This window comes from Marinobacter sp. F3R08 (genome assembly GCF_018860425.1).
Taxonomy (GTDB): domain Bacteria; phylum Pseudomonadota; class Gammaproteobacteria; order Pseudomonadales; family Oleiphilaceae; genus Marinobacter.
In genome coordinates this window covers 793,342-851,012 of sequence record NZ_JAHKPI010000014.1, presented here as the reverse complement: position 1 = coordinate 851,012, position 57,671 = coordinate 793,342, and the positions used below count along the sequence as shown (strand labels likewise).

The following is a 57,671-nucleotide window of genomic DNA, read 5'->3' as shown; positions in this document are numbered from 1 at the left end:
CGACGTGGTCTACAGCAACCTGTTTACCGGGGTTCATGGCAACTATCTGCGGGGCAGTATTGAGAACGCCGGGCTTGATCCGGACAATTTGCCCACGTCTGACAAAAGCAAAATGTCGTTTGGCTCAAAAGGTAGCAGCAAGAGCAAAGCCTGGCGTGACATCTGGGGAGCCGGCCAGGGCGTTGGAGGAATCTCAGAACTCACAACGGTTGCACAGACTGTCGCTACGCTGAATGATGAATACCAGACAGCGCTCCAGGGCATTGCCCAGCATCGGTAAACCCGACTGACCCGAACTCTTCCTCTATCAGACGGCGCTCAAAGAGCGCTTTCTGAAGCGCGGAATATTTGGTCGGGCTCGGGTCGCTGTTGTATGCCTCTCGTGCAATCCGGGCTGCAAAGCGCTTTTTCTGCAGGATTTCCTGAATATCTGCGGTGCTCATTTTCTCCTCCATCTTTTTAAAACCACCTGCTCACGATAAACGATGCATCCAGTCGCATCTCAACGGCTTTCTGCATGAATTGTGGCAAATGATGGCCTTTCGTTTTGGGCCAGGGCTGGCGGTGCAGGTAGAGCCCTCTCAAAATCAGTTGTCACCGGGCCTCTGTATTTGTGATGATGGGCTGGTCAACCTGTCTGTTTTTCAACCACAGTGCCAGCGCTCGAAAGAAGGATTTTCTGGCGAAGCCACTCAGACTTCGCAACCTGGCCCGTAAATGGAACGGGGGCAGAATGAACAAGTACAGGTTCAAAGACATCTGGTTATTGGATGATCAGGTACCAGAGCTGACTCAGCAGCTCTACGTAGAGCTGAGGGGCTATGAATACCTTGGGGTCAGCGCTTCGTTTATGGTGTTGCTGCTTTTCTGGGGCTCCGTCGCCAGCAACCTGATCCATCTGTTATTGATCCTGTGGCTCATCCTGATGTGCTGCCTCTATCTGTATCAATGGAAGCTGCTGAGGGAGGGCGGCCCCGAACTGGCCTACGAAACCACGGAACGCTGGGCGCCGAAAAATCGCGTGATGGCATTCCTTATAGCGCTTGGCTGGGCGGCATTGGCACCATTACTGCTGTGGCAGATTGGCCCCTGGCATACGGTCGCCCTGGTGTTACTGCTGTTCGCTGTGCTTTCCATGCCGGTATCCGCCTACAGCAATGATTACCCGGCAGCGGTTCTCAGTGTGTGTGCAATCGCTGTCCCGACTTTCATCAGTTTGCTCGCTCGCCAGTCCATTGATCTTCAGGGGCCACATCTGCTCCTTGCTGCGGTCTTTTCGTTTGGTGCGTTTCTCTGCCTTGTCAGCGGGCATCGCCTGGCCAGAACCCGGCGCCGTGCAGTCAAAGAGCAGAATGAACTGGCGAAAGCAAAAGTCAGCATTACAAGCATCGAGAGCACCCTTCGCCTTGAGCGGGAAACAGATCCACAAACAGGTCTCGGCAACCGACCGTGGTTTGAGGGGTACCTGAAGGAAAATTACCACGACGACAACAGGCCCTATTATCTGGTGGCCTTGAATCTCGATAACTTCACCGATGTCACGTCTACTATCGGCAGGCATGCCGCCGATTTTGTACTCCAGGATCTGGCTGGCCGCTTGAGCCACCCTGAAGGACATCGACAACTCGCCGCCAGGGGTGACCATGGCGCCTTCCTGATCCTCTACGAAGGGCGTGTTTCGGGCACAGAAATAGAGGAAACCGTCAGTCACCTGTACTCATTGGCAGGAAGGCCGTTTATCTGGCAGGGCCAGCCGCTCAACTTTTCCTGCTCTCTGGGCGTGGCCGGAGGGCTCAGCGACGACACCAGCGCTTCACTCGTGGTTGAAAATGCCCTGTTATCAATGCGTGAAGCCAGCAATGTGCCCGGCAACTCGTTTTGCATCCATGACCTCAAATTACAGGACAAGGCAAACCGGCAGGCGGTTATCCGAAGAGAGCTGGCAAGCGTTACTGAACGCGGTGAGCTTTTCCTGGCATTACAACCCAAGGTGGAACTGGCAACGGGTAAGGTTTTCAGTGCTGAGGCGTTGTTGCGATGGGAGCATCCGAAACTTGGCTTTATGAGCCCTGCGGACTTCATTCCTTTGGCCGAATCCACTGGCGCCATTATTCCTGTTGGGAGGTGGGTTATTGAGGAGGCAACACGATTGCTCCTGGAAAGCGATCTGCCACCGGGCTTTTCCATTGCCGTGAACGTTTCCGTTCTTCAGTTCAAAGATCCGGAGCTTGTCCAGACGCTGAGAAAATCACTGGATCAGCTCGCGGGTACCGGGCAGAAACTGGAAATTGAAATCACCGAAAGTGCCGTCATGGACGATGCTGCCCGGGTTCATAGAACGGTTCGCGAACTCATCAAACTGGGCGTCAGGATAGCGCTCGACGATTTCGGGACAGGTTATTCCTCGCTCGCGTGCATAACGCAGCTGCCGCTGCATACGTTAAAACTTGATAAGAGTTTCATTGATTCCATCACCTCGGACAGAAAGCAGGCCACACTGGTCAATGCCACAATCAGAGGCGCCGCATTGCTGGATGTGGATCTTGTTGCTGAGGGCGTGGAAACCAGAGAGCAATGTCAGCTTCTTCATGACTTTGGATGCCGGTTCGTTCAGGGCTACTATTTTGCCCGCCCAATGATCAAAAATGAATTCTCATCCTGGGTCCGAAAACTGGGTGGGGAGTTATGTAGCAGTCACTGGAAGGCCAGCTGAACAGCGCAGAGGCTCCTCACCGTGATGGCTCGGAGCCCGCGCAATCCTACATCTGCGCGCCAAGCTGCCAGGGTACAAATTCGTAGTCACCCAAACCGTTCAGCTCACTCTTGGACTGATCCCCCGAAGCAATGTCGATGATTAGATCCAGAATCTCCTGCCCCTTCACCTCCAGGGAAACCCCCTCATCAATAATATCGCCACAGTTGATATCCATATCCTCCTCCATGTTCTGAAAGAGCGTGGTATTGGTTGCCAACTTGATGGAAGGGGCCGGTTTGAAGCCGAATACCGAACCTCGCCCCGTGGTGAAACACACAACATTTGAGCCGGAAGCAACCTGCCCGGTGATCGCACAGGGATCGTAGCCGGGGCCATCAACGAGTACGAACCCTTTGGTATCGATCGGCTGTGAGTACAGATACACCCCTTTCAACGGCGAGGTACCCGCCTTCGCAATAGCCCCCAGGGACTTCTCGAAAATCGTCGTCAAGCCGCCCGCCTTGTTGCCCGGGGTCGGGTTGTTGTCCATCTCGCCGCCATTTTTAGCGGCATATTCTTCCCACCAGTGAATACGATCCACCAGTTTCTGGGCCACCTCAGGAGAGGCTGCACGACGAGTCAGCAAATGCTCGGCACCGTATACCTCTGGCGTTTCGGAAAGCACGACAGTACCTCCTGCACTCACCAACAAGTCCGCTGCAACGCCCAGCGCAGGGTTGGCAGTAATGCCGGAGTACCCGTCAGATCCGCCACACTGCAGTGCCACCGTAAGCTCAGACAGGGGCTCATCCGTGCGCGTGCACTGCTCGGCCAGAGGCAGCATCGACTTGATAACCTCAACCCCCGCCTGAACCGTCTTACGGGTGCCGCCCTGCTCCTGGATAATGAGCTTTCTGAAGGCGCTGCCCTCTTCCAGCCCCACCTCTTCCATCATTCTGGAGACCTGCATCACCTCGCAGCCGAGACCGATCATCAGAGTCGATGCGAAGTTAGGATGGCCCGCATACCCCATCAGCGTACGCTGCAGATTCCCGTAGCCCTCACCGTCGGACTTGATACAGCAGCCAGCCCCATGAACAAGCGGTACGATGCCATCCACATTCGGATAGTCCGCAAGAATGCCGCTGTTCTTTACCTCATCGGCAACCAGTCGCGCGACCGTTGCCGAGCAGTTCACGCTGGTCAGAATCCCGATATAGTTTCGGGTACCAACCTTGCCGGACGAACGCCGAAACCCTTTAAAGGTGCGATTCTGATGACGAGTATCAGCAACAAAATTTCCGGCGTCCGCACAGAAATCGTAATCCCGCTCGAAGTCCTCTACCCCACAGTTCTGGCTGTGAACGTGGTCACCTGGCGCAATAGGCTCTTTGGCAAAGCCGATTACCTGTGCGTATTTGACCACTTCCGCACCGGTGCCTATCTCTTTTACCGCAATTTTATGGCCTCGAGGGACATCTCGGCTGACCTGGATATCGTTCACTGAAATCGTTGCGCCTGCGGGAATATCTTCCAGCGCCAGGGCAACGTTATCTTGCGGGTTGAGGAGCGTTACTTTTCTTACTGTTTTAAAAAACATGCCAAGCCTCTTATTTTTACACCACTTAAATTCTGTATCGGCCAGATTCCATCATCAGGGCAGCATTCACGACTGCATCTTCACCAGCGCGAAGCGCGCAAGTCCAGAGCTTTATGAATTGGTCCTACCAGTATTTTCCTGCCTGCCATGGACGCCTCTGGCAAAATCTCCGATAGTGACTGGGCGTGGCCGGGATACCCGCAAAAGCCAGACAAAGCAGGAGGCACTGGTCTGACCAGTGAAGAAAGTGAGGACAGACAGCAAACCTTTACCAATCTCACATTCGATCGCGCATCAGATCGAGACAATGATTCTGGATGGATCACTGACGCCGAAGCAGAAGATTCCGTCCGAGCGCCAGCTCTCCAGTCGACTGGGCGTATCGCGCTCGATCGTGCGCGAAGCACTGCGTGAACTGCAGGGGCGCGGTGTCATCGAAACTCGCCACGGCCAAGGCTCCTTTGTGGCCGAAATTGTGCCGGAACCCGAAGACCAGAGCCCATTACTACAGCTGTTTTTCACCCACTCCCGCCTCCTGTACGACCTCTATGAAGTGCGTGAGCAGCTTGAGGGGCAAGCCACGTACCTGGCGGCGCAACGGGGTACCGAGAAAGATTTCTACCGAATCACCAAAGCCTTCAAGGCACTGGAAAGCGCCGACCTGAGAGCCAGGGCTGAACTCGATCACGCCTTTCATCGCTCCATCGTCGAGGCGTCCCATAACCCGGTACTGGTCCATATACTGAGCAGCCTCAATCAACTGATACTGCATTCGGTGCAGACCTCGGTCAGCAACCTCCCGCAGCGTCCTCATATCCGGCAACAAATCGACAAGCACCACCGCCAGGTTTACAACGCGGTTATTAATCGACAGCCCCAGAGGGCCGAGAAGGCAGCGACCACTCATATCCGACATGTGAGCAAAAGCGTTCGCGAATTTGAAAAGCAGGAACAACGCATATTTCGTGATGCCATACAGGAACCTGCCCTGGATGCCGGCACACTGTATCGTCCCTGATTCACAACGAGCTTTCTGACTTGCGCATCGCTCAAAACCTCCCGCGGCTTGCCTTCGTCGCTGATACGGTGTAACTATCAGTCTTTTTCGGGAGCGAATCATTATGTCACTGGCAGCCTGGCTCACTTTTCTTGTGGCAGCCGTTCTGATCAGCGTTTCCCCGGGCGCCGGGGCGATCAATACCATGAGCAATGGCATGCGTTACGGTGTTCGCCGTTCGCTACCGGCCATCATGGGGCTGCAACTGGGTTTCGGGATTCAGATTCTGTTGGTGGGTGCCGGACTCGGAGCCATCATCGCCTCCTCAAATATTGCTTTGGCGGTGATCAAATGGCTGGGTGTTGCCTACCTGATCTGGCTGGGCATTTCGAAATGGCGTGAGCCGGTATTGGAAACCATGGAAGATGACCGCCAGCCCGTTAGCGGGCATAAAAGGTTCTGGAATGCGGTGTTCGTGAACCTGACCAATCCCAAGGCGACGGTCTTCCTGGTGGCTCTGTTCCCGCAATTTCTGGTAGCCGGCGCACCCCATGGTCCCCAGCTTATCACCATGGGCACCACTCTGATTCTGGTGGATTGCCTGGTGATGCTCGGCTACGCCCTGCTGGCCAGCCAGCTGTTCCGGTTCATTACCACCGCCCGGCGACAGCGGCAGATGAACCGGGTCTTTGGCGGTCTGTTCGTGACCGCTGCGGTGGCACTGGCCAGCTTCAAGCGGGCCTGATGCTGGCCAGTGTCCGGATCAGTCCAGTGCCCGGGCCACCTCATCCACCTGCAGTCGGACGCTCTGGAGGCCACCGCCAGACAGGTACCAGAGCGCGGGATCCAATCTGACCACCCGAGTACCGACCTTTTCCGTCTGGACACTGCGCAATGCATCATCCGCCATAGCGTCCGCGCCGATGGCGGCACTTCGATCAACAACAAGCAGGACATCCGGCGCCATGACCGCCAGCTGCTCTGCCGTCACCGGGTAAAATGTCCGTGTCCCGCGTGTGACCGGCTTGACAGTGGCAGGAACATCCGGTGATTTCAGACCAAGCAACTCAACGACAACCGGCTCGTTACGAAGAGAAAACCGGCCGTCGTTGTGGGTAACCACCGTTACCGTTCCGGCATCTGCCAAACGGGATCTCTGTTCCTCTGCATAACTCCAGAGTGACTTCAGCGCCCGGTCAGCAGCTTGTCCACGCCCATATAAATTCGCCAGATCGTGAACCTGCGCAGCAACGGCATCCCTGTAGCTGCCCCCGGCGAGGGCGAGTTCGTGCACGTCGGCCAGACTCTTCACTTCTTCGATCATGTCACCCTGCCGGCCAGTCATCAGCACCAGGTCCGGACTGAGGTCCCTGATCGTTTCCAGGTCCGGTTCTTTCAGGCTACCCGAGTCTGGTAGCGACTGACCAAATTGGGCCAGATAATCCGGCAGGCCGCGATGCGGTGTTGCCAGGACCCGGTCACCTGCACCCAGTTCAATCAGGGTATCCAGAGCACCGTGATCATAGCTGATTACGGTTGGCCCCTTGTCTGTGTGACCTGTGGCGCAGCCTGCCAGCAGCAGGCCTGCCAGTGCGCCGGTAACTGTCTTTTTTCGAATACTCATCGTCATCTCTCCAGATTAAAAATCAACGGTCAGGCCGACATTCAGCTGACGCCCGTCAAGGACCACTTCGTAGTCGTCATTGGTAACTTCTTTGTCGGTAAGGTTGTAAATGCCGGCTTTAACACGAGCAGTCGAGTTAAGTGCGTAGACCAGACCAGCATCCAGAAACGCGTAGCCCGGGGTACCCTCGGCCATGCTGGTACGGCTCAGATAGTCACTGGTCTCGCCCCGGTAGTTGCCCTGGGCCCAGAAACCGAGTCCCTGCCTGGCCTGCCAGTTGATAGAGACGTTGGCCATATGTTCCGGAATCTTGTTGAGGGGCTCGCCTGCAAAGTCTCCCGTTTTCTGTTCAGAATCGGTGTAGGTGTAGCTCGAGCTCAGGCGCACAGCCGGTGTAACATCGTAATCAAAGGTAAGCTCAATGCCCTGCATCTGTGCTTCATCAATGTTGGTCCGCGTGGCGAGGAATTGGTATACAACCCCTTCATACGTGCAGTCGGTATTCCAGGTGGAGGGATCATTCCGGTCGGGATTTACGGTTTCGCAGTACCTGTCTTCCGCAATCTTGTCCTCGAACCTGGTATGGAAAGCCACGGCACTCAACATGATATCCCTGGCCGCGTTATTGAATACAAAACCAAGCTCATAGTTGGTACTGGTCTCCGGATCCAGCTCCGAATTACCAATAATGAGCGCCCGCGGATTGTTGCGTCCCGGAATGGAATCCCAGCCACCACCACCCGTGGCACGACCAAACCCCTCGGTTGCATCGGACAGTGTCGGCTGTTTATAACCGGTGGAAACGCCACCCTTGATCGTCCACTGATTGGTCATACGGTAGTTGGCATAAACACGTGGGCTCAGATGGCCACCAAACAGTTCATCGTCGTCATAACGGACGCCGGTCGTCAGGGTCAGCTTGTCAGTCAGGTTCCATTCCATCTCCGCGTACACCGCAGCCAGCCATCGATCCATGGTTTCCACAGCTGTCGGCACGTTAGCGGTGAGCAACCCATTGGTGTCATCTGCCAACTCCTCGTATTTGTACTGCCCTCCGATGGTCACAACATGGCGATCCCAGAAGTAGCTCGCCTGGGTATTAAATGTGCTGGTTTGCTCTTTCTTCTCCTGTACCTGCACTCGCTCAGATATATCGTGCTGCAGGTAGGTGCTGGTCATCAGGTTGCCATAGCTACCCTTGTGCCCGAGGGTGTATACATCCTTGTCATACCGGGTGGAGGAAGTCTCATCATCAGCTGCGATACTGATACCGGCCGTATGAGCATATTCTTTGGTGGAACTGGTATAACCGGCGGTGAACTCATTCTCATCATCCGGGGTCAGGTACAGCGTCACGCCTCCCTGACGAGTATCCGTTTCCGGCGTGCTTTCAGCATTGTCATCTCCACCGATGTAATTGCTTTCCTCCAGGCCCAGCCAGCTTCCGAATACCTGGGCCCCAAGCAGGCCCTGCACGATTGGCGCACTGGTCGCAAAACTGACCTTCTGACTATCGTTGTTGATGTCATTAAAAGACTTGGTGTATTCCGTCGTAATCGAGCCGGAAACCTCATCGGTCGGCTTCCTGGTGATGATATTCACCACGCCACCCATGGCACTGGAACCATACAGCGATGACATCGGGCCGCGAATCACCTCTACCCGTTCAATCATCGAAACCGGGGGCAGCCCAATCTGCTTGCCGCCATCCGTTCCGTTAGTATTGACCAGCCGTCCATCCGATACCGGGCGCCCGTCAATCAGATACAGCGTGTAGCTATCATCCATGCCCCGAATACTGACATCCTGTGAGGCGCCGCCACCGGTGACGTAGACACCAGGGATATTCTCCACAGCGTCGACAATGCTCCTGTAGGACTTTTTCTCCAGTTCCTCGCCAGAAATAGTGGAAATGCTGGCCGGCGCATCTGAAATGTTCTGCTCGAAGCCTGCGGCGGTGACTACGATCTCATCCAGTTCACGAATCGAGCCCTGGGCCATCGCGGCAGAGCCAGCGGATATCATGGCGACTGCAGATGCCATGAGAGAAACCTGACGGTTCATAAACTACTCCTTGTGTTACGCATAGAACCGGCACCACACCCGTAGTATTGCCAGAATCCAGTCAATGCGAATGATTATCAGGCGCAAACATTACCACAAGGAAACAGTCCAGGTGTTTGCAGGATACGTCCCACTTTCCGAAACGATTTGAGAGCAGCGGAAGACGGCTGAACTCCGACACACTTCGTTCCAGAAACTGGAACCTATCGTCCCACCGCAATCTCTTTATTATCGTTTGGTAATGATTATCATTTGTTTTAGGTAATTATTAACAAACCAAAGGAGTTATGCATGGCGTTCCAGAAAAACATGTTGGCGGTAACAATTCCCATCCTATCCACGGGAATATCACTGAACGCCGCAGCCCAATCCCAGCCAACCGAGTTAGACGAGATCGTTGTATCCGCTTCGGGCTTTGAACAGAAAGTGACGGACGCGCCGGCCAGTATCAGTGTGATCAACCAGCAGGCTCTTCAGCAGAACCAGTATTCAAACCTCGCTGAAGCGCTGGAAACTGTTGAGGGTGTGGATGTGCGCCAGGGCACCGGGAAAACTGGCGGCCTGGACATCAGCATTCGCGGATTACCCAGTGAATACACCCTCATCCTGATTGACGGACGACGTCAGAATGCCCCCGGAGGCGTTACCCCAAATGGCTTTGGCGACACATCCACCAGCTTTATGCCCCCAGTGTCAGCCATTGAACGCATCGAGGTCATTCGCGGGCCAATGTCTACGCTGTACGGTTCCGACGCCATTGGTGGCGTGGTGAATATCATCACCAAAAAAGTCTCCGACGAATGGATCGGATCCGTTTCCCTTGAACATACGTTCCAGGAACATCGGGAATACGGCGACACCGGAAAAACCAGCTTCTACACCAGTGGCCCGCTGATTGAAAACACACTTGGACTGGCTGTGCGCGGCAGCGTCCTGAATCGTTCCTCATCTGATCTCACTTTTGATGACGGAAGCGAGGTTCCCAAGCGTGGTGTGGCTCCCGTGGACGGTCGTAACAGCAACCTCGGCGCCCGGCTCTCCTTCGTGCCCGTTCAAGGTCATGAGTTTTATCTGGATGCCGAAGCAGGCCGTCAGGTTTATAACAACGACAATTGCCAACTGGGCACACTGGATGGACGGGCCAGTTCCGACTGTGAGCCAGAGGGCAACAACGAAGCAGACGGCTACTCCGATGAACTCCGGTTCAATCGCGACCAGATCGCTCTGGGTCACTCCAGCCAACTTGATTTCGGCACCTGGTCAAACGACGTCACTTACAACATTACCGAAACCGAGGGCAGAACTCTGCCAGGTACTTTCGGCGAGTCATACGACCCACCCTACGAGAATCTGATCGGCGGCGAAGACCGCGAACTTGAATCCCGGGACATGGTTTTCGATACCAAACTTGTCGCCCCCATCGGCACTGACCATATCGCTACTGTGGGCGCCCAATACCGTGATACCGAGTTAACCGACGGCATTTCCGGCACCACCTTCGAGCAAAGCTCCTGGGCTCTGTTCGCAGAAGATGAATGGTACCTGCGGGATGATCTGGCACTCACACTGGGCGGTCGCTATGAAGATCACGATGCATTCTCGGGCCACTTCACCCCCAGGGCTTACCTGGTATGGAGCACCACACCGTCCTGGACTTTCAAAGGCGGCGTCAGCAAAGGCTACAAAACCCCGGAAATCAGCGACCTTCACGATGGCATCAACGGGGTGACCGGCCAGGGTCAAATCATCACCATTGGCACCCCGGACCTTGAACCTGAAAAGAGCACCAACTACGAGGTTGGCGCCTACTACGACAACCGGAACGGTTTTAAAGCAAACGCCACCGTGTTCTATACACAGTTCAAGGACAAGATTGATGACGGAACCTCCGTCACCATCAGTGGCAACCCGAACATTCCCGATGGCACTTATGACCAGCTGGCTAACATTGGAGAGGCGGAAACCCGTGGCGTTGAATTGGCCTCAAGCTGGCAGTTCGCCCCGGACTGGAGCGTGCGCGGTAGCTACACCTACACCGACAGCGAACAGAAAAGCGGCGACAACAAAGGTGCCAAGCTCACCAACACACCGGAACATGTACTTCATGCCCGGCTGAACTGGGCGGCAACGGAAAAACTCAGCCTTTGGATGTCTGGTGAGTACCGTGGCGAGCGTACGCGATTCACGACCAAAGAAGAAAACTACGACGCAGAAGAACAGGCAATTTTTGACGCCGTCGGTGATCTGGATGCCTATGCCCTGTTCCATCTGGGCGGATCCTATCGGGCAACGAACACAGTCACACTGACCGCGACGATTTACAACCTGTTTGACAAGGACTTTCTGTCAGGTGGTGAGTGGAGCTACATCGATGGCTCAGGAGACACTCAGACAGGCTGGGCCTCTGATTACATCTACGAGAACAAAGGCATGGCTCAGGGGGGCTCTATCGAACAGGGCCGCCGTCTCTGGCTAGCAGCCACCATCGACTTCTAAGGCAATCGTCTTCCGTTAACTCTGTTCAGGGAGAGGCCATCCGGCCTCTCCTTTTTTTTACTCACGCTGAAGCCTGGCACTCTTGTCCAGCGGCAGCCCACTCCACCGGCACGGCCTCGCGTATATGGGCAATGAACGCTCGCACACGTCGGGGTAAATGACCGTGCGGGTACAGCAGGGTCACTGGCAGTTGCGGCCCCTGCCAATCAGGCAGACAACACTGAAAGCTACCCGGGTGAGACCGCATCCGGAGCTCCACCAACCAGTGAGGCATCAATCCAAGTCCCCGGCCACCGGCGATCACATCACCCTGGACACAGAACTGATCAACGGTCAGACGACGGGCAGGAATCGCAACAGGATACGATGCTTGCCTCGAGCTATAGAGCTGTAAGTCGCTTCCGCTTTCACCCACAACATCCACCCAGGGATGTTCCGCCAGCTCTCCGGGCGTTGTCGGCATACCATGCTCACCAAAGTATCCAGGACTACCGAAAACCCCCTGAGTCAGGCTGCCCAGTGTTTCCTGGCGCAAGACGGTTTCGCCAACCGGCCCGAGCCACAGGCATACGCCACTTTCCATACTATCCGGTACTGAACGCTGGGTGTGGATGGCCACCTGTAGGCCATGATGATCAGCCAGAAAGGTTTCCACCAGTCTGGAGAACCAACCCCGAACCAACGATTCATGGCACTTGAGAACCAGCTCACCGGACACGTCTTCCTTCAACTCGTCCAGCGCCTCACCGGCCCGGGCCAGCAATGCCAATACATCATGACTGTAACGATAGAAAACCCGACCGGCCTCGTTCGGAACAATCTTTCTGGATTTTCGCAGCAGCAGCGGCTGACCCAGGGCATCCTCAAGGTTTTTTATCCGACGACTAAGCGTTGACTTTGGCAGGCCCAGGTCCAAGGTGCTGGCTGCCAGGCTTCCCGTTCTGACGACAGAGACAAAAGCCTCCAGTTCTCTAAGATCACGCATGAATATATTCCAGAAAACGAAACGTATCGTTCCAAAAATTCGCTTTATAATACTAATGCGAACGATTATCATCTTTTTTCCTAAAACTTTCCACCCGAACCGACCCACTGGACTACCAACCATGCGCCTACCCGCCATACTGCCTCCTTCGATGCTTGCTGGCTTATTACTGACCATGATTTCAGGCCTCAGCCTGGCAGACGAACGCACCGTCGACACGGCTTTCGGAAAGGTGACCATCGAAGGCCAACCGCAACGGATTGTGACTCTCTATGAGGGAGCTCTGGATACAGCCCTGGCCGTTGGCGCCCATGCCGTCGGGGCCGTCATCACGCGCGGCGGCACCGATGTAGCGGATTACATCAAGCCCCGCGCAGGTGATATCGCGATCGTCGGAACGCCGGGAGAAACCAATCTGGAAGCGGTAATTGCAGCCCGCCCTGATCTGATTCTCGCAGCGCCCAGAACCAGCCGGGAACAGTTCGAACTGCTCTCCCATATTGCCCCGGTCGTTGCTTCGGACATCCCTTTGTTCCAGCCCGACACCTGGAAACGGGAAACCCGTCTTTACGCCGAAGCACTCGGGCGCGCCGGGGAAGCTGAAGACATCATTCGCCGTGTCGAGACCCGGGCTGCCGAAGTCGCCGCGGTGGTTGAGCAGGCGGTCCAGGACAACGAAAGGGACGCCATTCTGGCTCGCTGGATGCCGCAAGGCCCGATGATCATGTCGACCGGGATCTTTTCGGCCAGCCTGCTCAAGGCTGCCGGGTTCGATATCCGGGGTCAGTCGCTTGTTGATGAAGGCCGTCCACACAGCCAGACACTCAGCCTTGAGAACCTATCGGCCATGAACCAGAACTGGATATTTCTGGCCACTCTGAACGAGGACGGTCGTAAAGCTCTGGACGCAGCCAAGGCATCACCAGCCTTTGCCCGGCTTGAAGCCGTTGAAACCGATCAGGTCATCCCGGTGGACGGACAGTTATGGACAAGCGCCAGCGGTCCCCTGGCAGCCCTGGCCATTCTTGATGAGATTGAAGACGCTGTTCGTTCCAGACCATGACAGCAGCGGCCCCGGCCACTTCGGCTTCAGGAAAACCACGTGCAAAGATACCGCCATGGTTCATGGCGGCATCTTTGCTTGTAGCACTCATTTTCATGAGCCTGCTCCTGGGCGCAGGACCGGTATCGATAACCGATTCCATGCTGGCGCTGGTCCGACAAGGATCCGATGAGGCGCGTTTTATCATCATGGAACTGCGTGTACCGCGAACCCTGATTGCCATGACCACGGGGGTGGCACTCGGTCTGGCCGGTGCCCTCCTGCAATCCATGACCCGCAATCCTCTTGCCGAGCCCGGCCTGCTAGGCGTGAGTGCTGGCAGCGGGTTCGCCGTTGCGGTAGCCATTCTCCTGGGCGCCACCAACGCAACCCTGACCACACTGGTCGCGCAGATTGGTGCACTTGTCGGCTGCGCTGTCGTCATCGCGGCGACCCGGGTACATGGTCTGGGCAATGATCCGGTAAGATTGGTGCTCGCCGGCGCGACACTCTCAGGCCTTCTTCTTGCGCTCACCTCGATGATGATGTTGGTTGACCAGCGCGCTGCCGATGAAATCCGGTTCTGGATTATCGGCAGCGTCGCCGGCAAAACTCTGGGCGACCTGACCTCAACCCTTCCGTCAATCATCCTTGCCATCGGTATAGTGGCAGTGGTTGCCAGGCCCCTGGCGGCCATGGCCCTCGGTGAGAAATCAGCGGTCGGGCTTGGCCATCACCCCGGGCGGGTTAGGTTTCTGGTAGTTCTGGCTGTGGCTCTGCTTGTGGGCGCAGCGACCGCACTCGCCGGGCCTTTGATCTTCGTCGGGCTGGTTGTTCCGTTTATTGCAAGGGCACTGGCCGGCCCTGATATCCGAAGAACGCTCTGGTACTGTCTGGCAGTCGGCCCTTGCGTAATGCTCGCTGCAGATATTCTGTCCCGGCTTTTGGTTGTTCCCGCTGAACTACCACTGGGCGTCCTGACGGCACTGATTGGCGCCCCGGTGCTGTTGCTTATCGTTCGAGCCGGAAGGATGCCGTCACTGTGACCCGGACTGCACTCTTCTCCAACCGACGCACTGTCATTGCCAACACCGTTCTTCTCTTGGCCATGCTGACGGTAGTGCTTGCCTCACTGGCCATGGGCACCCTGCACATTCCGCCCGACCAGGTCGTCCATGCTCTGCTTGGGCAAGGCGATCCGCTCACCAGAATGGTAGTCCACGACCTGCGTTTACAACGAAGCATTGCTGGCCTGGCGAGCGGCGCGGCATTGGCCGTGGCAGGTTGTGTTATGCAATCTCTGGCCCGGAACCGACTCGCCACTCCGGGCATCATCGGAATTGATAACGCCGCGACGGCCTTTGCCGTTGCCTCCGTTGTCGGCACCGGTATCGCACTGGCGCCTTCCACCATGGCGCTGGTTGGCGCTGCAACCGCTACAGCACTGGCTTTTGGCCTGGCTGGCGCAAATGGCACCCGGGGATACCGGTTTATCATTGCAGGTCTGGGCATTGGCGCGATCGCCGGTGCGATCACCCAGTTGATGCTTAGTCAGGTCGCCATCGACGACGCCAACGCAGCTTATCCCTGGACCGTTGGCAGCCTTAACAGTCGAGATCGCACCAGCATCCTGATTCTGTCCGCCGGGCTCCTGACCGGATATCTGTGCCTGCAGGCTCTGGCCCGGTCTCTGAATGCACTTCAGTTTTCCGATCCGGTTGCCGTTGCCCTTGGCATCCGGCTCAGAACCCTCAGGGTCATCGGGCTCAGTCTGTCCGTCTTACTCACCGGATGCGCTGTTGCAGTGTGCGGTCCCGTGGGCCTGATTGCCCTGATCGCACCGGAACTGGCAAGGACTGTCTGCCGGCCTGGGCGAATGCCGATCACCGCCTCCGCGCTCGCCGGAGCAACCCTGATGCTGGCTGCCGATACCATTGGACGAACTCTGTTTTCCCCCCTGGAAGTTCCTGTCGGTGTCATAACTGCAATCCTGGGCAGTCCCTACCTGTTGTGGATCCTGCTGCGCCCTGCCAATCGGAGTATGAGATGAATCAAAACGCTGTGCATACGCTTGCGGCTGAGCAACTGAGTCTGGCTCACGGAAAAACGGTGATATCCGAAGGCCTCGATCTTACCTTGCCCACCAGCAAGGTGACGGCCATTGTGGGTCCCAATGGTTGCGGCAAATCCACACTGCTGAACGGGCTGGCACGTATCCACAAACCCAGTGCGGGTTCCGTACTCCTCAATGGCCGGGACATTCACACGCTTCCCACCCGAACGGTGGCTCAGCGCCTTGCGCTTCTGCCACAGGACAACACAGCTCCGGAAGGCCTCACTGTCAGCGATCTCATCCGTTTCGGGCGCCAGCCCCATCAGGGCTGGCTGTCTGCCTGGAACCACGACGATCAACAGGCGTTTGAAACAGCAGTAACCGCCGGTGATCTCGAAGACCTGTTAGACCGGCCTCTGGACACACTTTCAGGAGGCCAACGACAGCGGGCGTGGATAGCCATGGCCGTGGCACAACAAACGCCCTTGCTTCTTCTGGACGAGCCTACTTCTGCCCTGGATCTGGGCCATCAGATCGAAGTCTTCGAGCTGATCCGGACCCTGAGCGGTCAGGGAAAAACCATTGCCATGGTCGTTCATGATCTGGCGAGTGCCAGTCGCTACGCCGACCACATGATTGCCATGAAAGGTGGCCGGGTGCTCCGGGAAGGATCGCCCCGACAGGTGGTGACTCCCGAACTCGTTCGCGATCTGTACGGAATTCACTGCGATCTGATTGAAGACCCTGCCACCGGCAGCCCGCTCCTGGTTAACGTGAGGCGTGCGCATTGAGTATGCACTCCCGGCTCAGCTTCTGGCTGAGCGCCCTGCACTGCGGCCTGAGGGCATTGCCCCTGTCATTGCTGTGGTCCGCCCGTAATCTGGACTGAATTCAATCCAGAGATCAGCCATCATCCCTGACAAAGGATTTCACTCCCTGTGGTTCGGTAATTTTCCGGAAATCATAGCGGAAAAGTCGTGTACTTGAGGCAGGTGGAAAAGGGTCGGATGAGCATGTCACCCGACCCTTTTCCTAACGCAGTTATCAGAACTTACTGATCCAGAAGCTCGATCCAGTGCTGCACCGGCACTGGTGATTTTGTTTCCAGATGCATCTGGCAGCCGATGTTGGCGGTTACGATGCGATCAGGGTTATCGACAGTCAGCGCCTTGAGTTTGTTACCCAACAGCTTCTGACTCATCTCCGGCTGCGTGACCGAGTAGGTACCGGCCGAGCCACAGCAAAGGTGCTTATCCCTGGTGGCCGCCAGGTTTACGCCGGCCTTCGTCAGGACCTGCTCAACCACGCCATTCTGCTGCATGGCGTGCTGCAGGGTGCACGGGCAGTGGAAAGCAACCTTGCCGGGGCTCTGGCGCAGCTTGAGCTTATCCAGATCCTGCTCCAGCAGGAAGGCACCAATGTCGGTGCACAGCTCGCTGACTTTCCGGGCTTTGGCAGCATAGACCGGATCGTCTTTCAGCAGGTGTCCGTACTCCTGGACCATGGCACCACAGCCAGACGCCGTCATGATGATCGCTTCGGCACCCGCATCAATCGCCGGCCACCAGGCATCAATGTTCTGGCGCATTCTTTCCAGGCCTTTTTCATGCTCAGAAAGGTGATAGTTCACTGCACCACAACAACCGGCCTCCGGAGCTTCCACCATAGTGATGCCCAGCCGGTCCAGCACCCTCGCAGCAGATGCATTGGTGTTGGGCGTGGCTGAGGGCTGCACGCAGCCCGCCAGCGCCAGCACGATTCGGCTATGACTGGCGGCCGGCCAGGGGCTCGCCTGTTTTCTGGGTGGCACCTTGGTGCGCAGTTTCTCAGGCAGCACCGGGCGGAAGACTTGCCCCAGTCGAAGCATCAGGCCAAATACCTGGCGGTTCGGAATGACCCGTGCCAGGGCCCAGCGCAGCCACTTGTCTTTCGGTTCCCGGGGTAGCTCCTTTTCCAGGAGGCCACGACTGATGTCCACCAGGCGACCATACTGCACCCCGGAGGGACAGGTGGTCTCACAGCTGCGGCAGGTCAGGCAGCGATCCAGATGCTCCCGGGTTTTCTCGGTAACATCCGCCCCTTCCAGAAACATTTTCATCAGGTAGATCCGGCCTCGTGGACCGTCTCGTTCGTCGTTCAGTTCCTGATAGGTCGGGCAGGTTGCTGTACAGAATCCACAATGCACACAAGCTCGCAGGATGGATTCGGCTTCCTGGCCTTCCTTGGTGTTGGCAAATTGTTGAACCAGATTCGTTTGCATAATTACAACCAGCTGTATAAACGTCCAGGGTTGAAGATACTATCCGGATCAAAGGCGTTCTTGATTCGGCGTTGAATACCTTTCAAGGCCTCCGGCTGATGGTGCATGACTTCACCAGTGCGGTCACCGCCGCGGAACAGGCTGACCTGGCCTCCGGCTGCGCGTGCGGCGGGCTCCAGATCACTGAGCTCACCGGCAGCCCGGAACCAGCGCTGAGAACCGGCCCAGTCGATAAACCAGTTGCCTTCCAGCGCCGGCGTTGCAGCCGTCGAACCCACCGAGAAGCGCCACAGAGGCACGTCATTACCGGCGAAAAACTCATGCTGTATGTCCTGAACCTGCTGCCAGAACCGGTCGCCCTGCTCCATCACCTCACCCGACCATTTCTCGGCGGTGGCTTCAACTCCGGATTTCGCTCCGGAGAGGCGCAGATAGGCCTTGCCATCCACCCAGCAGGCGGCGGTGATTGGTTTGGACTCGGCTGCGCGGCGGTTCATATAATGAATCACCTCGTCCATGCCCATGTCCTGAACCAGAGTCAGTGAGGCAGCTGGTTTCGGCATGACTTTCAGGCTGATTTCGGTGATCACGCCCAGGGTACCGAGAGCGCCAGCCTGAAGGCGGGATACGTCATAGCCGGCCACGTTTTTCATGACCTGACCGCCAAAGCGAAGGTGCTCACCTTTGCCGTTCAGCAGTCGGATACCAAGCACCTGATCACGCACCGAACCCGCCCAGGGGCGGCCCGGTCCGGAAAGGTTGCAGGCCAGGGTGCCGCCGATGGTAGAGGCAGTACCAAAATGAGGTGGCTCGAAATGAAGGCACTGTCCCTGCTCTGCCAGAGTTGCCTCGATTTCACTCAGCGGCGTGCCGGCACGAACGGTCAGGACCAGTTCCACCGGATGGTAATCCACGATACCTGTGTGCTCAGCCACGCTGAGGGTTCCGGCATCAGGGTCGGACTCACGGCCCATGAAGGCCTTGGTTCCACCACCGACGATATTCAGTTTCTGCCCGCTGTCACGGGCCTGGAGCACCTGCTCCTTCAATTGTTGAAAATTATCAGCCATGGGCGGCTACCGTATGGTCGTGCGTGTGTTGTTTGTGTTCAAGGGAGCGGTATTCCTGGCAAAAACGCAGGGCTGGTACACCCTTGCCCGGATTCAGGATACCGGCGGGATCAAACGCGGCCTTTACGTCATGGAACTGCTGCAGTTCCTCGTCGTTGAACTGCACCGCCATCTGGCGGATCTTCTCGACACCAACGCCGTGCTCACCGGTGATACAGCCACCGACCTCGACACACATTTCCAGGATTCGAGCCCCAAACGCTTCGGTGCGCTCAAATTCGCCCGGCACATTGGCATCAAACAGAATCAACGGGTGCAGATTACCGTCACCGGCGTGGAACACGTTGGCAACGCGCAGACCAAATTCCTCGGACATCTTCTCCATTTCCGTCAGAACGTTGGCAATCTCACGTCGGGGAATGGTGCCATCCATGCAGTAGTAATCCGGAGAGATCCGGCCCACCGCCGGAAAGGCGGATTTTCGGCCTTTCCACAGCAGGGCGCGTTCCTCTTCGCTCTGGGAGGTGCGAACAGAGGTAGCACCAAGCTTGCGGAACACTTCCTCCGCCTCGGCAATGTGCTCGTGAACTTCCTCCTCAGTACCATCCACCTCACACAACAACAAGGCCCTGGCATCCCGCGGGTAGCCAGCCTGGGCAAAGTCATCCGCCGCAACAATGGCGTGGCCATCCATCATTTCCAGGCCACCAGGGATGATGCCATGGGCAATGATTCCACCCACGGCGTCACCACCTTTCTGGACATCATCAAATCCGGCCATGACGACCCGGGCCACTTCCGGCTTCGGCAGCAGCTTCACTTTGACTTCCGTCACCACACCCAGCAGACCTTCAGAGCCGGTCATCAGCGCCAGCAGGTCCATGCCACAACTATCCAGACCATCACTGCCCACCATCACCACATCACCCTCAGCGGTCACCATTTCGACGCTGAGAATGTTGTGAACGGTCAACCCGTACTTGAGGCAGTGCACACCGCCCGAGTTCTCAGCCACATTGCCACCAATGGTGCAGGCAATCTGGGATGAGGGATCCGGACCGTAATACAGACCATACTGGGCCGCTTCCTCGCTGATGGCGAGGTTTCGGACACCGGGCTGGAGCCGGGCCGTTCGTGCCAGCGGGTCAATTTCAACGATACGATTGAACTTGGCCAGCGACAGCACCACGCCTTCTTTGTTAGGCATGGCACCGGCACTGAGCCCGGTCCCGGCACCACGAGCCACGACAGGTACCGCATTCTCGTTGCAGATGCGCATTACCCGCTGCACCTGTTCAACGGTCTCTGGCAGTACCACCAGCAACGGCATCTCGCAATACATGGACATGCCATCGCATTCGTAAGGCTTCATGGTTTCGTCATCGGTGATGACATACTCCGGATCGATAAACGTCCGGAACTGTTCCGCCAACTCGGCTTTGCTGACTTTCGGCTTTGTCGTCATAGCATTCTCTGGGTGTGAATTACGTCAGGATGACAGTCATCAACCGCGTGTTGCTTCAAAGTGGTCAATGCCGGCCTGGGCACAGTCCATATCCTGCTGGGGGGTACCGGAACTGAGTCCGATACCGCCCACCACGTCGCCGTCAACGATCACCGGCAGGCCACCGCCCACCGAGCTGATGCGACCGCCAACTTCGGTATGGATACCAAACGCCAGGCTTCCGGGGGTGTTCACCTTGTTGTAATCGTGGGTGGCTTTCTTGGCCGCCGCGGCAGTGAAGGCTTTATCCTGAGCAATGGTGACACTGGTGATCTTGCCACCGTCCATGCGCTCGAAGGCCACCAGGTTGCCGGACTCATCCACTATCGCGATGCACATGGGCACGCCGATTTCGCGAGCCTTTGCAGCGGCGCCTTCGATGAGGATCCGCGCATCCGCAAGATCCAGCCGTTTGATCGTTAACATAACGCTTTTCTCCTTGATTTGATTAGCCGTAAACCAGTCCCGGCAGCCAGGTTACGATACCGGGGATCAGGATACACATGAACAGTCCGAATGCCTGGATTGCCAGGAACACCAGCGAGGACTTGAAGATGGTAGCCATGGAAATTTCCGGTGGGCAAACGCCACGGATGTAGAACAGGGCGTAGCCGAATGGCGGGCTCAGGAACGACATCTGCATATTCACCAGATAAAGCACCCCAAACCAGAGCACCACATCGTCACCGGAAACCGGCGGGAAGCCGAGCAGCCCCGGAAACTCCAGTGCCTTCACAATCGGAATGAAGATTGGCACCGCCAGCAACAGGATACCGACCCAGTCCAGGAACATCCCGAGAATGACCAGCAGCACCATCAGCAGCAGCAGAATGCCGTAAGCCGACATTCCCGTACCCAGGATGGCATCGGTCACAAACTGCTGACCGCCCTGCAGGATATAGAAACCGACAAACACGGATGCACCGAACATAATCCACAGGACCATCGCCGACGCTTTGGCCGTGGTCACAGACGCTTCGCGAAGGCCTGCGATCGAAAATTTCTTATGCATCATTGCGACGATGATGGCACCAAAGGAGCCAATGCCCGCGGCTTCAACCGGCGTTGCAATACCGCCGAAAAGCAGGCCAAGAACCAGACCAACCAGTGCGAGAGGTGCGATCAGGTTGCCCAGAAGCTTGAATTTCTCTCCCAGACTGATGCGATCCTCCACAGGAATTGGCGGACCCAGTGTCGGGTTAAGCCAGCTGCGAACCAGCACATAGGTCAGGTAGAGACCGGACAGCATAAGCCCTGGCAAAAGGGAGCCCAGGTACAGTTCGCCCACCGACTGCTGCGCAACCACGGCGTAGAGAATGGCCAGAATCGACGGCGGGATGAGGATACCCAGAGTTCCACCTGCCATGATCGAGCCAATCGCGATCTTGTGATCGTAGTTCCTCTTCAACATGGCTGGCAGCGCGATAATACCCATGGTTACTACCGCAGCACCGATAACGCCTACCATTGCGGCAAGAATGGTGGAAGCAACAATCGTCGCAGCCGCAAGACCGCCACTGATACCACCCATCCACTTGTAAACCACGCTGAACATTTCTTCGATCAGGCCGGCGCGCTCAAGCATCGAGGCCATGAAGATGAACAGAGGAATTGCCGCGATGTCCGGGTTGGCCATCAGCGGGAATATCCGGCCGGGTACGATGTTCAGCATCATCGCATCACCTACCAGGTAGATGAACATGACACCCAGACCACCGGTCACGAAGGCCAGGGGCAGCCCCATCATCAGAGCCACGGCCAGAGAGCCGAACATCAGATAGGTCAGAGGACCAATGTCGACCCCGGCAAGACTGCCTGACAGCTTGAACAGGAATTTCTCGTCACTCCATGGGTCGTAGAACAGAATGTTGATCAACTCAACACAGATGATGAACGCCAGACCCACGGTGGCGATGATCATTAACCATGTGCCCAGCTTCCCGGCCATGCCGCTGCTAGGCGCTGCAGTTGTTGTACTCATGATGTGCGCTCCTGGCCGAGACGGATAAACAATACGATGTCTTTAAGCAGCTTCGAAAAGCCGGCGAGCAACAGCAAGATGGCGCCCGCAAACATCACGCCTTTCACGGGGTAGTATTGAATCCCCCATGTCTCGACCGTGGTCTCTCCCATCATCATGGAGTCGTGGAAGAAGGTCCACGATGTGCTGGCCAGAACAGCCGCGAAGATAAAGAAGAACATGGAAGTGAAAATATCCATGCCCACACGCCCGCGAATCGGCAGGAAGTTGTAAACAACGTCCACCCTAACGTGAGCGCCGTGCAACAGCGCAAAGGCGCCGGCGAGAATGTATTGCATCCCGAAGATCAGGAAGCTGGCTTCGTGTACCCAGATTGTTGGCATGTTGAAGAGGTAACGCATGACCACTTCAAAGAAATAGAACAGCACTGCGTTGATAGTCCAGAACGCAACGAAGAGGCCTGATTTCTCACACAGCCAGTCAACGATTTTCGTAAACCAGTTACCTTCATACTCAAAGTGTGCGAGCGGATCTTCCTCTTCGGACTGCAACTCGGAAACCGTTTTCTCTGGCTCAGCGATGTCTCCGCCATGCTTACTGCTCCACTTGTCCCAAGCCATCATGAGCAGCGGCATAACAGCCAGCCAGCCCCAATAGAACCAGTGCGGCATGACAAAGCCAAATGCACTCAGATCAGACATGTTGTTACCACCCAGATCAAAGAGCGGGGAAGGGAGGGTTAATCCTTTTTCGGCTAACCCTGCCTTCCCCGATCATCGTTTTTGTTTCAGTTTTAGAACTTAGAGGCCTTTGATGTCGTCTTCGGTGATGTAACCGACCGTGTCGTTCATCATGTACTCAAGTTGGATATCAAGGATGGCACGAGCGTCCTCGTTCTTGCTCGCCCAGTTGAACCAGATGGGGATGGCTGCTTTCCGGAAGGTCGCCAGATCTTCCTGGCTCAGACGGGTAACCACGTCACCGTCTTCACGGAACTTCTTCATTGCTTCAATGTTGCGTTCCTGGATCGCCAGATAGTGCTTCTGGGAGTAGATGCGCACTTCGTCCTCAACCAGCTGCTGAAGCTCAGGCGATATCGAGTTCCAGGCACGCAGGCTGACAGTCAGATCCATCAGGTCGACCGGCTGGTAGATGGACATAACGCCAGGAGGCCCAAAGATGATGTAATCGGTCACCTGGGAGAAACCCAGCTCGTAGTTGACCGCAGGACCTACGTAGTCCGCTGCATCAATGGTGCCTTTTTCCAGGGCCGGGAAAATATCCGAGCCCGGCAGGCTGACGGTAGACACGCCAAACTGCTGGAACACCTCGGCAACCATGCCGCCAGGAACACGAATCTTCATGCCCTTGAGATCGTCAAGGCTGTTTACCGGCTTTTTGGAGTGGATAATGTTCGCGTCGTGCTGAATCGGACCAACGTAAAACAGGCCGAACTTCTTGTAGATTTCCCGGGTCTTTTCCAGCATGCCCATGGAGTAGAACATGGTGTCCCAGTGATGGGGCTGATCCGGGCCAGCAGGATAGGACGAAAGGAATACGGAAGCAGGAATCTTTCCTGACCAGTACAGGGTAAACGGGTTCATACCCTGAAGAACACCGTTACGAACTGCGTCGAACAGCGCGTTGTTATCGGCAGCAACCGCTTTAGCCGGGAAACACTGGAACTTCAGTTCACCGCCAGACTTGTTTTCAATGCTCTTACACCACTCCTCGAACAGCGTATAACCCACGGTGCCCGCGTCCCAGGTGGACTGGATCTTCCAGGTTGTCGCTGCGACAGCCTGGCCTGCTCCCATCAACATGGCACCGGCAAATGCTGCGCCCAGGGCGGCGGTTTTGAGAAAACTTCTGCGAGGTGGGGCCTCGTCGATATCACGTTTATTCCGGATGTTATTCTTCGAATTCATCGAAACGTCTCCGTTGGCTTTATTTTTTTTAGCGTCAACACAACGCCGGCCGTTGCCGACATTACAATGATATTCGTAGCCAATCGGGTTTTAGTCCAGCGCAGACACAACTGGTCTGACCAGTTTTGTGAGCAATAGAAATGGACGAAACACCCTTAATCAGCCATATTTAACGGGCTCAGAGGCACCTCGGACGTCAACAGAGCAAACAATAATCAGACGCAGAAACTGGTCCGACCAGAGCACTCACACAGGCACTCTAATGGCTATCTCCCAGGAAATTTCATACCGACTGGAGCGTCTCATCCTCGATGGCGGGCTGGCTCCAGAGCAGAAAATACCTTCCGAGCGCCAACTGGCTGCACGCCTGGGCGTGTCCCGTGCGGTCATTCGGGAAGCCCTGCATGAACTTCAGGGCCGAGGCGTTATCGAAACCCGCCATGGCAAAGGGTCGTTTGTCGCAAGCATGGTTCCCGGAGCGAACGAGCTGGGGGAGCCGAGCCCTCTCATGCATCTCTTCGAGGGTCACCCCCGAACACTCTTTGACCTGCTGGAAGTGCGTGAGCAACTGGAGGGCCAGGCCGCATTCCTCGCAGCGCAACGGGCAACCCAACTGGACCGGCACCGGATCACCAAGGCCTTCCGCGCCCTGGAAGACACCGACCCGCTTACAAATGCCCGGCTGGACCACGGTTTTCACCTCGCCATTGTGGAGGCATCCCACAACCCGGTTCTGGTTCATGTACTCAACAGCCTGAAGAATATGATGCTGTTGACGGTTCAGGCCTCCGTTGCCAACCTGAACCCAAGGGAAGAAATGCGTAACAAGATTGTGCGACACCACCGCCAACTCTACGAAGCGGTGATAGCGGAAAAACCTGCCATTGCACAGAAAATCGCCATGGCCCACGTTCGGTTTGTCAGCGACGCAATGAGAGATATGGAAAAGGATGGCGGCACATTGATCCGGATACCTGTCAATCCGGAGTCGTCGGTGGAACATTCCCGGGCTTTGACCTGACATTGGCAAAAAGCTTGCATTAGGCACCTGTTCGACCACAATGACATGCATCGAACGGCAGTGAATTTCGGCCAAATGCTCTCTAAAAGGGATTGATTTCCGCCTCCACAGCCAGTAAAACATGCGCCTTTGAACTACAGCCCCAGGAGTCACCCATGGCGGACCAAGCGCCTTTGATCTGCAGGGATATTCACAAGACCTTTGACCAGCTTCAGGTACTCAAAGGTATTTCACTGGAAACCCGCAAGGGTGATGTGGTTTCCCTGATCGGCAGCTCCGGTTCCGGCAAGAGTACCTTCCTGCGTTGCATCAATCTGCTGGAGACCCCGACGTCCGGCGACATTATCGTGCACGGCGACCCAATAAGGTTCACAAACAACCGCAAGGGCGAGCGCATTCCCGCAGATAACAAGCAGGTTGAACTGATCCGGGCAAAACTTTCCATGGTTTTCCAGAGCTTCAATCTCTGGTCCCATATGACCGTGCTTGAAAACATCATTGAAGCTCCGATCCATGTGCTGAAGGTTCCGAAAAAAGAAGCCATCGAGCGCGCGGAAGCCTATCTCAACAAAGTGGGCATCTACGAGCGCAAGGATTACTATCCGGCCCAGATGTCTGGCGGCCAGCAGCAACGTGCGGCTATTGCCCGGGCACTGGCGATGGAACCGGAAGTCATGCTGTTTGACGAGCCCACGTCGGCCCTCGATCCCGAGCTTGTCGGCGAAGTGCTTAAAGTCATGCAAAGCCTGGCCGAAGAGGGTCGGACCATGATCGTGGTCACCCACGAGATGGCTTTCGCCAGAGATGTATCGAGTCAGGTCCTGTTTTTGCATCAGGGCGTGATCGAGGAACAGGGTACACCCGAGAAAGTATTCGACCATCCGGACTCGGAACGCATGAAGCAGTTCCTGGCTCCCAACTTCTGATACTCGGTGCTATCTTGAACCGGTGAAGACATAATCTGTCGGAACCAAAAACTTCCGACAAAAATAAAGCCCAAAAGGCAAACCACTGGAGAAGTGACACATGAAAAAAATGATTTTTGCCGCAAGCTGCGCACTCGCCCTTATCGCTGGTGGTGCCCAGGCCCAGGAGCAGAATCTGCGCATCGCGTTCGATGTGCCTTACGAGCCGTTCGAATACAAAGATGAGAATGGCGAACTGACCGGTTTCGAAGTGGAACTGGCAGAGGCCATGTGTGAAGAAATGAGCGCCAACTGTGAATTCGTTATCCAGGCATGGGACGGTATGATCCCTGGCCTGCTGGCTCGCAAGTTCGACCTGATCATGTCATCCATGTCGATCACACCTGAACGCGCGGAGCGGGTTCTGTTCTCCGAGCCGTACTACAACACCCCGGGTGGCTGGTTTGGCCCTGTCAGCTTTGAGACCGACGTAACCGATATGGCCGCAATGGACGGCATGACTGTGGGCGTTCAGCGTGGCACCACCATGGATACCTACGTCACCGAGAACATGGGCGGCATTGTGACCATCAAGCGCTACACCACCGCTGACGACATGGTTCTGGATCTCGAAGGCCAGCGTCTGGATGTGGTGTTCGTAGACTATCCGGTTGGTGAACAGACAGTACTCACCAAAGAAGGCTTCAAGGAAGTGGGCGAGCAGGTCAAGCTGGGTGATGGCGTAGGCGTTGCCATGCGCAAGCGTGACGCGGATCTTGCCGAAGAAGTGAACGCTGCCCTTAGCACTCTTAAGGAAGATGGCACCTACGACACCATCATGCAGAAGTACTTCGCTTACGACATCAAGATGTAAATCTGCCGAGGGGCGGCCCGTTGGGGCTGCCCCTGCTTACCGGACACTCTCATGCTTGATCTGAAAGGCTATGGCCCGGCCCTGATGGAAGGGGCAGTAGTCACCATTGAACTGGCCTTCCTGTCTCTCGCGCTCTCGGTTGCCCTGGGGCTGCTTGGCGCGTCTGCCAAACTGTCACAGAACCGGCTGGCCAAAGGCGTCGCCACCACCTACACCACGCTGATCCGTGGCGTGCCGGACCTGGTCATGATGTTGCTGTTCTATTATGGCGGACAGGTTGCTGTGAACATGCTCTCGGATTACATCTGGGAAGCCTACGAAATCGACTTCTTCTTTCAGTTTGACCCGTTCATTTCTGGAGTGGTCACGATCGGGCTGATTTTCGGTGCCTATATGACCGAAACCTTCCGGGGTGCCTTCCTTGCCGTGGAAAAAGGCCAGATCGAGGCTGCCCGGGCCTACGGTTTTACCCGTTTTCATACCTTCCGCAGAATCATGCTGCCGCAAATGATGCGCCATGCCCTGCCCGGCCTCGGCAACAACTGGCAGGTGCTGCTGAAGACAACCGCACTGGTGTCGATCATCGGGCTGACGGACATGGTTCGAGTGGCCGAGGAAGCCGCCAAGGCGGAGCGCATGCCGTTCCATTTCTTTATCCCGGTAGCATTTGTGTATCTGGCCCTGACGGCTGGATCTGAGCTATTCATCAAGTGGCTCGATAAACGAGCCAATGTCGGCGTGGTTCAGGGGAGCTGACGGATGCCTGATTTCATTGCCGAGTGGCTGAACCAGAACGACATCTTTACCGCCATGACCATCATGGAATACTGGGACGGCATGGTCACGACTGTGCATCTGGTGTTCCTGTCCCTGGTTATCGGTTTGCTGGTGGCAGTTCCGCTGGCCATTCTGCGAACGGTTCGCAACCCGTTCGTGTCCGGCCCGGTATGGCTGTATACCTATCTGTTTCGTGGCACGCCGCTGCTGATACAGCTCTACATCATCTACTACGGACTGGCCCAGATTGAGGGCATACAGGAAACCTTCTGGTGGGACATTTTCCGTGAGCCTTTTTACCCGGCCCTGCTGGCATTCACCCTGAACACGGCGGCCTATACCACCGAGATTATCCGGGGAGCGATTGTTTCGACGCCCCATGGTGAAATTGAGGCGGCCAAGGCCTACGGCATGAACTGGTTCATGCGCATGCGCCGCATTGTACTGCCAAGTGCCGCGCGGCGAGCGGTGCAGGCTTATTCCAACGAAGTGATCTTCATGCTGCACGCAAGTGCCATTGCCAGCGTGGTGACCATCGTGGATCTGACCGGGGCTGCGAGGAACATTTACTCCCGGTTCTATGCGCCGTTTGATGCGTTTATCTTTGTGGCGCTTTGCTACATGGCCCTGACGTTTATTCTGGTATTTGCGTTTCGCAAACTGGAAACTCATCTGCTGCGGCATCAGCGGCCGGTGAGCGGCTGATTCCGACTATAGTGCCCGGGCAGGCAGGGTCTTGCCTCCCGGGAACCGCTACGAGCACATCCATGTGCGCTTGACTGAAGTCATCCATGGCTTCAGTCATTCCCGGGAGGCAAGACCCTGCCCGCCCCCAGACCTCGTTCGGGGATTCTATGTCGGCAAAACATGACCTGTTTGGAACGCATTCAGACTGGCTCACACACACACTCGACAACGCCAACGCTTCACTTCCGGAAACCAAAACCGTTCTCCCCGATGGCACCCGTATCAGCCGCAAATCCGTGGGCGTTCTGGACATTGTCCCGCCAGCCAAGCGCAATAATCCAAATGCCGAAGCCATCATTGTTTCTGCCGGTGTTCATGGGAACGAGACTGCGCCTGTTGAGGTTCTGAACGGGCTGGTTTCCGAACTGTTCGAGGGCGCCTGGGAGCTCGCCTGTCCGCTGCTGCTGATTCTCGGAAATCCGCCAGCGATGGTGGCCGGGGAGCGTTTCATGGAGGTAAACCTGAACCGGCTTTTCGATAGTGCTCACGGGCGGAGCGAATACAAAGGGCTTACCGAGTCGGCGCGGGCGCAGTTTCTTGAGGAGGCTTGCCGGCAGTTCGCCATGGCCAATCCCCAGGCGCTTTGCCATTACGACCTGCACACCGCCATTCGCCCTTCCCTCCGGGAACGGTTTGCACTCTATCCGTTTGTTGAGGGGCGGAAAGCGCCCGCAGACCAGTGTGATTTCCTGCTTGAGTCGGAGGTAGAGACGCTTCTGCTGCAACACAAATCGGGCACGACATTCTCGTCATTTTCTTCGTCAGCGCTCAAGGCGGAGAGCTTTACCATAGAATTGGGCAAGGTGCGGCCCTTCGGCCAGAATGATCTTGGGCGTTTTTCGGGTATCCGGGATGCGTTACGGCGGCGGTTCCGGGGACAACCTGCGCCTTCCGTGCAGGCACCTTTTGACCGGTTGACGGTGTTCGAGGTGGTGCATGAAATCCTGAACACCGGAAAGAATTTCCGGTTTCACGTTCCGGATGACGTTGCCAACTTCACCGAGTACCAGCCAGGCACAGTAATCTGGGAAGATGATGAAACCAGTTACCGGGTCGGGCACTCACCAGAGGCGATTGTATTTCCCAACCCGCTGGTTCCTGTGGGCCAGCGGGTTGGTTTGATGGTCAGGCCGGGGCGTTTTCAGGTTCCGGCACGCTGACTTTAATCAACTGCGTGCATACCGCCGGGATCACCAGCAGAGTCAGCACCGTTGAAGCCAGCAGACCCGAGATAATCGCCCAGGCCATCGGCGGCCAGAGGGTAGAACTGGAAAACGCCAGGGGCAGCAGCCCCGCTACGGTGGTTGCCGTGGTCAGAAGAATCGGCCGGGTACGCTGTTCTACTGCACTGCGCATGGCATCCCGGACATCCTTACCCTTCTCCAACTCGCGGTCCATGACGTCCAATAGCACAATGGCGTTGTTCACGACGATCCCCACCAGAGCAATAACCCCCAGCAAGGACTGGAAGCCGAATGGGGACCCGGAGAGTACCAGCCCCGGAAAAATGCCAACGGTGGCCAGCGGTACCGTCAACAGGATAATCCCGACCCGGCGGAACGAGTTGAACTGCAGCAACAGGAAAAACAGCAGCAGTAGCATGCCAATAGGAGCGGCGGTCAACAGCGCGGTGTTGGCCTCACCGGAACCTTCAGCATCGCCTCCCATGACCATACGTGTGCCCGGTGGCAGGGGAGTCCTTTCAAGCCCCGCATACAGACCATCCAGTGCCTGGCTAAAGCTGTAACCGGTTTCCAGGTTCGCCGTTACCGTATTCATTCTCACGCCGTCGCGCAGGTAACGGGCGGCCGGTTCCCAGGTCGTGTTAACACTGGCCACCGCAGACAGGGGGATGGCATCACCACGATCGTTGTAGATGTTCACAGACAACAAGCGTGACAATGACAACGCGGTCCCTTCCCGGGATCGCAACACCAGGGGAATAGGGTCATCTTCCTGGCGGTAACGTTCAGCCACCACACCAAAACTCTGGCCATAAAGACTCTGCGCCACATCGGCGCGAGTCAAGCCGTACCGGGCGGCCGTAGCGTCGTCTACATTAATCGCGATGCTGGGCACACCAATGTCCAGGTCATGCCGGACATCCACGGTGCCTTGAACACCCCTCAGGATGCTGAAAATCTGTTCAACCGCCCTCATTCGGGTGTTGTCATCAGTATGATAAACCCGGACCGCTACCGGAGCAGCCCTGGGAGGGCCCTGCCCCAGTATCCCGACGGTCACGTCCAACTCGGGCATCTGGTCTTTTACATGGGCACGAATCCAGCGAATCATATCCGTGGTGTCTTCCAGCGAGGGTGTCGTAACCACCAACCGGGCCCGGTTCGGCGCCTGAGGCGCACGTTGGAGGTTGTAATAGAAAGACGGTCCGGTGAAACCGACAAACCGATGCACTTCCAGGGCGTCAGGTTGCGAGCGGATAATCTTTTCCAGGCTTTCCGTTGCCTCAGCGGTGCGCGACTGATCAGTACCTTCGGGCATGAAGACTTCAACAATAACTCTTGGCCGATCGGCATTCGGGAAAAACTGCTGGGCCATGAAAGGGGTCATCGCCAGGCTGATTCCGACCAGCAGAACGCCAACGGCAATCAAGCGACCGGGGTACCGGGAAACCAGACCACCAAGGAATCTTGCCAGCCCGATCAACCGGTCCTGTCCGGCCTTGCCGCGCGGTTTCAGGAACTTTGCGGCCAACAGAGGGACAGCGGAGATAGCAAGCAGGTAACTGACCGACAGTGTCAGCATGATCATCACCGGCACACCGCGGGTAAAGTCGGCGGCCCCTCCCTTGGCAAGGAGCAGCGGAGCGAAGGCGGCCAGCGTCGTGCCAGTAGAGGCACCAAGCGGGCCCGCCAGCTCACCGACCGCCGTGCGCAGGGCATCCAGGCGGCGCATGCCGTCATCGAGATGACCCTGAATGTTTTCAACAATCACAATGGCATTGTCGATCAGGATGCCGAGCGAGATCACCATTCCGATGACGGCAATCTGGTGCAGAACACCGCCACCAAGGTCATAGAGCCCGACACTGATCAACGCCACCATGGGCAGGATCGACGCAACCAACAGGCCCATGCGAATGCCCATGCCGGTGAAGACCACAGCAACGATTATCAACACTGAAAGAACCAGGCTCCAGGCCAGGTTATCGAGCCGTTCATGCACCTTGTCCGGCTGGAAAAACATCTCCCGGATCTCGTAAGGCTCAAAATTCCCGCGAATCTGCTCCATGCGTTCCCGCACCCGCTCGCCAAAACGGATTGCATCGGTGGTGCCTTCTTCCATAATGATCGAAACCAGCACTACCCGCTCACCGTCATACCAGGTTTCCGGCTGTCGCGGTTCCGCTGGCCCGCGCCAGACATCCGCCACGGCAGCCAGCGGCACCTGAGAGCCATCCGGCAACTCAATAGGGGTCGCACGAATGGCGTCAATGCTGGCAAATTCGCTGTTCGGGAGCACCGACAGACGACGGCCATTAACCACAACAAAGCCGCCCGGAATGGTCTGATTGCGCCGTGCCAGGGTGTCCAGCACCCGCGCCGGCGAAATGCCCAGCCGGTAGAGCGCGGCGTCATCCAGCGCCAGGGTAATCTGCTCGTCGGCATCGCCTTCCAGCTCAATCCGGGAGACACCTGAAATATCCGACAGGTTTTGCTTCAGCCGCTCGGCGACATCGGATAATTCGGTAACCGAGGGAGAGCCACCCACAGCCATGACAATGGCCGGAATATCGATCAGGCGATCATCCAGCACCATTTGACCAACATCGTCGGGAAAGTCCTGCTTCGCCCGCTCCATGGCCTGGCGCACCCGGTCCCAGGCAGGATCGGTATCGTAGATAGTATCGTTCAGGCGAAGACGGACGATCGCCACGCCGGTGCGAGCCGTCGATTGGGTGTAATCCACTTCCTCCACCTGGCGCAGCTCATCCACCAGAGGCCGAAGCACCAGCCGTTCGACAGCATCGGCGCTGGCACCCGGATAGGTGATGCTGATCAGCCCCGCCCGATACGGAAACGAGGGGTCTTCCTGACGTGGCATGGTGCTGTAGGCGGCCACACCAAGCAGGCAGAGCATGGTCACCACCATGCCCAGCAGACGCTGGCAGTTCAGGAGCCGGCGAGTCATCAGCGCACCTCCACGGAATCGCCGTCTGCCAGTCGGGTCATTCCGGCGTACACCACCTGATCACCTGGAGACAGATCCCCGGAGGTGACCACCACTCGCTCACCGACAACGCGATCCACAGCCACCGGCACCCTGCTGGCAACATTATCCCGAACCCGGAAGACGCTGACCCCCTCGGCATTGCGAATCACCGACAACAGGGGAACCGTGAGTGCCGACTCCCGGACCGGAGTAATCCCCACTTCCACCGGTGCCCCGGGCTCCAGAGTATTCACCGGCAGGCTCACCAGTACCGGATGCAACTCTCCGCGAATGGCGCCGGCCTGCGCAATCTCGATAACCGAACCGGATTGGGGTGGCTGACTGCGATCCTGCACCGACCATACCGGCAATGTCTGATCCAGTTGCACATGGTCCAGCAAATAGGCGGGCACCCGAACTTCCACCTCACGACCCTGCGGAGAAGAGAGGCGCATGACCGCCTGGCCCGCGGCCACAAATTCATCCCGCTCAACCAGCAGGGCTTCCACCCGGCCGGAGAAAGGCGCCCGCAAAGTACTTTCCTCGAGTAACTGGGTCGCTTCTGCCAGAGAAGCCCGGGCTGTCGCGACACTGGCTTCCAGGGAGTCCCGGCGTGCCGCCAGCTGCTCCAGGGTCTGCTCGGATACCACGCCACGCTCGTGCAACCGATCGGAGCGTTCCCACTCCCGCCGAGCTTGCTGATACTGGGTTTTGAGCTCCTCGAGCCGGGCTCCGGCAGAGTCCCGGGCTGGCTCCAGGGCCGGATTGTAGACCCGGGCAAGCAAATCACCAGCCTGCACTGTCTGGCCCAGTTCGACGGCCCTCTCCTTCAGGGTTCCGCTCACCTGAAACGTCAGCGTGGCCCGCTGAGTGGCACGAACGATACCGGAGAAGCGCAGAGGCATATCCTGGCTTTCGCCACCAGTGACTTGTGATACGCGCACGGAAACCGACTTCTGTTCGGGTTCCGGTGATACATCACCGGCCTTACAGCCCGACAGAAACAGGGCAAAAGCCGCAAGCGAAACGAGGGCAACAGGAATACGAAGTGGCGTCATGATTCTTCCTTTCATCCATGTTCTTGTAGTTGGCGGAGTCCAGTCCCTGGAGGAACCCGGCAGTTGATCTGGACATAATGTCATTCTTTGACATTATGTCAATAATCAGGTTTGATTCTGATTCAGGTATCCTTTGCCTGCCGTTGCCAACTAACCGGAAAATTGAATGAGTGAACCGCTGAAAACCCGCCGCGAGCGCGAAAAACAGGCCCGTTACGACACCATTCTGGACGCCGCCGAACGGGTGTTCTCAGAAAAGGGTTACGAGCGCACGTCGATGGACGACATTGCTCGCACCGCCAGTCTAAGCCGGGCGTTGCTGTATGTGTACTTCAAGGATAAGGCGGCGATACAGCGGGGCATCATGCTGAGAGCTGGTCACAGCCTGTTCCGGCGATTCGAAGAGGCCAAGCAGACCGCCGATACAGGTCTGGCCCAGATCCGGGCGATGGGAGAATCCTACTACCGTTTCTATCTGGAGGAACCGGACTACTTTTCTGCGCTGACCACAGCATCCACCGCCATGGCCGAGGCCGACGAAAGCCAGGCCGAGGAGATGCTGTGTTCCAAGTCAGACCTGATGGAACTGATGGTCGAAGCCATTGAACTGGGACTTCGGGACGGCACCATGAACCGGGACCGGATTATCGACCCAGTTCAGACCGCCCTTTACCTGCGAGGGGCTCTTCACGGGGCAATTCTTCTCTGTCAGTCAGAGATGAGCGAGGGCAATCCGGCCTTCCCCGCGGAAAGCCTGATCCTGCATACCATGGACATGCTGACGTCCTCGATTTCCGCCTAGAGCTGGAAATCGTAAATCGAACCGAGGCCCATGATGCCGGTGAGTTCGTCCAGGGCTTTCCGGACTTCCTCCAGCAGCATGGGATCGCCAAGCTCATCCTGACTCAGCTCGTCCCGATAATGAGCTGCCACCCAGGCAGTCAATCGCTCGTAGAGGTCATCGGTTAGCAACACACCCCGGTTTATGGCGTTCAGCTCATCGTCATCCAGCGCCACTCTCAGGCGCAGACAGGCAGGTCCGCCCCCGTTACGCATGGATTGTTTAACGTCAAACACCTCAACCGAGGTCACGGGCCCACCAGAGGCCACCAGGTTATCCAGATAGCGGCTGACCGAAGCTACTTCCCGGCACTCTCCAGGCACCGCCAACAACATGCCGTCCGGGCTTTTCAGTAACTGGCTGTTGAACAGGTAGGAGGCAATCGCATCCTCTAGCGGAACATCCGCACTACAGACCCGGACCGCCTCCAGCTCCGCTCCGACAAGGCGTTCCCGGATATCCGCCAGCACCTGCTCTTCTTCCAGGAACGCCATCTCATGGTAGAACAGGGCATTGCCGTTACCCACGGCAATCACATCGTTATGAAAAACGCCCGCATCAATGGCTTCCGGGTTCTGCTGGGCAAACACCACACGCTGATCCTTCAGACCATGCAGACGCGCAATCGCCTGGGACGCCTCGAGAGTCTGTCGGGCCGGGTATTTTTTTGGTGCCGGCGCCTGTTCGTTAAAGGCAGTCTGCCCGTAGACAAACAGTTCCACACCCGGCTCCCCGTATTCGCCACACAACCGGGTATGGTTGGCAGCACCCTCGTCACCAAAGTGGCTGACCGAAGGCAGAGCCGGATGGTGCGCGAAGTAGCTGTCGTCGGCAAAGATGGCTTTCAGGGAACGGCCGGTGACCGTGTGTTCAATAGAACGATGGAACTTGGCACTCAGGTTGGCCGGGGTAAAGTGCACACGATGGTCGGAGGTATCGGCACTGGGCGACACCGTAGCTGCATTGGCGGTCCACATCGGCGATGCGGACGATACCGCAGCCAGCAGAGCCGGACTGGATCTGGCAACCTGCTCCAGCACACGGGCATCTGAGCCATCAAACCCCAGGGCCCGGAGCGTCGGTATATGCGGCCGCTCATGGGGCGGCAGGATGCCCTGCACATACCCCCGGTCCGCCAGACGCTTCATCTTGGCAAGCCCCTGCAACGCCGCTTCTTTCGGATTGGATACCGAACTCACGTTGGACTTGGAGGCAACGTTGCCCCAGGACAAGCCGGCGTAATTGTGGGTAGGGCCAACCAGACCATCAAAATTTGCTTCTACCGCATGTTTTGCCATGACAGTCAGTTCCGTTAGTCGAAGTTCAGGCCGGGCGCCAGGGTGTCTGGCACTTCACTTTTGCCAGCCTCCAGAGAAGCCATGGGCCAGGCACAGTAGTCGGCCGCGTAGTAAGCACTGGGACGATGATTACCGCTGGCACCGGCGCCGCCAAAGGGCGCTGCACTGCTGGCACCGGTCAGTGGCCGGTTCCAGTTCACGATGCCGGCCCGCACTTCTTGAACCAGACGTTCATAGAGTTTCCGGTCATCGCTGAGGATACCCGCGGAGAGTCCGTAACGGGTATCGTTGGCCAGCTCAAGAGCGTCATCAAAGCTCTTGTAACGATAGACCGTAAGCAGGGGCCCGAAAAATTCCTCGTCGGTCACGTCGGCATCTGTCGCATCGACAATACCCGGCGACAGCAGCCCCGTGCCTGACCTCAGGGATTTCATTTCCAGCAGGGATTTACCGCCCTTCTCGAGCAGGCTGGCCTGAGCCGCCAGGAGTTTGTCTGCCGCTTCTGCAGAAATCACAGAGCCCATAAACGGCTGCGGATCGGCATCGAAATCACCCACTTTGATCCGGGCCGACACCTCTACCAGGCGATCCAGGAAGGCGTCGCCCTTTTTACCCTTGGGCACCAGAAGCCGCCGTGCACAGGTACAACGCTGGCCGGCCGAGAGAAAAGCCGATTGCAGGGCGTGATGCGCTGCCCCGTCGATGTCAGCCACGTCCTGAACAATAAGGGGGTTATTACCGCCCATTTCCAAGGCCAGGATTTTCTCCGGCTGACCGCCAAACTGCTTGTGCAGCAGATGCCCGACGGTTGAGCTGCCGGTAAAGAACAGGCCGTCAATCAACGGATGGCTGGCCAGGGACTTCCCGGTCGCCGAGGCGCCCTGCACCAGATTGATAACACCATCCGGAATACCCGCTTTCTCCCAGAGCTTCACGGTCATCTCCGCAACGCCAGGAGTCAGCTCACTGGGCTTGAACACCACGGTATTGCCCGCCAGCAAAGCCGGTACGATGTGGCCGTTGGGCAGGTGTCCGGGAAAGTTGTAGGGACCGAACACCGCCACAACGCCATGGGGCCGATGCCGGAGTACCGCATGACCGCCAGCCACATCAGACTCGGAGGTTCCGGTGCGGTCGTTGTAGGCATTCACGGAGATACCGATCTTGCCGACCATTGCGGCCACTTCCGTTCGCGATTCCCACAGGGGTTTACCGGTTTCCAGGCCGATCTGATGGGCCAGCTCTTCCTTGTGGGTCTCAAGCAACTCGCCAAAGGCTTCGACAACCGCCTGACGCTCCGCAAAGCTCTTGCGCTGCCATGTCAGAAAGGCTTTGCGCGCCTCCCGGACGGCCGCATCGACATCCTCCAGGTTAGCACTCTGACCATCCCAAACCGCTTCACCGGTAACGGGCTGAACAGATTCGAACACCTCCCCGTGGCCCTGCAGCCAGAGTCCGTCGATAAGCAGTTCACCTGTCAGCTTTGCCATTTTGATGCACCTCCCGATACTGAGCTTGTATACCTGTGTTTGGTCAGTCCCCCCGCATCTTTCAAGGGAGCCAGACGAACCGGATCGCCAGATTCGATCTGCAGGGCCTCTGCCACTTCCGGCGGCATGCTGACTGTGTCCGGACCGATGCAATCGATCGGAAGCGTGGTCACCCGGAAATCCCTGAACGAGCGGTTCGACACCATCGCCCTTTCCCCGGCCGGAACATCCAGATTGACCGGCTTGCGAGTTATCATGGCGTGCCGGTTCATGCCTTCCCTTACCGTCCGGATATTGTGAACGAAAGCTTCAACCACCGGCCCACCATCAAAGATGTCTACCAGGCCATTAAAATTGAAGCCCTCGGATTGCAACATACGCAACGCCGGGGCGGTGTTGTCGTGAACCCGACCGATGACCGCCCGGGCCGACTCCGGCAGCATTGGCAGATAAATCGGATACTTCGGCATGAGTTCAGCAATGAATGATTTATTGCCAAGCCCCGAAAGCATATCGGCCTCGGTGAACTCCATATCGAAAAACTTGCTGCCCAGAGCATCCCACAGAGGGCTGCGCCCCTGGGTATCGGAGACTCCGCGCATTTCTGCAAACACCTTTTCTGAAAAATGTTTGCGGAAATCGTCCAGGTACATAAACCGGCACCGGGACAGCAGTAGCCCGCTGCCACCGCCCTTGTACTCGTCGGAAAGCAGCAGCGAACAGATTTCACTGGTGTCGGTCATATCGTTGGACAATTGCAGCGTCGGTGTTCGCACGTGCACACCCAGCTCTTTGGACGCATTCACGGTAATGCTGAGTCGGTAGTTGTAAAACACCTCGTCCAGACCAACGCGAGCCTGAATGCCGCTGATTCCGACCGTTTTCTTGCGCTGGATATCCTCGAGGGCGAACAGGTATAGCCCGGCCTCGGGGGCAATGCGCTGGTTGAAGGTCTCCCGGGCGTGGTTGATCTTGCCTTCCAGGATGTCCCGGTCCGCCGGCAAGGTCGTAAGCCCCTTCCCGGCATTCTGCGCCATGGTGTACAGATCATCCAGATCGTTTTCCTGCAGCGGACGGATTACCAGCATGCTCTCGCCCTCCCGATCCCTGAGACAACGCGTTTGCGCATTCTGTAGATGGTCATAGCGGCGCAATCCTTACCCGGTCGCCCGCGGTTTTGTTCAGCACTTTCCAGGTCGCTATCGGAACCTTCAGTTTGTCATCCAGCGTTTCGGCTAGGGGGGTCAACGTGCAGCGGAACTGTTCTCGCTCCCCGGCTGCAATCAGGCAGGTTTCACCCACATCCTCATGAGTGCCGTGCAGCGCCTTCGAATGACTGGCCACCAGAGTTCTCAGGCTATCCGTACGTGCCTCCAGAACCGGGCCGGCATCAAAGATATCCAGGAAACAGCCCGGCTGAAACCCTTCCCGCTGCAACAATTCGAGGTTGGGCAAGGTTATCTGGTGAGCCCGCCCCAGCGCCTGCTGGGCCGCCTCGCTGAGCAGGGTGACGTAGATAGGGTTGGGGGGCATAAGCTCGGCAATAAAGGTCTTACTCAATTGCCCGGAGTGCTGATCCGCAGTTTCGAAATCCATATCGAAAAAGTGCCGCCCCAGACTGTCCCAGAATGGCACGCTGCCATCATCCAGCTGCACACCCTGAATTTCCACAGCGATTCGAGGGGTAAACCATTCCCTGTGTTCGGCAATAAACAGAATCCGGGCCCGGGACAACAACTCGAACGCGCTCGTACTTCGAAGCTCCGGACGAATCGAGAATGAGCACAACAGAGTGGCATCGGTCAGAGAATGCGAGGGATACAGCACCTCTACCCGGCGCGATACGCCAAGTTCATGGGACGCATGAATCAAGGCATCCCGCCGGTAATTATAGAAAGGCTGGCCATTGCCAGCCCGGGCATCAATGCCTGCGGTGCCAGCAATGGCCCCGGTCTCGGTATTCTCCAGCACGAACAGAAATCTCTGCGGTTCACTCCCGGCGCGGGTTCTGCCGGAGAAGGAAGCTATGGACTGTTCGATTTTATTGGTCAGGGCATCGCCCTGCTTGGGCAGCGTTGAGGAGAGACGGGCACTCTGGGTGCCCGCGATAGTGAGAATCTGGTCCAGATCATCCGGCCGAGCCGGACGTACCAGCCACATAAATACTCCTTAGGCCGTCAGCTTTCTAACCGCCGTTTCAAAGCGCTCAAGCGCTTCGTCGATATCGGATTCCGGGATGATCAGTGACGGTGCCAGACGAACAACATTCGCACCAGCTACCAGCACCATCACGCCCTCTTCCAGACCAGCGTTCAGAAAATCCTTGGCCTTGCCCTGCCATTTCTCGGTCAGAACACACCCAAGGAGCAGGCCAGCGCCGCGCACTTCACTGAACACGCCATAACGCTCGCCAATATCCATCATGCCCTTGCGCAATCTGTCAGACCGGGATTTCACGCCCTTGAGAATCTCCGGCTGACTGACCGTATCCATTACTTTCTGGGCCACAGCACAGGCCAGAGCATTGCCACCATAGGTGCTGCCATGAGTCCCCACACCAAGGCTCGCCCCAACGCGGGCCGTTGTCAGCATGGCCGCCACCGGGAAACCACCGCCCAGTCCCTTGGCGCTGGAAAGGATATCCGGCACGACGTCGTACATCTGATAAGCATACAGATGGCCGCTTCTGCCGACGCCGGACTGTACTTCATCAAACACCAGCAGCGCATTGTTGTCGTCGCATAGCTGGCGCAGCCCCTCAAGGAATGCCTGATCACCAGGCATCACGCCGCCCTCGCCCTGAATGGGTTCGACCACCACCGCGCAGGTCTTCTCTTTTGAGATCAGCTTTTTGACAGATTCCAAGTCATTGAACTCGGCATGATGAATACCGCCCGGTGCCGGCTCAAAACCTTCCAGGTACTTGGGCTGACCGCCAACACTGACGGTAAACAGGGTGCGCCCGTGGAAGGAGTTTCTGAACGAAATGATTTCGTTCTTTTCCGGTCCGTAGTGCTCCCAGGCATACCGACGTGCCAGCTTGAAAGCTGCCTCGTTTGCCTCACCACCGGAATTGGCGAAGAACACGCGTTCAGCGAAGGTCAGGTCACACAGGGTTTTTGCCAGACGCAGCGCCGGCTCGTTAGTCATAACGTTGGACAGATGCCAGATCTTGTCGGCCTGTTCGTGCAAGGCACCTATCAGCCCGGGATGGGAGTGACCAAGACAGGTCACCGCAATGCCGCCCTGAAGATCGATAAACTCGCGGTCTTCCTGATCCCAGATTCGGGAACCTTCCCCTCGCACCGGAATGATAGAACCGGGAGCGTAGTTGGGCACCATGACTTCATCGAACAGTTCGCGGTTGACGGGCTCTTTACTCATAGATCTCTCTCGGGAAAACGGATAGGCAGTTAAAAAATAGTAGAGTGACCGCGCCAGACAAGTAAGTAAGTGTGCGGACTCCTGCACCATAATACGCCACTCAAGGCATAAGAACATCCGGTTCCCCGATGGCCGGTAACTCGATCACCCGGTGCTGCACGTCCTTACCCTTGTTGCGGTCCATCAGGGCACCGATCAGCAGTTTGTAGGAATCCAGGTCAAAGGTGACTGCCTGGCCGCGGAGAGAGAGATCCTGTAACGCCGCCTCATCATGCACGGTGGCCACATGCATCCAGTTGTAGACTACCAGGATATCCATTCGGTCAGACCGGGCGTCATGCTCGACAATCCCCACCGGTCCTTTCCAGGGCCAGGTTTTCAGCCGCAGACTGTGAAAGGCAATCTGCATCCGCAGGTTGTAGCGCTCGACACTCTCAAGCGCCTCACAGGCGCCCCTGCATCGCCCAAGTGTTCGCTGGAAGCAGGCACCATCGTGCTCCGGCTCCAGCCCCAGCCCCAGCAAGCGGTTGCACAACTCATTTTTGGCCGCAATCCCGCTCAATGCTCGCTCGGCATCACGTTTGCTGCGGAACAAGCCGAAATAATCGCCCAACCGCTCAGGCGCGATTTCGCGAACCAGCCGCGCCTGCAAATACCCCGCCTCGTTAGTCGACAACTCGATACTGACCAGATTCTTGGCTGCCCGGGAGCGTCGATTGAACAGGGGCTTCATGGATTTGATCTGTTTCAGCTCCAGCAGCAGCGCCCCAAGTTCGCCCGCCGTTTCCGTCCACTCAACCCGGCGCAGGCTTTCGGACATGCGCACGCCCCGGGCCGAGTTGTGGTCACCGGAGAAGTGGGAAGCCACCCGCTGGGCTATGCAGGTACTTTTGCCAACATACAAAAGCACATCGTTCTCACCATAAAAGCGGTACACCCCGGCTACCCGGGGAAGATCCTGAAGAATATCCGGTGAAAGGTGGGACGGAATACTGGGGCGCTGCAGCAATTCCCGCAAAGCGACCTCAAATAGCCCGTCGCCTTTTTCTGCCCGTGCATGCTCAAAAAACGCCAGCATGGCAGAGACATCCCCCATGGCACGATGCCGCTGAACCCGGGCAAGATCATGCCGTGCGATCAGCGCGTCCATATTGTGACGCCGGAATTCCGGATACAGGCGTCGGGACAGTTTTACCGTGCAGAGCACTTTCGCGGAAAACAAACGACCCAGTCGACGGTACTCGGCTTTGATGAACCCGTAATCAAAACGGGCATTGTGAGCGACAAATACCTTGCCCGTCAGCTGCGCCTCCAGCTCATCTGCAATCTCTTCAAAGCGCGGCGCCGCAGCCACCATTTCATTAGAAATACCGGTAAGGTTCTCAATAAATGGCGAAATTCGCGCTTCCGGATTCAGCAACGTCTGCCATTCACCCACAACCTCGCCGGCGCGCCAGAACCGGATACCAATCTCGGTGATTCTGTCCCGCTGTGAATTGCCACCGCTGGTTTCAAGATCAAGAAACGCGAAGGTGGCCGACTCAAGAATTCTACTTTCGGAGGTCATGGAACAGATTTACGCCTCGACGGCAACCGCAGATGTCTGTATATGAACGAAAATCTGTTATAGACATTCGTCTAATTTCTGCATGAAATTATTTGAATTGTCACGAATTCGTAACTACCTTGTTTTTGGGTCCAACAACAATAATGTGTGGAGACAACAACGATGCAAAGCAACAAACTGAGATTGGCAATTCGTGCGACGGCAACAGCTGCCATCTTTGGTGTGGCCGGACAGGCTGGCGCAGTCAGCTTTACGGCAGGCGATTACGACATGGCCGTTTATGGTTATGCGCGCTTGAACGCCAGTTATGATATTGACGAAAACGTATCAACTTCTACCCGCTCCTTTAACTATAACGCGATCAACGTTGGTGCAGCAGAGGACAACGAGGCGACCGGTTATTTCGGTGCCGACGCAGTCCAGAGCCGAATCGGCGTCAGGGCCACTTCCCCGGAAGGCGTCATGGTTAACGTTGAGGGTGACTTCCGCGGTGGCACTATCCGTCTGCGCCACGCTTACGGCTCGTACAAAGGTGTTCTCGCAGGTCAAACCTGGTCTAACTTCACCAGCTTCGTAGGCAATACTTCTACTCTTGACTTCGATTCACTTCCTGGCCTGGCCGGCTACCAGAGCCGCGTTCCACAGCTGCGTTACACCACAGGATCTCTGTCCCTGGCAGCTGAGCAGCCGAAGAATTCAATCGATGGCGCCGGCGCCGCTGCGAAAGATGGCATGCCAGCACTGACCGCTCGCATCCAGGATTCCGCTGGTGGCCTGTCCTACTCTGCTGCCGTACTTGCTCAGCAGCTGGGCTATGACACTGGCTCGTCAGACGAAAGCTCATTTGGCTTCGCGACATTCGTAGCCGGTAAAATGGCCGTGTCTGACATGATCACTATCCAGGGCACACTGAGCTACAGCGATGGTGCGAACAGCTATCTGTACCGCTCTGGCGCTGCCAGTGCCTACATCGACGGCAGCGGTGATGTTGAATCCATCTCCGGTTACGGCGGTAGCGTTGGTGCCGGCTTTAACCTCGGAAACGGCCGCAGCATCAACATTGGCTACGGTATGGTTGAGGTCGATCTGGATGACGCGGTTGCTGACTCTGTAGGCAGCATCAGCGGCGCAACAACCGAGTCTGTTAGCGCTGTGATGGCCAACTACAAGTGGACACCGGTCAAAAACGTTATGATGGGCGTCGAGTACAAGTACGGTATGCGCGAAACCCAGAGTGGCGACGACGGTGACGCAAGCAGCTTGGCGTTTGCTGCTCAGTACAACTTCTGATTCTTCCGTTAGAAGTTAGTTAACTCAGCAGAAACCCCGGCCTCGGCCGGGGTTTTTGTTTGGGTGGCCGGATTGCCGGCCGTTGGCAAAAACAGAGATGGCTTTCGCCGCCCCAGGCCTCAAAGGCCGGGAGCGGATACAGCGGTTATCACAGCAGAAGGGAGCGAATATCCCCGAGAAGCTGGCTGAGCACCGTCGTGAACCGGGCAGCATCCGCCCCATTCACCGCCCGATGATCATAAGACAGCGACAACGGCAACATCAGACGGGGCTGGAACTCCTTACCATCCCAAATCGGCTTCATCGCCGCCTTGGAAACCCCCAGAATCGCTACCTCCGGCGTATTCACAATTGGCGTAAACGCCGTGCCGCCAATACCACCCAGACTGGTGATGGTAAAGCAGGCGCCCTGCATCTCTGCCGGCTTCAGCTGCTTGTCACGCGCCTTCTGGGCCAGCTCGGCACTTTCCGCCGCCAGCTCCCACAAGCCCTTTTTGTCCACATCCCGGATAACCGGCACCATCAGCCCGTGAGGCGTATCTACCGCTATCCCGATGTGAATATAGGACTTGCGAACCACCTCCTTGCGCTCCATGTCCAGGGACACGTTGAACTGAGGCAGCTCGGCCAGCGCCGTGGCACAGGCCTTCAGAAGGAACGGCAGCGGCGTCATCTTAACGCCTTTCTTCTCACCGGCCGCCTTCTGAGCCTTGCGGAACTCTTCCATATCGGTGATGTCCGCGTCCTCAAACTGGGTTACGTGAGGCACGTTCAGCCAGCTGCGCTGCATGTTGTTGGCCGTTGCGAACATCATCCGCGACATGGCCTCACGCTTCACATCACCAAACTGACTGAAGTCTGGCAATTTGACACCCGGAATACCGGAGCCTGTGGCAACACCACCACCCTGCTGGGCCTGCTTGAGCTGACTCTTCACATAGGCATGGACATCATCCTTGATGATCCGACCCTTGGGGCCAGAGCCCTTGATGCGGGCCAGATCAGCACCCAGCTCACGAGCCAGCTTGCGAACCGCAGGGCCAGCATGAACCTTGGCGCCCGGCGCAGGCGGCTCATAGGTGGAACCCTGAGGCTCAGGCACAGACGAGCTCGCCTGCTGAGACTTTTCTTCGGATTTCGGCTGCGGTTTTTCTTGCTGTGCCGGCGCCTCAGAAGCCTCATCATCACCACCGTCTTCCTGAACGGTCATTTCCAGCAATTCATTGCCTTCGGACAGCTTGTCACCTTCGGACACCAGGATCTTGCCCACCTTACCCGCATAGGGGGAAGGTATCTCCATGGTAGCCTTGTCAGACTCCACCGTAACCAGCGGGTCATCTGCCTCAATGGTATCGCCCTCAGCAACGTTGATCTCGATAACCGGAACGTTATCGAAGCCATCCAGCGCCGGCACCTTTACGGTCTCCTTGCGGGATCCACCAGACGCCTTCTTGGGTGCCGGCTTGCTTTCCTCCGACTTCGCCTCCTGAGGGGCCTCTTGCTTCTGTTCAGGCTCTTCACTGCCGGCATCTTCCGAGCCAGCGCCATCAGCGCTGACTTCCATCATGCCAACAACGTCGCCTTCCTTGACCTTGTCACCAACCTTTACCGTGATCTTGGTGATCTTACCGGCGCCCGGCGATGGCAACTCAACCGAGGCCTTGTCTGACTCAACCGTCAGAATCGGATCTTCTGCTTCAACGGATTCTCCCGCACTGACGGTGATTTCGATAACCTCGACCTCATCCGCACCGCCGAGATCCGGAACCTTGATTTCCTGTTCACTCATGGCGGACTCCTTAGCTCAGCACCGGGTTCGTTTTGTTGCGATCGATTCCGTACTTGCGCATGGCTTCGAGAACGACATCGTTCTTCACCTCACCGTCCTGAGCCAGGGCTGACAGCGCCGTAACCGTCACGTAGTAACGGTCAACCTCAAAGAAGCTACGCAGCTTCTCACGAGTGTCACTACGGCCGAAGCCATCAGTACCCAGCGTCAGATAGGTTTTGGGAATGAACGCCCGGAGCTGCTCGGAGTGCAGCTTGACGTAATCTGTCGAGGACACAACCGGTCCCGCCTGTTTCTCCAGGCATTGGGTCACGTAGGCCTTCTTGGGCTTGTCATCCGGATGCAAACGGTTCCAGCGCTCTACGTGCTGGCCTTCACGGGCAAGCTCATTGAAGCTGGTAACACTCCAGACGTCAGAAGCAACACCCCAGTCGTCTTTCAGCATCTGGGCCGCTGCACGCACCTCGTTCAGGATAGCGCCGGCACCAAGGAGCTGAACCCGAGGCGATTTCTTGCTTCCCTTGGTTTCAACAGACTCGAACTGGTACATACCTTTGATAATGCCGTCTTCGCAATCCTTCGGCATGGCGGGCTGTTCGTAGTTCTCGTTCTCAATGGTGAGGTAGTAGAAGACGTTCTGATTGTCCTCGAACATCTCTTTCATACCCTTCCGGAGCACCACGGCCATCTCGTAACCGTAGGCCGGATCATAGGCCTTACAGTTCGGAATGGTGTTGGCCAGAACATGGCTGTGGCCATCCTGGTGCTGCAGGCCTTCGCCGTTCAGAGTGGTCCGACCGGCAGTACCGCCAATCAGGAAGCCACGTGCCTGAATGTCACCCGAGGCCCACGCCAGATCGCCCACCCGCTGGAAGCCGAACATGGAGTAGAAGATGTAAAACGGGATCAGCGGGAAGTTATTGGTGCTGTATGACGTTGCTGCTGCCATCCAGGCCGCCATGGAGCCGTCTTCGTTGATACCTTCTTCAAGGATCTGGCCCTTTTTGTCTTCCCGGTAGTACATGATCTGGTCGCGGTCTTCCGGAACATACTTCTGCCCCTCGGCCGTGTAGATGCCCAACTGACGGAACATACCTTCCATACCGAAGGTACGGGCCTCGTCCGGCACGATCGGAACCACGCGCTTGCCAATGCGTTTGTCTTTGGTCAGAGCCGTCAGGATCCGGACAAACGCCATGGTGGTCGAGATTTTCCGATCGCCAGAGCCGTCCAGAACCGCCTTGAAGATATCCAGCTCGGGAATCTGCAACGGCTGGCAATCTTTGCGGCGCTTGGGATAGAAACCGCCAAGCTCCTGCCGGCGCTTCTTCATGTAGACGATTTCCGGGCTGTCCGGCGCTGGCCGGTAGTAGGGAACGTCTTTGAGCTCATCATCCTTGAGCGGCACTGCAAAGCGGTCGCGGAACGACTTCAGCTGCTCAATGTCCAGTTTCTTGAGGGAGTGCGCCGTGTTCTGCGCCTCGCCCGCCTCACCAAAGCCATAGCCCTTGATGGTATGGGCCAGGATGACGGTAGGTCTGCCACTGTTGTTGTTGACGGCGTGATGGAAGGCCGCGTAGATCTTGTACGGATCGTGGCCACCACGGTTCAGCATGTTAATGTCCTCGTCGGACAGGTTCTCAACCATCTTCGCCAGCTCAGGGTAACGCCCGAAGAAGTGCTTGCGGGTGTAGGCAGGCCCATTGCTCTTGAAGTTCTGCAGCTCGCCGTCACAGACTTCGTCCATAACGTGCTGCATTTTGCCTTCCTTGTCCTTCTCGAACAGCGGATCCCAGTGGCGTCCCCAAATCACTTTCAGAACGTTCCAGCCAGCTCCCCGGAAGACACCTTCCAGTTCCTGGATAATCTTGCCGTTGCCACGGACCGGACCATCAAGGCGCTGAAGATTGCAGTTAACCACGAAGATGAGGTTGCTGAGATTTTCCCGGCCAGCCATGGAAATGGAGCCCAGGGTTTCCGGCTCATCACACTCACCGTCACCAACGAAGCACCAGACCTTGCGGTCGCCCATCTCGATCAGCTCACGACTGTCCAGATACTTCATGACGTGCGCCTGGTAAATTGCCTGAATCGGCCCAAGCCCCATGGAAACCGTCGGGAACTGCCAGTATTCCGGCATCAGCCAGGGGTGCGGGTAAGAAGACAGGCCATCGCCGTCCACTTCCTCGCGGTATTTGTCCAGATCCTTCTCGTCGAACCGGCCTTCCAGGAAGGACCGGGCATAGATACCGGGCGACGAATGGCCCTGGAAGTAAATCAGATCCGACTCTCGCTTCTCATCGCCACCATGGAAGAAATAGTTGAAGCCCACGTCGTAAAGCGTTGCAGCCGACGAGAAAGAGGAGACGTGGCCGCCGAGATCGCCCGGACGCTGATTGGCCCGCATGACCATCGCCATGGCGTTCCAGCGGATGAGGGAGCGGATACGGCGCTCCATAAACAGATCACCGGGCATCGGTGCCTGCTGGGAAACCGGAATACTGTTCCGGAACGGCGTCGTTATAGAGTAAGGAAGCTCGGTTCCATCGCGGCTCGCCCGCTCGGAGAGCCTCTCAAGAATGTATTTGGCTCTGTCTACGCCTTCGTTCTCGATCAGAGATTCCAGCGCGTCCAGCCATTCACTGGTTTCAATGGGATCATCGTCCTGGTACATCAAACCTCCCCTTGGCATCAAAATGTGCAGCGCCGCCACGATCAGCAGCCGGGCGCGTTGCTGTGTTGATAAGCTGCGATGGAATGCAGTGTGTTGTTATGGGTATTTTCAGCCTGACAGGTGTACCGGCCCCCAGTACACAGAACCTGTACACAGCATAGAACAGCTTTCACACTTTTCCTGTCCGATCGCCCCGGTTCACGGGCTTTTGGCCTGAGGATGAACGACGTGCCGGTTCAGTGCGCGGATCTGCCTACCCGTTTTCTTGTAGTATTTTTACTACATTATGGCCTTCAAATTCAATTAACGACCTAACTATCTCCCGCCAACACGGACTTATTACGGTTACTTACGGAAGAATGACCGTTTTTGGACCATCAGACAACCAGACTGCGACCAATGTCGTAGCATTCGTATCAAACGGAAATTTAATTACCACGCTAAACGATCTGCAAGTCGAGCTTTCAGGTCACTTCAGCGATTTTCACGGTTTTTAGAGGATTTTGACTAACATCCTGTCGAGCGGCATTTCGGCCCACAGGATCTTTTTGATTAGACCTGAAAATAATTCCCCATTTATGTATACTCGCCTGCCTGATTTTTAACCACCAAAAAAGTGGTACGACCACTTTTCCGTCATTGACAACAACAGAGGGCGATCTATGAACTCCATCGTCACCTTTCCGAACCGGATTCCGACTACCGAGTTCGAGGAACGGCGCTTCCAGGTCTACACAGACCGCCAGCTCGATAAAATCGATGTCATTCAGAGTCTTCCAGAAGAAACCCTGTTTGAAATGAAAGTGGTCGCCAGCGTGCTACCGTTCCGGGTCAACGAATACGTGATCAACGAACTGATCAACTGGGACAAAGTACCAAACGACCCGATCTATCAACTTGTCTTCCCTCAGAAGGGCATGTTGAAAGAAGAGCATTACGAACGCATGGCAAAGCTGCACCGGGACGGTGCCGAGAAGAAGGAAATCCAGGCCGTTGCCAAGGAAATCCGTGACGATCTGAACCCCCACCCGGCGGGCCAGATGGAAATGAACATGCCGGAGCTGGACGGTGAAGTCCTGGACGGTGTTCAGCACAAATACCGTGAAACCGTGCTGTTCTTCCCTGCCCAGGGCCAGACCTGCCACTCCTACTGCACCTTCTGTTTCCGCTGGGCACAGTTTGTTGGCGACAAAGACCTGAAAATGTCCAGCACCGAAGCCGAGAAACTCCACGGCTACCTGCGTGAACACACCGAGGTTTCTGACCTGCTGGTTACCGGCGGCGATCCCATGGTCATGAAGACGAAGAACCTGGTGCAGTACCTGGAGCCACTTCTACAGCCGGAGTTCGACCATATCCAGACCATCCGGATTGGCACCAAAGCCCTCACTTTCTGGCCGTACCGCTTCGTTACGGACAAGGACGCGGATGATCTGATCGACCTGTTCGCCCGACTGGTCGATGCCGGCAAGCACGTGGCTATCATGGCGCACTACAACCATTGGCAGGAGATCACCACTGAGATCGCCGAAGAAGCCATCCGCCGCATTCGCGCCACTGGTGCCGAGATACGCGCCCAGGGCCCGCTGATCAAGCACGTCAACGACGATGCCGATGCCTGGGCCAGGCTCTGGAAAAAAGAAGTGCAGCTGGGGATCATTCCCTACTACATGTTTGTAGAGCGGGACACCGGCGCCAAGAACTACTTCGAAGTGCCTCTGGCCGAAGCCTTCCAGATCTATCGCGAAGCCATGAAGCAGGTGTCCGGTCTGGCACGCACCGCTCGCGGCCCCTCCATGAGCGCCGGCCCTGGCAAGGTGGAGATTCAGGGTATCACTGAAATTCACGGCGAGAAGGTCTTTGTTCTGCGCTTCCTGCAAGGCCGCAACCCAGACTGGGTACAGCGCCCCTTCTTTGCCAAATACAGTGACACGGCAACCTGGCTGCACGAGCTGGAACCCGCGTTCGGAGAGGAAAAGTTCTTCTTTGAGGACGAGTACGCGAAAATGCAAAGGGGCAACGGCTAGCCCCATACACTGGTCCTGCGCCCCATCAAACGGGGCCGCAGGATCAGACGCATCCTTTCATCTGACGCCGATTTTCGTCGCTCTCCCCAACCACCAGTCAGTGCATCAGGGTATAGAGCTTCCGGCGATAGGTCCGTACATCCGGGTTGTTGTTGCCCAGCTTGTCGAACAACTCAACCAATGTTGTCTTGGCCACCTCATCCTTGTATTTACTGTCTACCCGCATCAGGCGAATCAACAGATCCATGGCCTCAGCGTTATTCTCCTGCAGTACGTGATGAAGCGCCAACTGGTGCAGTGCGTTCGGATCTTTCGGATCCTGCTCCAGAGCCATCTCAAGATCCTTGATGGGCGGTAGTTCGGCGGACTGCTTGAGAAACTTCACCCGGGCAGCCAGTTGCTTGGCCTGGTGTTGCATCTTCTCTTCCGGAGGCAGACTTTCAAGGACTTTTTCTGCCGTTTCAAGATCGCCCATTTCCGCTTTTAGCTGGGCCAGGTCAATCAACACCTTCAGGTTTTCCGGGTCTTCCTGATTCATCTCGGACAGGATCGCCAGCGCCCCTTCAACGTCACCCTCTTCCCAGATCCGGTGGGCTTTGTCGTAGGGATCTTCCTTCGGCGCCTCCACATGCTTGTCCAGAACCTTCCGGATTTCGCTTTCCGGAAGAGCCCCATTGAAGCCGTCCACTGCCTGGCCGTCCTTGACCAGAATCACCGTGGGCAGGCTGCGCACACCAAGACTGGAGGTAAGCTGCTCCTGCTCATCGGCGTTGACTTTGGCCAGCATGAAAGCACCCTGATAATCCTCCGCCAGCTTCTCCAGCATAGGCATCAGCTGCTTGCAGGGCGCGCACCACTCGGCCCAGACATCCACCAGAATGGGCGTACTTGCAGAGGCTTCCATTACTTTCTGCTGGAAGTTTTCCATGGTGGCTTCGAAGATATAGGGAGAGTTGCTCATGCAGGACACCTGAAAAAGTCGAATGAATCGTTACGGACTGTCAGGGGACATGGGGCCGCATCCCGGAAAATCAAGCAGCCACTGACCAAAGCCAGCTCCTTGAAATCACCACATCTGGCGTTACATAGCTATTAATCACTGTTCCGGGCCGGCTGGCAAACCCCGTCCCGGACTGACTCGCAACCTTTCCGGATGGATACTCGCGGTATGAATGATGAGACGCACACCGATTCACTAGAGGAATTCGAAGAGGACGTGACCGAATACATCGGCAAGGACGAACACAGCAAGAATCTCGCCTTGCCCCAGCAGATGATGCCACAGCGCATGTATGTGCTGCCGGTTTCAAACCGCCCTTTCTTCCCGGCCCAGGTGCAGCCGGTGGTGGTCAACCAGAGCCCGTGGCAGGAAACGCTCAAGCGGGTCGGCGAGACCGACCACAAGGTGATGGGTATCTGCTTCGTTGATACTCCGGATACCGAAGACGGCATCCCCACCAGTGATCAGCTGGAGGTAACCGGCTGCGCCGTTCGCGTGCATCACGCCCAGAACGAGAGTGGCAAAGTCCAGTTTATTGCCCAGGGCCTTCAGCGCTTCCGGATTGTCCAGTGGCTGCGTCGCAAACCGCCGTACCTGGTGGAAGTGGAATACCCGACCGAACCCGAGGAAGAGGCAGACGAACTCAAGGCCTATACGCTTGCCATTATCAGTGCCATCAAGGAACTGCTGCGCACCAATCCGCTCTATGGCGAAGAGGTGAAACAGTACCTGTCCCGCTTCGGTCCGGATGACAGCTCACCCCTGGCCGATTTCGGCGCTTCCATGACCAGCGCTCCCGGCAAAGAGCTTCAGGATGTGCTGGACACGGTGCCTCTGCTTCGCCGAATGGAAAAAGTCCTGCTGCTGATGCGCAAGGAACAGGAAGTGGCACGGCTGCAGTCGGAGATCAGCGAAGAGGTCAACGCCAAGGTCCAGAAACATCAGCGCGAATTCTTTCTGAAGGAGCAGCTCAAGGTCATCCAACGCGAGCTCGGCATGGCCAAAGACGACAAGACCGCCGATGTGGAGCGGTTTCAGGAGCGTATGACCCGGCTCAATCCGCCCGAAGCCGTTGAGGAGCGATTCCGGGATGAAGTCGAAAAACTTCAGGTTCTGGAACAGGGTTCGCCGGAATATGGTGTCACCCGCAATTACCTGGACTGGCTGACCCAGGTACCCTGGGGCATTCACTCCGAAGACCACTTCGATCTGGCCGAAGCCCGACGAATTCTGGATCGGGATCACGACGGCCTGGACGACGTCAAAGACCGCATTATCGAGTTTCTGGCCGAAGGCACATTCAAAGGTGAGGTCAGCGGCTCCATCCTGTTGCTGGTGGGCCCGCCAGGGGTAGGTAAAACCTCTATCGGCCACTCTGTGGCAGATGCACTGGGACGACAATTCTACCGGTTCAGCGTCGGCGGCATGCGGGACGAAGCTGAAATCAAGGGCCATCGCCGCACCTACATCGGCGCCATGCCAGGCAAGTTTGTCCAGGCTCTGAAGGATTCGAAGGTGGCGAACCCGGTGATCATGCTGGATGAAATCGACAAGATCGGCGCCTCATTCCAGGGTGACCCGGCATCCGCTCTGCTGGAGACGCTGGATCCGGAACAGAACCGGGATTTCCTGGACCATTACCTGGATGTTCGCATGGACTTGTCCAAGGTCCTGTTCATCTGCACGGCCAACCAGCTGGACACCATCCCGCGCCCGCTCCTCGACCGCATGGATGTGATCCGCCTGTCCGGTTACATTGCCGAGGAAAAACTGGCCATTGCCAAGCACTACCTGCTACCCAGATTGCTGAAGCGGACGGGGTTACTGAAAAAACAGTTCAACATCACCGACGCAGCCATCAAACAGGTTATCGAAGGCTATGCCCGCGAGGCCGGCGTGCGGAGCCTGGAAAAACTGCTGCACAAGATTCTCCGCAAGGGCATCGTAAAGCTGCTGGAGAATCCGGACCAGCCGGTGAAGGTGGGCGTCTCGGATCTTCAGAGCTACCTGGGCCAGCCTTCGTTCAAGAAAGAAAAATCCCTCAAAGGCACCGGGGTCGTGACCGGCCTGGCGTGGACTGCCATGGGCGGTGCCACCCTGAGTATAGAGGCATCCAGAATTCACAGTTCCCAGCGCGGCTTCAAACTGACCGGTCAGCTGGGGGATGTCATGAAGGAGTCCGCCGACATCGCCTACAGCTATGTGTCATCCAATCTCAAACGATTCAAAGGCGATCCGACGTTTTTCGACCGGTCCTTTATACATCTGCACGTTCCGGAAGGGGCCACGCCCAAGGATGGCCCCAGTGCCGGCGTCACCATGGCGACCGCGCTGCTCTCCATCGCCCGCAGGGAGGCACCACAACAGAACATTGCCATGACCGGTGAACTTACGCTGACCGGCCAGGTGCTGCCTGTAGGCGGTATTCGTGAGAAGGTCATTGCGGCAAGGCGGCAAAAGATCGGCAACCTTATCCTCCCGGAGGCTAACCGGGGCGACTATGAAGAGCTGCCGGACTATCTGAAGGATGGACTGTCAGTGAATTTTGCCAAACATTACAGCGATGTATTTCAGGTGTGCTTTGGCAACAAGCCCAGGAAAGGATCCAGCGTCCATTGAAATAACTGGTCCAACCAGTCAGCAGCGACATTGACGCTTTCTGGTTCATTGTCTTTACTCGGTCTTGCTTTGCTCAAAAAGTAAGCGATCGGTGGTGAAAAGCTGCCGGCACCCTACTCATCGGTAAAGAGAGAGTGGTAAAACAATGAACAAGAAAGCCTCAATTCTCTGTGTGGCCGCCGGCCTGTCTATCGTTCCTTACGCCAACAGCCAGTCCAATGAAACATTGGAAAAACTGGGCAATTTTCAGGTCACGGGAAATGCCGAGTTCACGGTCATCGATCAGAACACCAACAGTGCGGACGCCATCCGCAAAACCCTGGAGACAATCCGGCTCCCCGAAGGCTTTGAAATCAGTCTGTATGCCCTGGTTCCGGATGCGCGCCACATGGCGGTCGGCCCACAGGGCGTGGTGACCTTTGTTGGCACCCGGAAGACCGAAGTCTGGGCGGTGACTGACCGCGACAAAGACCGGGTAGCCGACGAGGTCAAAAACTTCGCACCCTCCCTGCCCAAGGCTATTCCCAATGGCCCTTGCTTCTCTCCGGACGGCGTCCTCTACATTGCAGAGCAGAACCGGGTTCTGGCGTACCCGGCCGCCGAGTTTTTCTATGAAAGCGGCGATGTGGTGGCGTCCGAAGTCGTCCCCCAGGGCAAGCTGATTCCTGAAGAATTCGTCAGTTACAACCACACCGCGCGGGTCTGCGATATCGGTCCGGACGGCAAGCTTTATATCTCCCTGGGCCAGCCGTTCAATGTGGCACCGGCGAAGCACCTGGACACGTTCAATGAATGGGGCATCGGCGGCATGATCCGGATGAACCAGGATGGTACCGAACGGGAAGTTTACACCCGGGGCATCCGGAACTCTGTCGGCCACGATTTCAACCCCACCACGGGTGAGCTCTGGTTCACCGACAATCAGGTCGACGGCATGGGAGATGACACGCCACCGGGTGAAATTAACCGGCAAACCGCCATGGGCCAGCACTTCGGTCATCCCTGGTATGGTGGTGGCGATGTCCGCACCAATGAATACAAAGGTGAAGACGTTCCCGTCGAAGTTGTCTTCCCGGTATCAGAAACGGTAGCTCACGCCGCGGACCTGGGGATGATGTTCTACACCGGCAAAATGTTCCCGAAGAAGTACCAGGGCGGGATCTTCTCCGCGCAGCACGGCTCATGGAACCGGACCACGCCAATCGGTGCACGGGTCATGTTCACGCCCGTGGACGCAGAGGGCAATGTAGCCGGGGAAACCGTTCCGTTCGCGGAAGGCTGGCTGGATGAAAACGGGGAGTATCTGGGTCGGCCGGTAGACGTGGTTCAACTGAGAGACGGCTCACTGCTGGTCTCTGATGATCTGGCCAGTGCCATCTACCGGATCGCCTATACCGGTTCCGGCTCCTGAGCCTGAATCGGGATTCCATTCAGTGCCGGGGAGCGTCAGGCTCCCCGGCTGCCCGGAGAGCCTGCATGTTGAAAAAAAGCAAACTCGCAGTACTTGCTGCAATGCTCGTCACGTCTTTTATGATGCTCTGTTCCACCGCCTTTGCTGCCAACCCTGCCGAGGGTCGCAAGCTCGCGTCCCAGTGCAAGACCTGTCACGGCCTGGACGGCATTGCCAAAATCCCGATTGCGCCCAACCTTGCCGGCGAGAGCCAGATCTACATCCAGAACCAGTTAAAGGCCTTTCGCAGTGGTAAGCGGGAACATGAAATGATGTCCGTGGTCGCCCGGAATCTCACCGATCAGCAGATAGCCGACCTGGCAGCCTGGTACCAGTCCATCGAGATCACTGCCCAGATGCCGGAATGACGGCAGAAACCGGATGCCAGATCGTCAGGATTTGGCGTCCGCCTTCCAGCCATCGTCCTTGAGCACCGACCCCACGGTCAGCACTGGCGACGCATCAATATCGTCGGCGTCCATCATATTCGCCACTCGCTGCAGCGAAGCAAGAATCATGGTTTGCTCCCATTCCGCCAGGCTCTGGAATTTCTGAATGAAATCCTCCTGCAAAGGATTCGGCGCCCGGGCCAGGAGATCCGCACCTTCCTCCGTCAGGTGAGCATGTACCTTGCGCTTGTCCTGGGTGCTGCGTACACGGTACACCAGGTTGCGGTGCTCCAGTCGGTCGAGGATGGTGGTTACCGTTGCCTGGCTGAGGCTCACCTTTTCCGCAATGGTGCCAATGGTCACTTCACCAAGTGCCCGAATCGTTCTCATGATCAACAGCTGAGGGCCAGTCAATCCAGCATGTTTGCTCAGGCGCTTTGAATGAAGATCCGTTGCACGGATCACCCGTCTTAGAGCCACCAGTACATCTTCATAACTGCTCACAGCATTACTCCGATTAAGCATTGGCAATTTGTTTACACCCCTAACTATTAGAGGTCTTTGCACTGTGAATTGCAAGCCGAAGCGATCCCCGACATTTTTTCAGTTACCCACTATGCTAAGGTTTCGCTCTTATTCCACTTACGACAGACGGACGGAATACGCCCGATGATCAAGCATTTTCTACCCTTGCTCTTCATGATGACCTTCGCCGGCACCCTCTACGGCCAGGATAACCTGCGATCTGAAAAGGACATCACTGCGGAAAATCTGCAAGACAGCATCAAGACCCTCGAAAAGCCCATGTACACGCCGTTTATCGAATTGTACTTGTTGGAGGAAAGCAAGGCACTGCGCAAGGAGATGCAGAATACCCGGGCAGAACTGATCGAGAAGGTGGTTGATAAGGAGTTGTCTGTTGCCGACAAGACCATGTCTTACGCAACCGATACCGTCACCTATTTCTTTTACCTGATTGCAGGTGCAACGTCGATTCTGGTGGTCATCGGGTGGAACTCCATCCGGGACATGCGCAACCAGCTCACCAGTCTGGCCGAAAAACGGGTCAACGAACTGGTGATCGAGTACGAAAAACGCCTCGAATCCATTGAAGAGCAGTTGCGGCAGAAGTCTGACATTATCCACCAGAACCAGGCCGAGATTGAACGCACGAACGAAGTGCATTCCTTGTGGCTCAAGGCCAGTCAGGAAACCTCACAACAAAACAAGATTTCCGCTTATGACCAGATTCTTGACCTTCGCCCAGACGACGTCGAAGCTCTGAGTTACAAGGCCGACGCGGTGCTTGAAATGCAGGAACCGCTCTGGGCTATCAGTCTATGCCAGCGAGCACTGAAACTTGCACCGGAAAATGGCCATGCGCACTATCAGTTGGCATGCGCCTACGCTGAAATCGGGCGCTGGGAAGACGCAGTGACCACCTTGCAGAAAGCTATTGAAATTTCGGAGGCATACCGCGACGATGCTTCCGTAGACGTGAGTTTTGAACAGTTGCGCGAACACGAGAGCTTCCGCGTACTGGTTTCACAAGATGAGGAAGACAGCACGGATGCGTGACATCGCTCAGAGCGGCACGGGTTTTGCCTTTATAGACAGGCCCGTGTTCCGGAGCAGGCACTGCCCATCAGCTTGACAACCAGTGATGTGTGGTGTTTGTTTAACTCTCTGAGAACACAAGAATAACCCTGAAATAAAACAGGACAGACTCAATGAGAACTTCAGTAAAAAAACTCGTAACTGCTGTAAGCACTTCTGTAGCCCTGATGGGCGCTGGCCACGCCGCCGCTGAAATCCAGATCGGTATTGCCGGACCTATGACTGGCCCCGTCGCCCAGTATGGTGACATGCAATTCTCAGGCGCCCGCATGGCGATCGAACAGATCAACGCCAATGGCGGTGTTATGGGCGAAGAACTTGTTGCCGTTGAGTACGACGACGTGTGTGATCCCAAGCAGGCCGTTACCGTTGCCAACAGCCT

The 57,671-nt window shown here is 56.7% G+C and carries 47 protein-coding genes (2 of these 47 only partly in view); 23 read left to right on the top strand and 24 right to left on the bottom strand.

Going from position 1 to position 57,671, the window contains the following annotated elements; all coding sequences use genetic code 11:
* Positions 1-280: the 3' end of an NAD(P)H-dependent flavin oxidoreductase gene (locus tag KO499_RS06905; protein ID WP_215982960.1), read on the top strand. Its footprint begins 689 nt before the window's first position; only the last 280 of its 969 coding nucleotides appear in the window; its start codon lies off the left edge, out of view; the stop codon is at positions 278-280.
* On the opposite strand, the gene KO499_RS06900 is transcribed toward KO499_RS06905, so the two are convergent.
* Entirely contained in the window at positions 225-443 is a 219-nt protein-coding gene (locus KO499_RS06900; RefSeq protein WP_215982959.1) for a hypothetical protein, read from the bottom strand. The two genes, KO499_RS06905 and KO499_RS06900, sit on opposite strands and share 56 nt — an antisense overlap.
* Before the next feature lie 290 nt (positions 444-733).
* On the opposite strand from KO499_RS06900, the gene KO499_RS06895 reads away from it, so the two are divergent.
* Entirely contained in the window at positions 734-2,713 is a 1,980-nt protein-coding gene (locus tag KO499_RS06895; protein WP_215982958.1) for a putative bifunctional diguanylate cyclase/phosphodiesterase, read from the top strand.
* A 46-nt stretch (positions 2,714-2,759) separates the two neighbouring features.
* On the opposite strand, the gene KO499_RS06890 is transcribed toward KO499_RS06895, so the two are convergent.
* Positions 2,760-4,295 (bottom strand): UxaA family hydrolase, encoded by a 1,536-nt coding sequence (locus tag KO499_RS06890; RefSeq protein ID WP_215982957.1) that lies wholly within the window; start codon positions 4,293-4,295, stop codon positions 2,760-2,762.
* A gap of 238 nt (positions 4,296-4,533) precedes the next feature.
* Between KO499_RS06890 and KO499_RS06885 the strand changes: the two genes are divergently transcribed.
* Entirely contained in the window at positions 4,534-5,313 is a 780-nt protein-coding gene (locus tag KO499_RS06885; RefSeq protein WP_323133326.1) for an FCD domain-containing protein, read from the top strand.
* A gap of 103 nt (positions 5,314-5,416) precedes the next feature.
* Positions 5,417-6,037: a homoserine/homoserine lactone efflux protein gene (gene rhtB / locus KO499_RS06880; protein ID WP_215982955.1), complete on the top strand. Its 621-nt coding sequence runs from the start codon at positions 5,417-5,419 to the stop codon at positions 6,035-6,037.
* 18 nt (positions 6,038-6,055) lie between these two features.
* On the opposite strand, the gene KO499_RS06875 is transcribed toward rhtB, so the two are convergent.
* The gene (locus tag KO499_RS06875; protein ID WP_215982954.1) at positions 6,056-6,916 is read right to left on the bottom strand and encodes an ABC transporter substrate-binding protein; all 861 of its coding nucleotides are present in this window, start codon (positions 6,914-6,916) and stop codon (positions 6,056-6,058) included.
* Positions 6,917-6,931: 15 nt separating this feature from the next.
* Entirely contained in the window at positions 6,932-8,980 is a 2,049-nt protein-coding gene (locus tag KO499_RS06870) for a TonB-dependent receptor domain-containing protein (protein ID WP_215982953.1), read from the bottom strand.
* 291 nt (positions 8,981-9,271) lie between these two features.
* Between KO499_RS06870 and KO499_RS06865 the strand changes: the two genes are divergently transcribed.
* Positions 9,272-11,476, top strand: a complete 2,205-nt coding sequence (locus KO499_RS06865; protein ID WP_215982952.1) for a TonB-dependent receptor domain-containing protein — start codon at positions 9,272-9,274, stop codon at positions 11,474-11,476.
* A gap of 61 nt (positions 11,477-11,537) precedes the next feature.
* On the opposite strand, the gene KO499_RS06860 is transcribed toward KO499_RS06865, so the two are convergent.
* Complete coding sequence (locus tag KO499_RS06860; protein WP_215982951.1) at positions 11,538-12,461, bottom strand: LysR family transcriptional regulator; 924 nt, start codon at positions 12,459-12,461, stop codon at positions 11,538-11,540.
* Positions 12,462-12,582: 121 nt separating this feature from the next.
* Here KO499_RS06860 and KO499_RS06855 point away from each other — a divergent pair, with 121 nt between their 5' ends.
* The 4 genes from KO499_RS06855 to KO499_RS06840 all read left to right on the top strand — a co-directional run bounded on the left by KO499_RS06855 (position 12,583) and on the right by KO499_RS06840 (position 16,347).
* Positions 12,583-13,524 carry an ABC transporter substrate-binding protein gene (locus KO499_RS06855; protein WP_228339773.1) on the top strand — a complete coding sequence of 314 codons (942 nt, stop codon included), beginning with the start codon at positions 12,583-12,585 and terminating at the stop codon, positions 13,522-13,524.
* A 62-nt stretch (positions 13,525-13,586) separates the two neighbouring features.
* Positions 13,587-14,549, top strand: a complete 963-nt coding sequence (locus KO499_RS06850) for a FecCD family ABC transporter permease (protein WP_215982950.1) — start codon at positions 13,587-13,589, stop codon at positions 14,547-14,549.
* On the top strand, positions 14,546-15,553 hold the full coding sequence (locus KO499_RS06845; protein ID WP_323133325.1) for an iron ABC transporter permease: 1,008 nt from the start codon (positions 14,546-14,548) through the stop codon (positions 15,551-15,553). Before KO499_RS06850 ends, KO499_RS06845 begins: the two co-directional genes overlap by 4 nt.
* Complete coding sequence (locus KO499_RS06840; RefSeq protein WP_215982949.1) at positions 15,550-16,347, top strand: ABC transporter ATP-binding protein; 798 nt, start codon at positions 15,550-15,552, stop codon at positions 16,345-16,347. The genes KO499_RS06845 and KO499_RS06840 overlap by 4 nt, the downstream gene beginning before the upstream one ends.
* Before the next feature lie 260 nt (positions 16,348-16,607).
* Here the strand turns inward: KO499_RS06840 and glcF are convergent, their stop codons facing one another.
* The 7 genes from glcF to dctP form a co-directional block, all read right to left on the bottom strand.
* Positions 16,608-17,816 carry a glycolate oxidase subunit GlcF gene (glcF, locus tag KO499_RS06835; RefSeq protein ID WP_215982948.1) on the bottom strand — a complete coding sequence of 403 codons (1,209 nt, stop codon included), beginning with the start codon at positions 17,814-17,816 and terminating at the stop codon, positions 16,608-16,610.
* Positions 17,817-17,818: 2 nt separating this feature from the next.
* On the bottom strand, positions 17,819-18,886 hold the full coding sequence (glcE, locus tag KO499_RS06830; RefSeq protein ID WP_215982947.1) for a glycolate oxidase subunit GlcE: 1,068 nt from the start codon (positions 18,884-18,886) through the stop codon (positions 17,819-17,821).
* The gene (locus KO499_RS06825) at positions 18,879-20,351 is read right to left on the bottom strand and encodes an FAD-linked oxidase C-terminal domain-containing protein (RefSeq protein WP_215982946.1); all 1,473 of its coding nucleotides are present in this window, start codon (positions 20,349-20,351) and stop codon (positions 18,879-18,881) included. The genes glcE and KO499_RS06825 overlap by 8 nt, the downstream gene beginning before the upstream one ends.
* A 39-nt stretch (positions 20,352-20,390) precedes the next feature.
* On the bottom strand, positions 20,391-20,816 hold the full coding sequence (locus KO499_RS06820) for a GlcG/HbpS family heme-binding protein (protein WP_215982945.1): 426 nt from the start codon (positions 20,814-20,816) through the stop codon (positions 20,391-20,393).
* 22 nt (positions 20,817-20,838) lie between these two features.
* The gene (locus KO499_RS06815) at positions 20,839-22,371 is read right to left on the bottom strand and encodes a TRAP transporter large permease (protein WP_215982944.1); all 1,533 of its coding nucleotides are present in this window, start codon (positions 22,369-22,371) and stop codon (positions 20,839-20,841) included.
* The gene (locus KO499_RS06810) at positions 22,368-23,072 is read right to left on the bottom strand and encodes a TRAP transporter small permease subunit (RefSeq protein WP_215982943.1); all 705 of its coding nucleotides are present in this window, start codon (positions 23,070-23,072) and stop codon (positions 22,368-22,370) included. The genes KO499_RS06815 and KO499_RS06810 overlap by 4 nt, the downstream gene beginning before the upstream one ends.
* A 99-nt stretch (positions 23,073-23,171) precedes the next feature.
* Positions 23,172-24,188 (bottom strand): TRAP transporter substrate-binding protein DctP, encoded by a 1,017-nt coding sequence (gene dctP / locus KO499_RS06805; RefSeq protein ID WP_215983403.1) that lies wholly within the window; start codon positions 24,186-24,188, stop codon positions 23,172-23,174.
* Positions 24,189-24,561: 373 nt separating this feature from the next.
* Here dctP and KO499_RS06800 point away from each other — a divergent pair, with 373 nt between their 5' ends.
* From KO499_RS06800 to KO499_RS06775, 6 genes are all read left to right on the top strand, one after another.
* Positions 24,562-25,320 carry an FCD domain-containing protein gene (locus tag KO499_RS06800; RefSeq protein ID WP_215982942.1) on the top strand — a complete coding sequence of 253 codons (759 nt, stop codon included), beginning with the start codon at positions 24,562-24,564 and terminating at the stop codon, positions 25,318-25,320.
* A gap of 155 nt (positions 25,321-25,475) precedes the next feature.
* A complete protein-coding gene (locus KO499_RS06795; RefSeq protein WP_215982941.1) occupies positions 25,476-26,246 on the top strand; it encodes an ABC transporter ATP-binding protein in 771 nt (256 codons plus the stop codon).
* A 100-nt stretch (positions 26,247-26,346) separates the two neighbouring features.
* Entirely contained in the window at positions 26,347-27,099 is a 753-nt protein-coding gene (locus tag KO499_RS06790; protein ID WP_215982940.1) for a transporter substrate-binding domain-containing protein, read from the top strand.
* 51 nt (positions 27,100-27,150) lie between these two features.
* Positions 27,151-27,855: an ABC transporter permease gene (locus KO499_RS06785; RefSeq protein ID WP_215982939.1), complete on the top strand. Its 705-nt coding sequence runs from the start codon at positions 27,151-27,153 to the stop codon at positions 27,853-27,855.
* A 3-nt stretch (positions 27,856-27,858) separates the two neighbouring features.
* Complete coding sequence (locus KO499_RS06780; protein ID WP_215982938.1) at positions 27,859-28,581, top strand: ABC transporter permease; 723 nt, start codon at positions 27,859-27,861, stop codon at positions 28,579-28,581.
* 149 nt (positions 28,582-28,730) lie between these two features.
* Positions 28,731-29,783, top strand: coding sequence for a succinylglutamate desuccinylase (locus tag KO499_RS06775; RefSeq protein WP_215982937.1), 1,053 nt, complete (start codon positions 28,731-28,733; stop codon positions 29,781-29,783).
* On the opposite strand, the gene KO499_RS06770 is transcribed toward KO499_RS06775, so the two are convergent.
* Positions 29,749-32,775, bottom strand: a complete 3,027-nt coding sequence (locus KO499_RS06770; protein ID WP_215982936.1) for an efflux RND transporter permease subunit — start codon at positions 32,773-32,775, stop codon at positions 29,749-29,751. The genes KO499_RS06775 and KO499_RS06770 overlap by 35 nt on opposite strands.
* Positions 32,775-33,854: an efflux RND transporter periplasmic adaptor subunit gene (locus KO499_RS06765; protein ID WP_228339772.1), complete on the bottom strand. Its 1,080-nt coding sequence runs from the start codon at positions 33,852-33,854 to the stop codon at positions 32,775-32,777. The genes KO499_RS06770 and KO499_RS06765 overlap by 1 nt, the downstream gene beginning before the upstream one ends.
* 166 nt (positions 33,855-34,020) lie before the next feature.
* Between KO499_RS06765 and KO499_RS06760 the strand changes: the two genes are divergently transcribed.
* Positions 34,021-34,656, top strand: coding sequence for a TetR/AcrR family transcriptional regulator (locus KO499_RS06760; RefSeq protein ID WP_215982934.1), 636 nt, complete (start codon positions 34,021-34,023; stop codon positions 34,654-34,656).
* Here the strand turns inward: KO499_RS06760 and astB are convergent.
* From astB to KO499_RS06730, 6 genes are all read right to left on the bottom strand, one after another.
* Entirely contained in the window at positions 34,653-35,993 is a 1,341-nt protein-coding gene (gene astB, locus KO499_RS06755) for an N-succinylarginine dihydrolase (RefSeq protein WP_215982933.1), read from the bottom strand. The two genes, KO499_RS06760 and astB, sit on opposite strands and share 4 nt — an antisense overlap.
* Before the next feature lie 14 nt (positions 35,994-36,007).
* On the bottom strand, positions 36,008-37,483 hold the full coding sequence (astD, locus tag KO499_RS06750; RefSeq protein ID WP_215982932.1) for a succinylglutamate-semialdehyde dehydrogenase: 1,476 nt from the start codon (positions 37,481-37,483) through the stop codon (positions 36,008-36,010).
* Complete coding sequence (gene astA, locus KO499_RS06745) at positions 37,471-38,571, bottom strand: arginine N-succinyltransferase (RefSeq protein ID WP_215982931.1); 1,101 nt, start codon at positions 38,569-38,571, stop codon at positions 37,471-37,473. The genes astD and astA overlap by 13 nt, the downstream gene beginning before the upstream one ends.
* Before the next feature lie 52 nt (positions 38,572-38,623).
* Positions 38,624-39,643: an arginine N-succinyltransferase gene (locus KO499_RS06740; RefSeq protein ID WP_215982930.1), complete on the bottom strand. Its 1,020-nt coding sequence runs from the start codon at positions 39,641-39,643 to the stop codon at positions 38,624-38,626.
* 9 nt (positions 39,644-39,652) lie between these two features.
* Positions 39,653-40,867 (bottom strand): aspartate aminotransferase family protein, encoded by a 1,215-nt coding sequence (locus KO499_RS06735; RefSeq protein WP_215982929.1) that lies wholly within the window; start codon positions 40,865-40,867, stop codon positions 39,653-39,655.
* A gap of 100 nt (positions 40,868-40,967) precedes the next feature.
* Positions 40,968-42,434, bottom strand: coding sequence for an exonuclease domain-containing protein (locus tag KO499_RS06730; protein ID WP_215982928.1), 1,467 nt, complete (start codon positions 42,432-42,434; stop codon positions 40,968-40,970).
* Between the two features lie 162 nt (positions 42,435-42,596).
* Between KO499_RS06730 and KO499_RS06725 the strand changes: the two genes are divergently transcribed.
* The gene (locus KO499_RS06725) at positions 42,597-43,724 is read left to right on the top strand and encodes a DcaP family trimeric outer membrane transporter (RefSeq protein WP_215982927.1); all 1,128 of its coding nucleotides are present in this window, start codon (positions 42,597-42,599) and stop codon (positions 43,722-43,724) included.
* A 148-nt stretch (positions 43,725-43,872) separates the two neighbouring features.
* Here the strand turns inward: KO499_RS06725 and aceF are convergent, their stop codons facing one another.
* Both aceF and aceE read right to left on the bottom strand, forming a co-directional pair.
* On the bottom strand, positions 43,873-45,513 hold the full coding sequence (gene aceF / locus KO499_RS06720) for a dihydrolipoyllysine-residue acetyltransferase (protein WP_215982926.1): 1,641 nt from the start codon (positions 45,511-45,513) through the stop codon (positions 43,873-43,875).
* Positions 45,514-45,523: 10 nt separating this feature from the next.
* A complete protein-coding gene (gene aceE / locus KO499_RS06715; RefSeq protein ID WP_215982925.1) occupies positions 45,524-48,187 on the bottom strand; it encodes a pyruvate dehydrogenase (acetyl-transferring), homodimeric type in 2,664 nt (887 codons plus the stop codon).
* A gap of 662 nt (positions 48,188-48,849) precedes the next feature.
* Here aceE and KO499_RS06710 point away from each other — a divergent pair.
* On the top strand, positions 48,850-50,214 hold the full coding sequence (locus KO499_RS06710; protein WP_215982924.1) for a KamA family radical SAM protein: 1,365 nt from the start codon (positions 48,850-48,852) through the stop codon (positions 50,212-50,214).
* Positions 50,215-50,311: 97 nt separating this feature from the next.
* On the opposite strand, the gene trxA is transcribed toward KO499_RS06710, so the two are convergent.
* Positions 50,312-51,175 carry a thioredoxin gene (trxA, locus tag KO499_RS06705; protein WP_215982923.1) on the bottom strand — a complete coding sequence of 288 codons (864 nt, stop codon included), beginning with the start codon at positions 51,173-51,175 and terminating at the stop codon, positions 50,312-50,314.
* Between the two features lie 207 nt (positions 51,176-51,382).
* Between trxA and lon the strand changes: the two genes are divergently transcribed.
* From lon to KO499_RS06690, 3 genes are all read left to right on the top strand, one after another.
* Positions 51,383-53,833: an endopeptidase La gene (gene lon / locus KO499_RS06700; protein ID WP_215982922.1), complete on the top strand. Its 2,451-nt coding sequence runs from the start codon at positions 51,383-51,385 to the stop codon at positions 53,831-53,833.
* A gap of 145 nt (positions 53,834-53,978) precedes the next feature.
* The gene (locus KO499_RS06695) at positions 53,979-55,244 is read left to right on the top strand and encodes a PQQ-dependent sugar dehydrogenase (protein ID WP_215982921.1); all 1,266 of its coding nucleotides are present in this window, start codon (positions 53,979-53,981) and stop codon (positions 55,242-55,244) included.
* A 65-nt stretch (positions 55,245-55,309) separates the two neighbouring features.
* Positions 55,310-55,651 (top strand): c-type cytochrome, encoded by a 342-nt coding sequence (locus tag KO499_RS06690; RefSeq protein WP_215982920.1) that lies wholly within the window; start codon positions 55,310-55,312, stop codon positions 55,649-55,651.
* Between the two features lie 24 nt (positions 55,652-55,675).
* Here the strand turns inward: KO499_RS06690 and KO499_RS06685 are convergent, their stop codons facing one another.
* The gene (locus KO499_RS06685) at positions 55,676-56,176 is read right to left on the bottom strand and encodes a MarR family winged helix-turn-helix transcriptional regulator (RefSeq protein ID WP_215982919.1); all 501 of its coding nucleotides are present in this window, start codon (positions 56,174-56,176) and stop codon (positions 55,676-55,678) included.
* 165 nt (positions 56,177-56,341) lie between these two features.
* On the opposite strand from KO499_RS06685, the gene KO499_RS06680 reads away from it, so the two are divergent.
* The gene (locus tag KO499_RS06680; RefSeq protein WP_215982918.1) at positions 56,342-57,250 is read left to right on the top strand and encodes a tetratricopeptide repeat protein; all 909 of its coding nucleotides are present in this window, start codon (positions 56,342-56,344) and stop codon (positions 57,248-57,250) included.
* Positions 57,251-57,402: 152 nt separating this feature from the next.
* Positions 57,403-57,671: the 5' portion of a branched-chain amino acid ABC transporter substrate-binding protein gene (locus KO499_RS06675; protein WP_215982917.1), read on the top strand. It continues 844 nt past the right edge of the window; 269 of the gene's 1,113 nt are visible here — the first part of the coding sequence; it begins with the start codon at positions 57,403-57,405; the stop codon falls past the right edge of the window.

Coding starts and splice junctions, on each gene's coding strand:
- astA (WP_215982931.1), bottom strand. CDS start 38,571: ATGCTGGTAATCCGTCCGCTGCAGGAAAACGATCTGGATGATCTGTAC.
- KO499_RS06790 (WP_215982940.1), top strand. CDS start 26,347: ATGAAAAAAATGATTTTTGCCGCAAGCTGCGCACTCGCCCTTATCGCT.
- KO499_RS06890 (WP_215982957.1), bottom strand. CDS start 4,295: ATGTTTTTTAAAACAGTAAGAAAAGTAACGCTCCTCAACCCGCAAGAT.
- KO499_RS06765 (WP_228339772.1), bottom strand. CDS start 33,854: ATGACGCCACTTCGTATTCCTGTTGCCCTCGTTTCGCTTGCGGCTTTT.
- KO499_RS06815 (WP_215982944.1), bottom strand. CDS start 22,371: ATGAGTACAACAACTGCAGCGCCTAGCAGCGGCATGGCCGGGAAGCTG.
- trxA (WP_215982923.1), bottom strand. CDS start 51,175: ATGAGCAACTCTCCCTATATCTTCGAAGCCACCATGGAAAACTTCCAG.
- KO499_RS06870 (WP_215982953.1), bottom strand. CDS start 8,980: ATGAACCGTCAGGTTTCTCTCATGGCATCTGCAGTCGCCATGATATCC.
- astB (WP_215982933.1), bottom strand. CDS start 35,993: ATGGCAAAACATGCGGTAGAAGCAAATTTTGATGGTCTGGTTGGCCCT.
- KO499_RS06795 (WP_215982941.1), top strand. CDS start 25,476: ATGGCGGACCAAGCGCCTTTGATCTGCAGGGATATTCACAAGACCTTT.
- KO499_RS06900 (WP_215982959.1), bottom strand. CDS start 443: ATGAGCACCGCAGATATTCAGGAAATCCTGCAGAAAAAGCGCTTTGCA.
- KO499_RS06860 (WP_215982951.1), bottom strand. CDS start 12,461: ATGCGTGATCTTAGAGAACTGGAGGCTTTTGTCTCTGTCGTCAGAACG.
- KO499_RS06690 (WP_215982920.1), top strand. CDS start 55,310: ATGTTGAAAAAAAGCAAACTCGCAGTACTTGCTGCAATGCTCGTCACG.
- KO499_RS06775 (WP_215982937.1), top strand. CDS start 28,731: ATGTCGGCAAAACATGACCTGTTTGGAACGCATTCAGACTGGCTCACA.
- aceF (WP_215982926.1), bottom strand. CDS start 45,513: ATGAGTGAACAGGAAATCAAGGTTCCGGATCTCGGCGGTGCGGATGAG.
- KO499_RS06875 (WP_215982954.1), bottom strand. CDS start 6,916: ATGAGTATTCGAAAAAAGACAGTTACCGGCGCACTGGCAGGCCTGCTG.
- KO499_RS06730 (WP_215982928.1), bottom strand. CDS start 42,434: ATGACCTCCGAAAGTAGAATTCTTGAGTCGGCCACCTTCGCGTTTCTT.
- KO499_RS06770 (WP_215982936.1), bottom strand. CDS start 32,775: ATGACTCGCCGGCTCCTGAACTGCCAGCGTCTGCTGGGCATGGTGGTG.
- KO499_RS06780 (WP_215982938.1), top strand. CDS start 27,859: ATGCCTGATTTCATTGCCGAGTGGCTGAACCAGAACGACATCTTTACC.
- KO499_RS06725 (WP_215982927.1), top strand. CDS start 42,597: ATGCAAAGCAACAAACTGAGATTGGCAATTCGTGCGACGGCAACAGCT.
- KO499_RS06895 (WP_215982958.1), top strand. CDS start 734: ATGAACAAGTACAGGTTCAAAGACATCTGGTTATTGGATGATCAGGTA.
- KO499_RS06825 (WP_215982946.1), bottom strand. CDS start 20,351: ATGACGACAAAGCCGAAAGTCAGCAAAGCCGAGTTGGCGGAACAGTTC.
- KO499_RS06710 (WP_215982924.1), top strand. CDS start 48,850: ATGAACTCCATCGTCACCTTTCCGAACCGGATTCCGACTACCGAGTTC.
- KO499_RS06740 (WP_215982930.1), bottom strand. CDS start 39,643: ATGTGGCTGGTACGTCCGGCTCGGCCGGATGATCTGGACCAGATTCTC.
- glcE (WP_215982947.1), bottom strand. CDS start 18,886: ATGGCTGATAATTTTCAACAATTGAAGGAGCAGGTGCTCCAGGCCCGT.
- rhtB (WP_215982955.1), top strand. CDS start 5,417: ATGTCACTGGCAGCCTGGCTCACTTTTCTTGTGGCAGCCGTTCTGATC.
- astD (WP_215982932.1), bottom strand. CDS start 37,483: ATGGCAAAGCTGACAGGTGAACTGCTTATCGACGGACTCTGGCTGCAG.
- KO499_RS06865 (WP_215982952.1), top strand. CDS start 9,272: ATGGCGTTCCAGAAAAACATGTTGGCGGTAACAATTCCCATCCTATCC.
- KO499_RS06680 (WP_215982918.1), top strand. CDS start 56,342: ATGATCAAGCATTTTCTACCCTTGCTCTTCATGATGACCTTCGCCGGC.
- KO499_RS06800 (WP_215982942.1), top strand. CDS start 24,562: ATGGCTATCTCCCAGGAAATTTCATACCGACTGGAGCGTCTCATCCTC.
- KO499_RS06840 (WP_215982949.1), top strand. CDS start 15,550: ATGAATCAAAACGCTGTGCATACGCTTGCGGCTGAGCAACTGAGTCTG.
- aceE (WP_215982925.1), bottom strand. CDS start 48,187: ATGTACCAGGACGATGATCCCATTGAAACCAGTGAATGGCTGGACGCG.
- KO499_RS06695 (WP_215982921.1), top strand. CDS start 53,979: ATGAACAAGAAAGCCTCAATTCTCTGTGTGGCCGCCGGCCTGTCTATC.
- KO499_RS06850 (WP_215982950.1), top strand. CDS start 13,587: ATGGCGGCATCTTTGCTTGTAGCACTCATTTTCATGAGCCTGCTCCTG.
- KO499_RS06735 (WP_215982929.1), bottom strand. CDS start 40,867: ATGAGTAAAGAGCCCGTCAACCGCGAACTGTTCGATGAAGTCATGGTG.
- dctP (WP_215983403.1), bottom strand. CDS start 24,188: ATGGGAGCAGGCCAGGCTGTCGCAGCGACAACCTGGAAGATCCAGTCC.
- KO499_RS06785 (WP_215982939.1), top strand. CDS start 27,151: ATGCTTGATCTGAAAGGCTATGGCCCGGCCCTGATGGAAGGGGCAGTA.
- KO499_RS06855 (WP_228339773.1), top strand. CDS start 12,583: ATGCGCCTACCCGCCATACTGCCTCCTTCGATGCTTGCTGGCTTATTA.
- KO499_RS06760 (WP_215982934.1), top strand. CDS start 34,021: ATGAGTGAACCGCTGAAAACCCGCCGCGAGCGCGAAAAACAGGCCCGT.
- glcF (WP_215982948.1), bottom strand. CDS start 17,816: ATGCAAACGAATCTGGTTCAACAATTTGCCAACACCAAGGAAGGCCAG.
- KO499_RS06810 (WP_215982943.1), bottom strand. CDS start 23,072: ATGTCTGATCTGAGTGCATTTGGCTTTGTCATGCCGCACTGGTTCTAT.
- KO499_RS06820 (WP_215982945.1), bottom strand. CDS start 20,816: ATGTTAACGATCAAACGGCTGGATCTTGCGGATGCGCGGATCCTCATC.
- lon (WP_215982922.1), top strand. CDS start 51,383: ATGAATGATGAGACGCACACCGATTCACTAGAGGAATTCGAAGAGGAC.